This window comes from Rhodoferax sp. EU05-FHT12H12, assembly GCF_058791215.1.
The window spans coordinates 224911-281777 of record NZ_JBYTDI010000002.1 but is presented as its reverse complement, the minus strand read 5'-3'; the positions used below and the strand labels follow the sequence as shown (position 1 = coordinate 281777).

General features: G+C 64.6%; 51 protein-coding genes (2 of these 51 only partly in view). 20 read left to right on the top strand and 31 right to left on the bottom strand.

What is annotated here, in order from left to right:
- On the bottom strand, positions 1–389 hold the 5' portion of the coding sequence (locus AC3WS7_RS06085; protein ID WP_492655738.1) for a transglutaminase-like cysteine peptidase. The gene continues 322 nt to the left of window position 1, outside the view; 389 of the gene's 711 nt are visible here — the first part of the coding sequence; it begins with the start codon at positions 387–389; its stop codon lies beyond the left edge, outside the window.
- A 208-nt stretch (positions 390–597) separates the two neighbouring features.
- On the opposite strand from AC3WS7_RS06085, the gene AC3WS7_RS06080 reads away from it, so the two are divergent.
- Complete coding sequence (locus AC3WS7_RS06080) at positions 598–2457, top strand: TolC family outer membrane protein (protein WP_492655737.1); 1860 nt, start codon at positions 598–600, stop codon at positions 2455–2457.
- A 61-nt stretch (positions 2458–2518) separates the two neighbouring features.
- Here the strand turns inward: AC3WS7_RS06080 and ssb are convergent, their stop codons facing one another.
- Positions 2519–3025, bottom strand: coding sequence for a single-stranded DNA-binding protein (gene ssb, locus AC3WS7_RS06075; RefSeq protein WP_094481526.1), 507 nt, complete (start codon positions 3023–3025; stop codon positions 2519–2521).
- A 30-nt stretch (positions 3026–3055) separates the two neighbouring features.
- Positions 3056–4243, bottom strand: coding sequence for an MFS transporter (locus tag AC3WS7_RS06070; RefSeq protein WP_296465303.1), 1188 nt, complete (start codon positions 4241–4243; stop codon positions 3056–3058).
- 137 nt (positions 4244–4380) lie between these two features.
- Here AC3WS7_RS06070 and uvrA point away from each other — a divergent pair, with 137 nt between their 5' ends.
- Together uvrA and AC3WS7_RS06060 are read left to right on the top strand one after the other, a co-directional pair.
- Positions 4381–7458 (top strand): excinuclease ABC subunit UvrA, encoded by a 3078-nt coding sequence (gene uvrA, locus AC3WS7_RS06065; RefSeq protein ID WP_492655736.1) that lies wholly within the window; start codon positions 4381–4383, stop codon positions 7456–7458.
- Between the two features lie 236 nt (positions 7459–7694).
- On the top strand, positions 7695–9347 hold the full coding sequence (locus AC3WS7_RS06060) for a hypothetical protein (protein WP_492655735.1): 1653 nt from the start codon (positions 7695–7697) through the stop codon (positions 9345–9347).
- 71 nt (positions 9348–9418) lie between these two features.
- Here the strand turns inward: AC3WS7_RS06060 and AC3WS7_RS06055 are convergent, their stop codons facing one another.
- On the bottom strand, positions 9419–11341 hold the full coding sequence (locus tag AC3WS7_RS06055) for a sigma-54-dependent Fis family transcriptional regulator (protein WP_492655734.1): 1923 nt from the start codon (positions 11339–11341) through the stop codon (positions 9419–9421).
- A gap of 302 nt (positions 11342–11643) precedes the next feature.
- Between AC3WS7_RS06055 and exaC the strand changes: the two genes are divergently transcribed.
- The gene (exaC, locus tag AC3WS7_RS06050) at positions 11644–13167 is read left to right on the top strand and encodes an acetaldehyde dehydrogenase ExaC (protein WP_296464750.1); all 1524 of its coding nucleotides are present in this window, start codon (positions 11644–11646) and stop codon (positions 13165–13167) included.
- Positions 13168–13470: 303 nt separating this feature from the next.
- Positions 13471–13845 (top strand): DUF779 domain-containing protein, encoded by a 375-nt coding sequence (locus tag AC3WS7_RS06045; protein WP_296464754.1) that lies wholly within the window; start codon positions 13471–13473, stop codon positions 13843–13845.
- Between the two features lie 69 nt (positions 13846–13914).
- Here AC3WS7_RS06045 and AC3WS7_RS06040 read toward each other — a convergent pair whose 3' ends face one another.
- The 6 genes from AC3WS7_RS06040 to tsaB form a co-directional block, all read right to left on the bottom strand.
- Entirely contained in the window at positions 13915–15450 is a 1536-nt protein-coding gene (locus AC3WS7_RS06040) for a DUF1501 domain-containing protein (RefSeq protein WP_296464756.1), read from the bottom strand.
- 9 nt (positions 15451–15459) lie between these two features.
- The gene (locus AC3WS7_RS06035; protein ID WP_492655733.1) at positions 15460–17256 is read right to left on the bottom strand and encodes a DUF1800 domain-containing protein; all 1797 of its coding nucleotides are present in this window, start codon (positions 17254–17256) and stop codon (positions 15460–15462) included.
- Between the two features lie 112 nt (positions 17257–17368).
- Positions 17369–18208, bottom strand: coding sequence for an orotidine-5'-phosphate decarboxylase (gene pyrF, locus AC3WS7_RS06030; protein ID WP_296464760.1), 840 nt, complete (start codon positions 18206–18208; stop codon positions 17369–17371).
- A gap of 4 nt (positions 18209–18212) precedes the next feature.
- Positions 18213–19061 (bottom strand): uracil-DNA glycosylase, encoded by an 849-nt coding sequence (locus AC3WS7_RS06025; RefSeq protein ID WP_492655732.1) that lies wholly within the window; start codon positions 19059–19061, stop codon positions 18213–18215.
- Positions 19062–19077: 16 nt separating this feature from the next.
- Positions 19078–19551 carry a ribosomal protein S18-alanine N-acetyltransferase gene (rimI, locus tag AC3WS7_RS06020; protein WP_296464766.1) on the bottom strand — a complete coding sequence of 158 codons (474 nt, stop codon included), beginning with the start codon at positions 19549–19551 and terminating at the stop codon, positions 19078–19080.
- A gap of 11 nt (positions 19552–19562) precedes the next feature.
- Positions 19563–20297, bottom strand: a complete 735-nt coding sequence (gene tsaB / locus AC3WS7_RS06015; RefSeq protein ID WP_492655731.1) for a tRNA (adenosine(37)-N6)-threonylcarbamoyltransferase complex dimerization subunit type 1 TsaB — start codon at positions 20295–20297, stop codon at positions 19563–19565.
- A gap of 152 nt (positions 20298–20449) precedes the next feature.
- Here tsaB and dacB point away from each other — a divergent pair, with 152 nt between their 5' ends.
- On the top strand, positions 20450–21907 hold the full coding sequence (dacB, locus tag AC3WS7_RS06010; RefSeq protein WP_492655730.1) for a D-alanyl-D-alanine carboxypeptidase/D-alanyl-D-alanine endopeptidase: 1458 nt from the start codon (positions 20450–20452) through the stop codon (positions 21905–21907).
- A gap of 16 nt (positions 21908–21923) precedes the next feature.
- Here dacB and AC3WS7_RS06005 read toward each other — a convergent pair whose 3' ends face one another.
- The 3 genes from AC3WS7_RS06005 to purE are packed head-to-tail and all read right to left on the bottom strand — an operon-like array spanning position 21924 to position 24694.
- Positions 21924–22985 carry an L-threonylcarbamoyladenylate synthase gene (locus tag AC3WS7_RS06005; RefSeq protein ID WP_492655729.1) on the bottom strand — a complete coding sequence of 354 codons (1062 nt, stop codon included), beginning with the start codon at positions 22983–22985 and terminating at the stop codon, positions 21924–21926.
- 11 nt (positions 22986–22996) lie between these two features.
- Positions 22997–24145 carry a 5-(carboxyamino)imidazole ribonucleotide synthase gene (locus tag AC3WS7_RS06000; RefSeq protein ID WP_492655728.1) on the bottom strand — a complete coding sequence of 383 codons (1149 nt, stop codon included), beginning with the start codon at positions 24143–24145 and terminating at the stop codon, positions 22997–22999.
- 45 nt (positions 24146–24190) lie between these two features.
- Positions 24191–24694 carry a 5-(carboxyamino)imidazole ribonucleotide mutase gene (purE, locus tag AC3WS7_RS05995; protein WP_296464784.1) on the bottom strand — a complete coding sequence of 168 codons (504 nt, stop codon included), beginning with the start codon at positions 24692–24694 and terminating at the stop codon, positions 24191–24193.
- A 101-nt stretch (positions 24695–24795) separates the two neighbouring features.
- On the opposite strand from purE, the gene trxA reads away from it, so the two are divergent.
- From trxA to AC3WS7_RS05955, 8 genes are all read left to right on the top strand, one after another.
- On the top strand, positions 24796–25752 hold the full coding sequence (trxA, locus tag AC3WS7_RS05990) for a thioredoxin (RefSeq protein ID WP_492655727.1): 957 nt from the start codon (positions 24796–24798) through the stop codon (positions 25750–25752).
- Between the two features lie 46 nt (positions 25753–25798).
- Entirely contained in the window at positions 25799–26167 is a 369-nt protein-coding gene (locus AC3WS7_RS05985) for a hypothetical protein (RefSeq protein WP_492655726.1), read from the top strand.
- A gap of 117 nt (positions 26168–26284) precedes the next feature.
- On the top strand, positions 26285–26629 hold the full coding sequence (locus AC3WS7_RS05980) for a hypothetical protein (RefSeq protein ID WP_492655725.1): 345 nt from the start codon (positions 26285–26287) through the stop codon (positions 26627–26629).
- Positions 26626–27789 carry a TolC family protein gene (locus tag AC3WS7_RS05975; RefSeq protein ID WP_492655724.1) on the top strand — a complete coding sequence of 388 codons (1164 nt, stop codon included), beginning with the start codon at positions 26626–26628 and terminating at the stop codon, positions 27787–27789. The genes AC3WS7_RS05980 and AC3WS7_RS05975 overlap by 4 nt, the downstream gene beginning before the upstream one ends.
- A 24-nt stretch (positions 27790–27813) precedes the next feature.
- Entirely contained in the window at positions 27814–29211 is a 1398-nt protein-coding gene (locus tag AC3WS7_RS05970) for a multicopper oxidase family protein (RefSeq protein WP_492655723.1), read from the top strand.
- Positions 29212–29228: 17 nt separating this feature from the next.
- Entirely contained in the window at positions 29229–29705 is a 477-nt protein-coding gene (locus tag AC3WS7_RS05965) for a cupredoxin domain-containing protein (RefSeq protein ID WP_492655722.1), read from the top strand.
- Positions 29702–30166, top strand: a complete 465-nt coding sequence (locus tag AC3WS7_RS05960) for a DUF411 domain-containing protein (RefSeq protein WP_492655721.1) — start codon at positions 29702–29704, stop codon at positions 30164–30166. Before AC3WS7_RS05965 ends, AC3WS7_RS05960 begins: the two co-directional genes overlap by 4 nt.
- A 9-nt stretch (positions 30167–30175) precedes the next feature.
- Positions 30176–30484, top strand: coding sequence for a copper-binding protein (locus tag AC3WS7_RS05955; RefSeq protein ID WP_296464812.1), 309 nt, complete (start codon positions 30176–30178; stop codon positions 30482–30484).
- A 21-nt stretch (positions 30485–30505) separates the two neighbouring features.
- Here AC3WS7_RS05955 and AC3WS7_RS05950 read toward each other — a convergent pair whose 3' ends face one another.
- The 5 genes from AC3WS7_RS05950 to pyk form a co-directional block, all read right to left on the bottom strand.
- Complete coding sequence (locus AC3WS7_RS05950; RefSeq protein ID WP_296464815.1) at positions 30506–30883, bottom strand: ribbon-helix-helix domain-containing protein; 378 nt, start codon at positions 30881–30883, stop codon at positions 30506–30508.
- Between the two features lie 53 nt (positions 30884–30936).
- Positions 30937–31518 carry a DJ-1/PfpI family protein gene (locus tag AC3WS7_RS05945; RefSeq protein WP_492655720.1) on the bottom strand — a complete coding sequence of 194 codons (582 nt, stop codon included), beginning with the start codon at positions 31516–31518 and terminating at the stop codon, positions 30937–30939.
- A 156-nt stretch (positions 31519–31674) separates the two neighbouring features.
- Positions 31675–32580: a phosphoribosylaminoimidazolesuccinocarboxamide synthase gene (locus AC3WS7_RS05940; protein ID WP_296464820.1), complete on the bottom strand. Its 906-nt coding sequence runs from the start codon at positions 32578–32580 to the stop codon at positions 31675–31677.
- A 94-nt stretch (positions 32581–32674) separates the two neighbouring features.
- Positions 32675–33754: a class II fructose-bisphosphate aldolase gene (gene fba / locus AC3WS7_RS05935; RefSeq protein WP_492655719.1), complete on the bottom strand. Its 1080-nt coding sequence runs from the start codon at positions 33752–33754 to the stop codon at positions 32675–32677.
- Between the two features lie 175 nt (positions 33755–33929).
- The gene (gene pyk, locus AC3WS7_RS05930) at positions 33930–35363 is read right to left on the bottom strand and encodes a pyruvate kinase (RefSeq protein ID WP_296464826.1); all 1434 of its coding nucleotides are present in this window, start codon (positions 35361–35363) and stop codon (positions 33930–33932) included.
- 163 nt (positions 35364–35526) lie between these two features.
- On the opposite strand from pyk, the gene AC3WS7_RS05925 reads away from it, so the two are divergent.
- On the top strand, positions 35527–36495 hold the full coding sequence (locus tag AC3WS7_RS05925) for a diguanylate cyclase domain-containing protein (RefSeq protein ID WP_296464829.1): 969 nt from the start codon (positions 35527–35529) through the stop codon (positions 36493–36495).
- Positions 36496–36587: 92 nt separating this feature from the next.
- On the opposite strand, the gene AC3WS7_RS05920 is transcribed toward AC3WS7_RS05925, so the two are convergent.
- The 5 genes from AC3WS7_RS05920 to def form a co-directional block, all read right to left on the bottom strand.
- Positions 36588–37781 (bottom strand): phosphoglycerate kinase, encoded by a 1194-nt coding sequence (locus AC3WS7_RS05920; RefSeq protein WP_492655718.1) that lies wholly within the window; start codon positions 37779–37781, stop codon positions 36588–36590.
- 198 nt (positions 37782–37979) lie between these two features.
- Positions 37980–38348 carry an AzlD domain-containing protein gene (locus AC3WS7_RS05915; RefSeq protein ID WP_492655717.1) on the bottom strand — a complete coding sequence of 123 codons (369 nt, stop codon included), beginning with the start codon at positions 38346–38348 and terminating at the stop codon, positions 37980–37982.
- Positions 38345–39097, bottom strand: coding sequence for an AzlC family ABC transporter permease (locus AC3WS7_RS05910; RefSeq protein ID WP_492655716.1), 753 nt, complete (start codon positions 39095–39097; stop codon positions 38345–38347). The genes AC3WS7_RS05915 and AC3WS7_RS05910 overlap by 4 nt, the downstream gene beginning before the upstream one ends.
- On the bottom strand, positions 39097–40164 hold the full coding sequence (gene fmt / locus AC3WS7_RS05905; RefSeq protein WP_492656162.1) for a methionyl-tRNA formyltransferase: 1068 nt from the start codon (positions 40162–40164) through the stop codon (positions 39097–39099). Before fmt ends, AC3WS7_RS05910 begins: the two co-directional genes overlap by 1 nt.
- 33 nt (positions 40165–40197) lie before the next feature.
- Complete coding sequence (def, locus tag AC3WS7_RS05900) at positions 40198–40707, bottom strand: peptide deformylase (RefSeq protein ID WP_296464840.1); 510 nt, start codon at positions 40705–40707, stop codon at positions 40198–40200.
- A 141-nt stretch (positions 40708–40848) separates the two neighbouring features.
- On the opposite strand from def, the gene AC3WS7_RS05895 reads away from it, so the two are divergent.
- The 3 genes from AC3WS7_RS05895 to AC3WS7_RS05885 all read left to right on the top strand — a co-directional run bounded on the left by AC3WS7_RS05895 (position 40849) and on the right by AC3WS7_RS05885 (position 43848).
- Positions 40849–42072, top strand: a complete 1224-nt coding sequence (locus AC3WS7_RS05895; protein ID WP_492655715.1) for a LysM peptidoglycan-binding domain-containing protein — start codon at positions 40849–40851, stop codon at positions 42070–42072.
- A gap of 37 nt (positions 42073–42109) precedes the next feature.
- Complete coding sequence (dprA, locus tag AC3WS7_RS05890; protein ID WP_492655714.1) at positions 42110–43270, top strand: DNA-processing protein DprA; 1161 nt, start codon at positions 42110–42112, stop codon at positions 43268–43270.
- 68 nt (positions 43271–43338) lie between these two features.
- The gene (locus AC3WS7_RS05885) at positions 43339–43848 is read left to right on the top strand and encodes a Smg family protein (protein ID WP_492655713.1); all 510 of its coding nucleotides are present in this window, start codon (positions 43339–43341) and stop codon (positions 43846–43848) included.
- Positions 43849–43890: 42 nt separating this feature from the next.
- Here AC3WS7_RS05885 and AC3WS7_RS05880 read toward each other — a convergent pair whose 3' ends face one another.
- The 5 genes from AC3WS7_RS05880 to AC3WS7_RS05860 form a co-directional block, all read right to left on the bottom strand.
- Positions 43891–46422, bottom strand: coding sequence for a DUF1631 family protein (locus AC3WS7_RS05880; RefSeq protein ID WP_492655712.1), 2532 nt, complete (start codon positions 46420–46422; stop codon positions 43891–43893).
- A 9-nt stretch (positions 46423–46431) separates the two neighbouring features.
- Positions 46432–47385 (bottom strand): protein translocase subunit SecF, encoded by a 954-nt coding sequence (secF, locus tag AC3WS7_RS05875; protein WP_492655711.1) that lies wholly within the window; start codon positions 47383–47385, stop codon positions 46432–46434.
- 11 nt (positions 47386–47396) lie between these two features.
- Positions 47397–49277: a protein translocase subunit SecD gene (gene secD / locus AC3WS7_RS05870; RefSeq protein WP_296464858.1), complete on the bottom strand. Its 1881-nt coding sequence runs from the start codon at positions 49275–49277 to the stop codon at positions 47397–47399.
- Between the two features lie 24 nt (positions 49278–49301).
- Positions 49302–49631 (bottom strand): preprotein translocase subunit YajC, encoded by a 330-nt coding sequence (gene yajC / locus AC3WS7_RS05865; RefSeq protein WP_105262997.1) that lies wholly within the window; start codon positions 49629–49631, stop codon positions 49302–49304.
- Positions 49632–49771: 140 nt separating this feature from the next.
- Positions 49772–53407, bottom strand: coding sequence for an indolepyruvate ferredoxin oxidoreductase family protein (locus tag AC3WS7_RS05860; protein WP_492655710.1), 3636 nt, complete (start codon positions 53405–53407; stop codon positions 49772–49774).
- 118 nt (positions 53408–53525) lie between these two features.
- Here AC3WS7_RS05860 and AC3WS7_RS05855 point away from each other — a divergent pair, with 118 nt between their 5' ends.
- Both AC3WS7_RS05855 and AC3WS7_RS05850 read left to right on the top strand, forming a co-directional pair.
- Positions 53526–54038, top strand: a complete 513-nt coding sequence (locus AC3WS7_RS05855; RefSeq protein WP_296464868.1) for an Lrp/AsnC family transcriptional regulator — start codon at positions 53526–53528, stop codon at positions 54036–54038.
- Entirely contained in the window at positions 54035–54667 is a 633-nt protein-coding gene (locus AC3WS7_RS05850; protein ID WP_492655709.1) for a hypothetical protein, read from the top strand. The genes AC3WS7_RS05855 and AC3WS7_RS05850 overlap by 4 nt, the downstream gene beginning before the upstream one ends.
- Positions 54668–55067: 400 nt before the next feature.
- On the opposite strand, the gene AC3WS7_RS05845 is transcribed toward AC3WS7_RS05850, so the two are convergent.
- The 3 genes in view from AC3WS7_RS05845 to AC3WS7_RS05835 are tightly spaced (at most 5 nt apart) and all read right to left on the bottom strand, a layout consistent with a single transcriptional unit that may run on beyond the window.
- On the bottom strand, positions 55068–56495 hold the full coding sequence (locus tag AC3WS7_RS05845; protein ID WP_492655708.1) for an FGGY-family carbohydrate kinase: 1428 nt from the start codon (positions 56493–56495) through the stop codon (positions 55068–55070).
- A gap of 5 nt (positions 56496–56500) precedes the next feature.
- Positions 56501–56833 carry an L-rhamnose mutarotase gene (rhaM, locus tag AC3WS7_RS05840; RefSeq protein ID WP_492655707.1) on the bottom strand — a complete coding sequence of 111 codons (333 nt, stop codon included), beginning with the start codon at positions 56831–56833 and terminating at the stop codon, positions 56501–56503.
- On the bottom strand, positions 56830–56867 hold the final stretch of the coding sequence (locus tag AC3WS7_RS05835; RefSeq protein WP_492655706.1) for an ABC transporter permease. The gene runs 925 nt beyond the window's last position; 38 of the gene's 963 nt are visible here — the last part of the coding sequence; the start codon falls outside the window, past its right edge; it ends in the stop codon at positions 56830–56832. The genes rhaM and AC3WS7_RS05835 overlap by 4 nt, the downstream gene beginning before the upstream one ends.

Genomic DNA, 56867 nt, shown 5'->3' with positions numbered 1-56867 from the left:
AACAGGCTGAAATACTTGGCAATCGAGAAATCCTCACAGTCCCCCGCACCTCGCCCAATCGACTCGATGGGCGTAGCCCAATAGTCGGGCTGGGACCACACCAGACTGTCCTCTGCAAACTGCAGCTGCTGGTTAAAAAAACTGTTCACCCGCTTGATCCGATCGAGATCAGAACTGGTCGTCCCGGCTTGCACCATGGCCCGCCAGGCATTGAACTTTGCGGTGGGCGAGCTGCCCCAACGCTGAGTCAGGCTGGAGAGCAGGCGGTCAAAGTCCGCAGCGCCATTGGCCGTCCCCACCATCCACACCAGCACCATGCCGCACACAGCGGCCAGCACCCCGCGCAACGAAGCGATGGAAGCAGTGCGTGGGTGTACGGCTCCAGTCATGGGCGACTGTGCTTCGCTGGAAAAAATCCGGATAACGTGACATTCATCGCATTTAGACCGGGTTCTCGCCGTGAAATGGAGACTACCATGTGTCCCAAAAAGGAGGGCCTCCACGATAATCCAGAGGCTAGCGCTTGACAAAAGATTAGCATAGCGCATCTGTCTCCACACAAGCATGGCACGCTTGGAACCCAAGAAGTTTCTACCCATGACCAGACTGACCACCATCAGCCAAGCCATTGCGCTTATTGCACTCACGTGGGGTGCCCAAGCCCAAACGGCAAACCCGGTGCCCTCACCGACCACGCTCAAAGACGCTGTGGAGCGCGCGATTCTGCAAAACCCCGAAGTGAAGTACCGTTTTCACAATTTCGAGGCCTCCCAGCAAGAGCGGAAGTCAGCAGAAGGCGCCTGGTTGCCCAGGATCGATCTGGAAGCGGGCACGTCGGCCAATGAAACCGTCAAACCATCATTGGCCGACGCCAAGTCTTACAGCGCCAACCGGGCCAGCATCCAGCTGCGCCAAACCCTGTTCGACGGCTTTGCCACCCTGAACGAAGTGCGTCGCCTGAGCCATGCCCAGCAAGCCAGCTACTACGAGCTGCAATCGGCCAGCAACCAGGTGGGACTGGAAACGGCCCGCGCCTACCTGGATGTCATTCGCTACCGCGAGCTGGTGGAGATGGCCGCAGACAACCTGCTCACCCACCGTGAGGTCTACGAACGTCTGAACCAGAAAGTGCAGGCTGGTGTCGGCCGACGCGTCGACCTCGAGCAAGCCTCAGGCCGCATGGCACTGGCCGAGTCCAACTGGATCACCGAAGTCAGCAACCTGCATGACATCTCCGCCCGCTACCAGCGTCTGGTGGGAGACATTCCTGCCACCAGCCTCAATCCCCCCCAACCCCTGATCGGCGCCATGCCTCAGGGCATCGAATTTCTGCGCAATGCTGTTGCCCAGAATCCGGACTTCTTGGCGTCAGTCTCCACCCTGCGTGCCTTCCGCGCTGACATGAACCAGCGCAAGTCGCCGCTCTATCCCACCCTGGAATTCCGGGCTCGCCAGAGCTTCGAAACCAACCAAAGTGGCGTCAGTGGTGACTACCGGGACTCCGTACTGGAGCTGGTGCTCAGCTACAACCTGTTCCGTGGCGGCTCGGATCTCGCCAAGATCAAGCAATACGCCTCCAAACTCAATGTTGCCTTCGACCTGCGCGACAAGGCTTGCCGCGACACGTGGCAGACCGGACAGATTGCCTACAACGACTCCGTGCGCCTGGGTTCGCAAATCAAACTACTGCAACAGCACGAGTTGTCCACCGCCAAGGCCCGTGTGGCCTACCAGCAGCAGTTCGACATTGGCCAACGCTCGCTGCTGGACCTGCTCGACACCGAAAACGAGTATTACCAGGCACGCCGCGCACTGGCCAATGCCGAGTACGACCTGCAACTCTCCCACGCACGCGTGCTGGCGTCGTCAGGCTCGCTGCTGCAGGCTCTGCAATTGCGCCCGCTGTCGACCGACCTGCCCAGCACTGCTGGCGGCACCGAAGACCGGGATGACCTGATGGAATGCAGTAGCCACACCTTGCCCTCCATTGAAAAAACTCCGGTGCCCATGGCCAGCCCCAAGCCGGCGCCATTGGCACCGCTGCCCGCCCCCGTGGTGGTAGCGCCCGCCCCTGTTGTGCCCAAACCCGACCCCGTGGCCCAGGCCTGCACCCAGATTCCCTCAGCAGTCCAGACCTGGTTGGCTGCCTGGAACTCCAAAGACGCAAATACCTATTTGGGTCATTACGCCGATCACTTTGTCCCCGCCATGGGCCTGAGCCGCAACGCCTGGGAAAACCTGCGCAAGAAGCGCATTGGCAAACAAGGCGACATTCAGGCCGCCATCAGCGACATCAAACCGCTGGCTTGCGACGCCCAAAATGCCGAAGTGTCATTCAAACAGGAATACGGCTCGGTGGACTACCGCGACAGTGTGGAAAAAACCTTGTCCCTCACCCGTGTGGGGGACAGCTGGAAGATCGTGCGCGAAACTGTTACCAAAGGGCGTACCTTCTAAACCCGCGTGCCCCATGAAAAAAGCGACCCGAGGGTCGCTTTTTCTTTGTTTCGCGCAAGCCTTAGAACGGAATGTCGTCGTCCATATCGTCAAAGCCGCTGGCGGGACGTGGTGCTGGGGCTTGACGGGGCGCCGGTGCGGGTGCGGCGGCGCGGGGCGGTGGCGCAGGGCGGCGCGGGGCTTGCTGGTAGCCACCACCCTCATCACCATCCCCACCGGGACCACCCATGCCTTCACGCCCACCCAACAATTGCAGTTCGGTGGCAACAATGTCTACGGTGTTCTTTTCCACCCCGGACTGGTCGGTGTACTTGCCGTACTTCAGGCGGCCTTCCACGTAGATGGGGCGGCCTTTTTTCACATATTCGCCAGCGATCTCGGCCAGACGGTCATAAAAGGTCACGCGGTGCCACTGGGTGTCTTCGATGGATTCGCCGGTGTTCTTGTCCTTGCGGCGGCTACTGGTCGCCACGCTCACATTGGCCACCGCCTGACCAGAGGGCAGATAGCGGATTTCGGGGTCGCGGCCGCAGTTGCCGACCAGGATGACTTTATTGACGGATGCCATGGTTTTCTCCAGATGAGGTTTTGCTTTTGATTATCCAGCGTTTACAGCGCCCCGGGGCGCCGGCGCCTGCATCGGCCAAGCCACCACCAGCCAAGCCAACATCGCCAGCGCACAGGCGCCAAACAGGGCCTGCGGCCCAGCAGACTGGACAAGCCAGCCCCCCACAGCGCCACCGGCAAAAAAGCCCAAAGACTGCAGCGTGTTGTACACGCCCAGCGCCGCACCTCGTGCTTGGGCAGGTGCCACACGCGAGGCCAAACTCGGTTGGCTGGCTTCCAGCACATTGAAGCCGCAGAAAAACACCAGCAACAGCAGCCCCAGCGTCCAGACGCCAGGCTGCGCACCACTGAGCACGAGCAGCGCCAGCTGGACGACCCCGATCAGGCCAATCGCCACCAGGAACACCGCGCGCAAATAGCCCCGTTTCTCCAGCGGGAACAAGACAGCCCCCATGACCACAAACGATGCCAGCACCGCAGGCAGGTACACCTGCCAGTGCAGGTCACGCACCAACCCGGCTTGCACCAGCATGGCCGGCAGCGCCACCCACATGGCCAATTGCACGGCATGCAGCACAAAAACCCCGAAGTTCAGGCGCAACAACGCGGGCTGGCGCAGCACGGCCAGCAGGCCCGCGCGGGCCTGGTCCACATGTTTTGCCGGCTCGGGCGGCACCCACCACAGCACCACGGCAATGCCTCCCCCAGCCAGGACCGCCGTCAGGGTAAACAGGCCGTGCAAGCCCACATAGGCCGCCAGCAGAGGCGAGAGCACCAGAGAGACGGCAAACACCAGGCCAATACTGGCCCCCACCAGCGCCATGGCCTTGGTCCGCACCACATCACGGGTCTGGTCGGCCAAAAGGGCGGTGACGGCCGCCGAAATGGCCCCGGCGCCTTGCAAGGCACGCCCGGCCACCAGCCAATGCAGCGTCGGCGCCCAGGCGGCAATGGCGCTGCCCGCCGCAAAAATGGCCAACCCCACCACCATCACCGGCTTGCGCCCAAAGCGGTCGGACGCGATACCGAAGGGAATCTGCAGCAGGCCCTGGGTCAGGCCGTAAATGCCCATGGCCATACCCACCAGCGCCGTGTCCTCGCCGCCGGGGTATTTGCGCGCTTCCAGGGCAAACACGGGCAGCACCAAAAACAGTCCCAGCATGCGCAGGGCAAAAATCAGTGCCAGCGAGGCACTGGAGCGCCGCTCCAGCGGCGTCATGGTGGTATCGGGAACGGGAACAGGGCGGGCGGACACGGCAGTCACTCTCAGGCAGTAAAGGCGGCAGAAACCAAGGGGGTGACACCGCAACCCGACATTGTCTATCATGGCGGGTTACTCTTTTGGCGGCCACGAACTTGAACTCTCCTACTGACGACGGCAAAACCCTGGTGCATCAGGAGGATGGCAAATACCTTGCCCGGGCCCTGCAGCAGCAAAACATCAGTGTGCGGGGCGCGCGCACGCACAACCTCAAGAACATCGACCTGGACATCCCACGCAACCAGCTCGTGGTGATCACCGGGTTGAGTGGGTCCGGCAAGTCCAGCCTGGCGTTTGACACGCTGTATGCCGAGGGCCAGCGCCGCTACGTGGAAAGCCTGAGCACCTACGCACGCCAGTTTTTGCAGCTCATGGACAAGCCCGATGTGGACATGATCGAGGGCCTGTCGCCGGCCATCTCCATCGAGCAGAAGGCCACCAGCCACAACCCGCGCTCCACCGTGGGCACGGTGACCGAGATCCACGACTACCTGCGTCTGCTGTTTGCCCGCGCCGGCACGCCCTACTGCCCCGACCACCACCTGCCCCTGCAAAGCCAGACTGTGAGCCAGATGGTGGACGCCGTGCTGGCCCTGCCGGAAGACACCCGCCTGATGATCCTGGCGCCGCTGGCGCGCGAGAAGAAAGGCGAGTTTCTGGACGTGTTTGCCGACATGCAGGCGCAGGGCTATGTGCGCTTTCGCATCAACGGCGAGGCCTATGAGGCCGACAACCTGCCCAAGCTCAAGAAGACCGAAAAGCACGACATCGACGTGGTGGTGGACCGCATCAAGGTGCGCGCCGACCTGAAGCAACGCCTGGCCGAAAGCTTTGAAGCCGCGCTGCGCCTGGCCAATGGCCGGGCCATTGCGCTGGAGATGGAGTCCTCCAAGGACTCCGAAATTGATAGCACCTCACGCAATGGGGACGGGGGCCAGAGGCCTAAAGAGCACTTATTCAACGCCAAGTTTGCCTGCCCGGTCTGCAGCTACTCCATCAGCGAGCTGGAGCCGCGGCTGTTCTCCTTCAACTCGCCCGTGGGCGCCTGCCCCACCTGCGACGGCCTCGGTAACCACGAGTTCTTCGACCCCACACGCGTGGTCGCTTTCCCCACGCTGAGCCTGGCCAGCGGCGCCATCAAGGGCTGGGATCGGCGCAACGGCTACTACTTCAGCATGCTGGAGAGCCTGGCCAAGCACTACGCGTTCGACATCGAGGCCGGCTTCGACAGCCTGCCCGAAGCCGTGCAACAGGCCATCCTGCACGGCTCGGGCGAAGAAGAGATCAAGTTCAGCTACATCCTGGACTCCGGTGCCCAGCAGGGCAAGAAGGTGAGCAAGAAACACCCCTTCGAGGGCATCATCCCCAATATGCAGCGGCGCTACCGCGAGACCGACTCGGCCCTGGTGCGCGAAGACCTGGGCCGCCTGCGCAGCACCCAGCCCTGCCCCGACTGCTTTGGCTCGCGCCTGCGCAAGGAAGCCCGCCACGTGAAGGTGGGCGAAGGCAGCCAGGCCCGCGCCATTTATGAGATCAGCCACGCCACGCTGCGTGAGAGTTTTGAATACTTCAACACCCTGCAGATGCCCGGTGCGCGTGGCGAGATTGCTTCCAAGGTGATCCGCGAAATCGGCCTGCGGCTGAAGTTCCTCAACGACGTGGGCCTGAATTACCTGAGCCTGGACCGCAGTGCCGAGACCCTGAGCGGCGGTGAAAGTCAGCGCATCCGCCTCGCATCACAAATTGGCTCCGGCCTAACCGGCGTGATGTACGTGCTGGACGAGCCCAGCATCGGTCTGCACCAGCGCGACAACGACCGCCTGATTGGCACGCTGCAGCACCTGCGTGACATTGGCAACAGCGTGCTGGTGGTGGAGCACGACGAAGACATGATGCGCGCCGCCGACCATGTGATCGACATGGGCCTGGGTGCCGGCGTGCACGGCGGGCGCGTGATTGCCCAAGGCACGTTTGACGAGGTGAAGGCGAACACCGAATCCCTGACCGGCCAGTACCTGGCCAAGACGCTGCAGATTGAAGTCCCCAAGCGCCGCACGCCTTGGCTGCCGGTGGTGGAAACCGCCAAGCCGGTGGCCAAAGGCGTGGGCAAAGCCGCACCCAGCAAGGCCGCGCTGGCCTGGGCCGAGCGCCAGGCGCACCACATCGCCACCCAGGGCGACCTGCAGGCCATCCGCATCACCGGGGCCAGCGGCCACAACCTCAAGGGCGTGGACGTGGACTTCCCCGTGGGCCTGCTCACCTGTGTGACCGGTGTATCCGGCTCGGGCAAGAGCACGCTGGTGAACGACACCCTGTACGCTGCCGTGGCGCGCCAGCTTTACCGTGCGCACGACGAACCCGCAGCGCACGAAAGCATCGACGGCATCCAGTACTTCGACAAGGTCATCAACGTCGACCAGTCGCCGATTGGCCGCACCCCGCGCTCCAACCCCGCCACCTACACCGGCCTGTTCACCCCGATCCGCGAGCTGATGGCCGAGGTGCCCACGGCGCGCGAACGCGGCTACGGGCCGGGACGTTTCAGCTTCAACGTGGCCGGTGGCCGCTGCGAGGCCTGCCAGGGCGACGGCATGGTGAAGGTGGAAATGCACTTTTTGCCCGATGTGTACGTGCCCTGCGACGTGTGTGCGGGCCAGCGCTACAACCGCGAAACACTGGAAGTGCTCTACAAGGGCAAAAACATCGCGCAGATTCTGGACATGACCGTGGAGGCCGCCTACGAGTTTCTACAGGCCGTGCCCACCATCGCGCGCAAGCTGCAAACCCTGCTGGACGTGGGCCTGTCCTACATCCGCCTGGGCCAGGCCGCCACCACGCTGAGTGGCGGCGAAGCGCAGCGCGTGAAGCTGGCGCTGGAGCTGAGCAAACGCGACACCGGCCGCACGCTCTACATCCTGGACGAACCCACCACCGGCCTGCACTTTGCCGACATTGCACTCTTGCTGAAAGTGCTGCACCAGCTGCGCGACGCCGGCAACACCATCGTCATCATCGAGCACAACCTGGACGTGATCAAAACTGCCGACTGGCTGATCGACATCGGCCCCGAGGGCGGCGCCGGTGGCGGCACGGTGGTAGGCGTGGGCACGCCGGAAGACATTGCAGCCAATCCCAACAGCCATACCGGGCGGTATTTGAAGCCCTTGCTCTGAATCGGGTGCCGGGGCATATTTACAAGCCAAATTGGCACCTAGCCACCGTGGAATATGCGCGAGCAGCTACTGATTTAGTAGCAAACCCATCCGCCGACTAAACCGCATCGCCAAACGCTGCCTGCTCCAGCACCGCGTGCTGGTGCTGCGAGAGCGGGGTGCGGGTACGGTGAAAATGCTTCATCATGAAAAATACGATGCCCCACCAAAAAACCTCGCCCGGCACTGACCCAGCGATGTTGACAGTGATCGCCGTCGCCTGGAATGCGCTGGTCTGGTGGCTGGTCATGCCCGAGCCTGGCATTGCGGAATGGTTCAAAGGCGTGGCGGTGCTCACGGGTGTGGGGCTTGCCGTAGGCACCCTATTGCTCTGGCTCAGCCGCCTGCGCGGCACTGGCGTCACGCTGCACCTCTCGCAGGACCCGGTGCCCCACGGTGTGCCCACGATGGCAACCTTCAACCTGCCCCGGCCTATGAAGGCGCAGGTCTGGACACTGCTGGTGACCATTGATTCGCCGAGCGAAGACATGAGCAGCTTTGGGAGCGTCTGGGAGCGCAAATTTATGGCCACCCCGGTCCCCACGCTGGTGGACGGCGAGCTCATGGTGCAGGCCGTCACGGCCGAATTCACCCTTCCCACCGATCTGCCGGGTTCAGAAGATGACTTTTTGTACGTTTCCCTGGTACTCCAGGGCGATGACGCGGCATGGCCTTTTCACATTGAGACCCAAGCCGAAACGTCCCGCGAAACTGGCTTGGACAGCGAAGACGACGCCGCGGAATCGCTACACCCAGATGCTGACGCCCCGTCGACTTCGGAACTGCCTGAGCCGGACTATGCGTCTAGGCTTCCGTCGCCAGCACGCGTCCGAAGTGGCCTTCGCTGGGTCCGGCGGGGCGCGCTCGCACTGTCGCTCGGTGTGGTGGGCTGGGTGGCGTGGGGCTTGCTGCTGCCGATGTGGTCCCCAGATGCGCCGCCCGAGGACTGGCCGGTCATGACCATGTCGGAGGACAGCGCACCTGCCGATGATGCGGCGGTAGCCGGGGTGGAGCGCGTGCGCGGTGTGGACGAAACCGATGCGTCCTGGCGCCTGAGCACCCGCGTGCGCACACCGGAGTTTGCGGTACTGCTAAGCAACTGGTTACTCGACGATGGCCACTTGCGCGCGCACCTGCAAGGTCAGGCACAAGTGACCCGCGGGGAGTTGCGCATGCGCGTTCAGCAGCTGGCGCTCGCGCCAGCGAGTGCTTGTAAACCGGCTGACAACTGCCGGGTGGAAAGCATTCGTCTGGTGCTGAGCCAGGCCGCCAGCGACGGCACCACCACCTTGGCGCAAAGCGAGCCGCTGCCCTGGGCGGTCGATCTGGCAAAAGACCCCGTGGCCCTGCGCAGCGATGGCACCCTTCAACTCACGCTGCCGCAGAGCCTGGCAGGCGACCAGGATGTGCGCTTGCAGTTGGTGGTGCAAACGGCGAACGCCGATGGGCACTCCCGCTTTCTGCTCTCGGATGACACGACGGTTGCGTCGAATGGCAACTACATGGGTTTGCAACTGGCGCTGCGAGCCGCCAGCCCCCAAGCCGGGAATCTGATGGACCCGTGCGACCGGGTCGGCTCCTTGGGTGAGGCCGTGCGCGCCCATTGCGGAGGCCAAGTCCAGTTCCGGCTCGACTCCAACGCCTTCTCAGGGCGCAAGGAACTCGACGCGGCCTTGATCGACGCCATCAAGCACTACAACAGCGCTGCTGTGGGCCCACTGCTCAAGGCGGGCGCGAGCCCCAATGCGGTCGACCCTGGACAAAAGAGCATCAGCGCGCTGCTCCTGGCAACCTTGGGCGATCAACAAGAGGTGCGGGCTGCACTGATCAAGGCCGGCGCCAAGGTCTAGCCAGACTGAGCGCCAAATGAGCCTCTAGCCCACGTCTTGCTTGCGCGAACAGCTATCAAAACAGTAGTGATTTATGCGCGCAGCTTGCGGTACAGCGTCTGCCGGCTGATGCCGAGCTGGCGGGCCGCCAGGGACACATTGCCACGCGCGGCCTCCAGCGCCTGCTGGATGGCGGCGTGGCCCAGGGCCTGCAGGCTTTGCGGGGCCAGCGCAACAGCGGGCTCCAGGGGCGCCGTCTTCACGGCAGCCCCCACCTGCAGCGCTTCTACCAAGTCGTCCGGCATATGCACCCAGTCCAAGGTGTCTTCCCCATCCAGCAGCATGGCGCAAGCCGTGCGCAGCACGCTGGCGTACTGGCGCAGGTTGCCGGGCCACGCAAAGGCGCTCAAGCGGGCCAGCAGTTCGGGGGCCAGCTGCACTTCGCGCTCAGGGCTCAGGTCGGCCAGCAGGCGCTCGGTCAGTGCACCAAAGTCGCTGCGCTCGCGCAGCGCCGGCAGCAGCACGGTGAGGCCGTTGATGCGGTAGTACAAATCTTGGCGGAATGTGCCGCGCTCTGCGGCCTCGGCCAGCTTGCTGTGCGTGGCGCACACCAGCGCGAAGTCCACCGGTACCGCCTTGCCCGCGCCCACCGGCGTGACCGTGCGCTCCTGCAGCACACGCAGCAAACGGGTCTGCATGGCCAGCGGCATGTCGCCAATTTCGTCCAGGAACAGCGTGCCGCCCTCGGCCTCGCGCAGGCGGCCCAGGCTGCCCTCTTTGCGTGCGCCGGTGAAGGCACCCGCCACATAGCCAAACAGCTCGGACTCGATCAGGCTCTCGGGAATGGCGCCACAGTTGATGGCCACAAAAGGCGCACCACGGCGCGGGCCGCTGGCGTGCAGGGCGCGTGCAAACAGCTCCTTGCCCACGCCTGACTCGCCCTGGATGAGCACGGGAATCGGTTTGGCCACCACGCGGCGCGCCTTGTCGGCGGCGCTGCGCCAGCGTGCGTCGCCCGTATCCAGCTCGGCCAGCGCATCACGCGCGCTGGCAGAGGCCGGGGCCGAAGAGGACAGGCCGGTCACCGGCAACGCCGAGGCATCCACCTGCACCTGCGCAAACAACACGGCGCCGTTGTGCAGGCGCAGCTGCTGCACCTGCTGGGGGCGGCGCTTGTGGCGCGAGAGCAGGTCGTCCAGCCGCACATCGAGCACACGCTCCAGCGGAGTGGCGCCAATGTCGCCCGTATTCAGCCGCAGCAGCGCCAGTCCCACACGGTTGGCGCCCACCACCCAGCCGTCGTCCGACAGCGCGACGATGCCTTCGGCCACGCTGCCAATGCCCTCGGGCTGGGCGTGCAGGTGCAGGCGGATGTTGCGCTTGCAGGTGGCCAGCATGAGCCGGTTCTCGATCATGCGGGCGGCGGTGCTGGCCAGGCCCAGCGTGTGGCCGTGGCCATGGCGGTGGTCACCCGAGATGTCGAGCACGCCCATGAGCTCGCCCGTGGCCGAGAGGATGGGTGAGGCCGCGCAGGTGAGAAAACCGTTGCGCTCCAGGAAGTGTTCCCCACCATGGATTTCGACCGCACTGCGCTCGGCCAGTGCGGTGCCAATGGCGTTGGTGCCGCGGTGCGCTTCGTGCCAGGAGGCACCGCTGGTCAGCGCCACACGCTCGGCCTTGCCTACAAAGCTGACGTCTCCCAGCGTGTGCATGAGCATGCCGTGCGGGTCGGCCAGCACCACCACGCTCTGGCTGTGGCGCACCTGCTCAAACACATATTCCATGACCGGGCGCGAGTGGGCCAGCAAGGCGTGGCTATTGGCCAGCGCCTGGCGCAGGCTGGTACTGCCCGCATGGTCGGTGGCGGCACGGCCGGCGGGTGCCAGGCCTGCGGCCAGGCTGCGGTGCCAGGAGCGGGCCAGGCGTTCGTCCAGCACGCCCACAGGGCACTGGCCGGTTTCCAGCAATTGTTGACGGGCCTGTCGCAAGGCCAGCACGGGGGAGGTTTGTCGCACGTTGTCTCCTGCGCGGGGTCGTGGTCGCCCCGCTTTGGCACAGTATGGGGGGCGGTGGTGTGCGAGGCAATGGCACACACCCGCGCAAACGTCCAACTGTTCCATTTTGTGACACCTGTCACTGTGGCGAATCGTGACAGCCCTGGCTTGCGGACAGCTTGCACGGAGTGCTGCGATGCAACAAACCCAATGAAATCAAGGGCCCACGGTTATCGCCCGCATGGCACGCGTCTTGAGATACCTCTGCACCTGCCGGACAGACCGATGCAGGCAAGCAAACCAAGCACAAGAGGACGACAACCATGGCTATTTACGCAGCACCCGGCGCCGCAGGCGCCAAGATCGCCTACAAGGCGCAGTACAACAACTTCATCGGCGGCAAGTGGGTTGCGCCGGTCAAGGGCCAGTACTTTGATGTCATCACCCCGGTGAGCGGCAAGGTCTACACCCAGGCCGCCCGCTCCACCGCCGAAGACATTGAGCTGGCACTGGACGCCGCCCACGCCGCGTCGGATGCCTGGGGCAAGACCGATGCCGCCACCCGCAGCAACATCTTGCTGAAGATTGCCGACCGCATCGAGCAGAACCTGGAGCTGCTGGCCTACGCCGAAACCGTGGACAACGGCAAGGCAATCCGCGAAACGCTGAACGCCGACATTCCGCTCACCGTGGACCACTTCCGCTACTTTGCGGGCTGCGTGCGTGCACAAGAAGGCGCCCTGTCCAACATCGACGAGAACACGGTGGCGTACCACATCCAGGAACCCCTGGGCGTGGTCGGCCAGATCATCCCGTGGAACTTCCCCATCCTGATGGCGGCCTGGAAACTGGCCCCTGCGATTGGCGCCGGCAACTGCGTGGTGCTCAAGCCCGCCGAGTCCACGCCCATCTCCATCCTCATCCTGGCCGAGCTGATTGCCGACCTGCTGCCCCCCGGTGTGCTCAACATCGTGAACGGCTTTGGCCGCGAAGCCGGCATGCCGCTGGCCACCAGCAAGCGCATCGCCAAGATCGCCTTCACCGGCTCCACCACCACGGGCCGCGTGATTGCGCAGGCCGCCGCCAACAACCTGATTCCTGCCACGCTGGAACTGGGCGGCAAGAGCCCCAACGTGTTCTTTGCCGACATCATGGACAAGGACGACGCGTTTCTGGACAAGGCCATCGAAGGCCTGGTGCTGTTCGCCTTCAACCAGGGCGAGGTCTGCACCTGCCCATCACGCGCCTTGATTCAGGAATCGATCTATGACAAGTTCATGGAGCGCGTGTTGAAGCGCATCGCTGCCATCCAGCAAAAGAACCCGCTGGACACCGACAGCATGATGGGCGCACAGGCTTCCAAAGAGCAACTCACCAAGATCCTGTCCTACCTGGACCTGGGCAAGCAGGAAGGCGCGCAAGTGCTGGCCGGTGGTGGCCAAGCGCACTTGGGTGGCGACCTGGAAGGCGGCTACTACGTGCAGCCCACCCTGTTCAAGGGCCACAACAAGATGCGCATCTTCCAGGAAGAAATCTTCGGCCCCGTGCTGGCTGTGACCACCTTCAAGGACGAAGCTGAAGCCCTGGCGATTGCCAATGACACGCTCTACGGCCTGGGCGCCGGCGTGTGGAGCCGCAACGGCAACGTGGCTTACCGCATGGGCCGCGCCATCAAGGCCGGCCGCGTGTGGACCAACTGCTACCACGCCTACCCAGCGCACGCAGCGTTTGGCGGCTACAAGGAGTCGGGCATCGGCCGTGAGACGCACAAGATGATGCTGGACCACTACCAGCAGACCAAGAACTTGCTGGTTTCGTACTCCGAGAACAAGCTGGGCTTCTTCTAAAGCGCATCCCTCGCGTCGCGTTACGTCGCGCCGGGCCGCACAGCAACGGGCTGGGACCTCCCCCCTCATACTGGGGTACCAGAAATCGGGGGGATGCCCCAGCCCGCTGCTGCGCTAGCACCGTGGAGGCACAGACAAGGCAGCCCTTCGAAACCCACCTGGCGCGCCACGATCCAACGCGGTGACCCGGCAGGGCGGCCGCCGATTTCTGGTACTCCAGCATGAGGTGGACGCCCTGTCGGGTTGCCGCGTTGCGAGCGCCAACATCGCAAGGTCGGTAGTCCTTCCCACAAGGAGACAAGCATGGTCGACAAAGTCATAGCCACCCCAGCCGCCCTGGAACTGGTGGCCTTCCTCAAAACCAAACATGGCCCGGATTTAATGTTTCACCAGAGTGGTGGTTGCTGCGACAACAGCGCAGCCAACTGCTACCTGCCCGGCGAAATCACCATGGGTGCAGGTGATGTGTACTTGGGCGACATTGGCGGCAGCCCGTTCTATATCGGCCTTGCCCAATACCAATACTGGAAACACACCCAACTCATCATCGACGTCATCGAAGGCCACGGCGGCACCTTCTCGCTCGAAGGACCCGAAGGCAAGGCCTTCCACACCCGCTCCCGCGTGTTCACCGATGCGGAACTGGCAGAGCTGGGCATCGACAAACCCGCAATCTAAAGAAACAGGCATAAAACAGGGCTCTAGCGCCCGTGGAATATGCGCGAACAGCTATTAAATCAATAGCATTTACTGCATGAAACCCAGATCGGTCGGGTAGTCTGGCCGGCTGGCTGCCGTGCCGAAGTTCACGATCTTGGGCAACACGCCGGGCATCTCGGCATCCGTCACCCCAAACCACTTGGCCAGTGTGGCCGCGTACTGATCGACAGAGGTACTCGGCAACAAACGCCCCTGGCCGACGTGCCAGGCATTCTCGGGCAGGTAGTTGCCGCCAGCGTCCTTGGTATCGCTCACGCTGATGGGCGGGGCTACCCCATACAAACGCTGGCCGTTCACCGCACCGCCCACCACCATGTGGTGGCTGCCCCAGCCGTGGTCGGAGCCGTCACCGTTGGACGCCAGGGTGCGGCCGAAATCCGATGCCGTGAACGCCGTCACCTGCTGGGCCACGCCCATCTCCTCGGTGGCCTGGTAAAACGCCGTCATGGCCGTGCTCAGGCGGCCCATCAGCGTAGCCTGCTGCGCCACCAGGTTGTCGTGCAGGTCAAAGCCGCCCATGGACACAAAAAACACCTGGCGCCGCGCGCCCAGCACGTTGCGCCCCTTGATCAGGCGCGCCACCATCTGCAACTGGGTGGACAAAGCGTCTGTGCCAAACGTGGCCTGGAAGGGACGCAGATTGGGCGCCGTGCCAAAGGCGGGTGGACTCAGGGCCAGCGCATTGGTCACCGAGGCCTCGGCCGCCAGGGCGCGGGCGGTGACCACGTTGTATTCGTTCTCCAGCTTGTGGGTGCGGGACTGGCGGATCAGGCTGTCGATGGTGCTGCGCACCGAGGACGAGCCATAGACCGTGGTGTCGGTGGCGGGCCGGATCTTGATGGCACCCGAGGTGCTGACCTGGTACTGCAAGGCCGTATCGCCCGAGAGGAACACCGCGTTGCCAGAGACCGACATGCAGCTGAACAGCGCGTTGCTGTTGAGGCTGTTTTGCAGCACCACATCCCCCATATTGCCGCCCCAGCCCACGGTGGAACCTTCGGGCGAGGATGACTGCCACAACGACTGCTGGTCATTGTGCGAGAACAGCTGGGGCGGACGCGGGTAGAGCGTGCGGTTGCTGTTGTTGTACTGGGCGCGCGTGAGCGGCACCACCAGTGGCCCCACATTGAGCTGCACCGCTGCCTTGCCGGTGTTGAACAGGTTGGCCAGCCCGGTCATGGCCGGGTGCAGCGCGTACTCGCGGCTGGTGGCGCCCAGCGCGTCCACCGGTGGCGTGATGGGGTTCAGGCGTGTGGGCGTGAGTGCGGCCTTGGCCAGCGCAATGCCGCCCGCCGTTTGCCCGGCGCCACCACCGCGGATGGCGCTGTACTGGTTGTAGCTCGGGTCGTCGTAGGCCAGGACGGTGTTGGCGTAGTCATTGCCACCAAACAAAAAGACGCACACCAGCGCCTTGTAGTCGCCCGCCGGGGCATTGAAGGCGGCCGCCTCGCCAATGGCCGCCAGGTTGAGCGCAAACGGCAGCGCCGTGCCGGTCAGCGCCAGCTGGCCGCTGCGGCGCAAAAAGGCGCGCCGGGTCTGGGATTCGGGTGACAGCATGGACATGGTGGCCCTCTACTTCTGGATCAGGTATTCAGGGCAGGCCATCACCATCAGCACCGCCGCACACACGCGCTGACGCTTCAGGGTGGCCGCGCTGTTGGAGTTGACGGTGACACCCAGCAAGGCGTTGACGATCACGGTCTGGGTGCTGGCCGAGAGCTGGCCCGCACACAACAGCAGGTTGAGCCGGCGCACCAGAGCCGCAGGGTCCAGCACCAGAGTGAGCTCGGTGGTGTAGGCGGCATAGATGTCGCGGCTGTTGAAGCCGGTGTCGATGATGCCCATCATGTAATTCAGGTAGCCGCCCACGCTGCTTTCCGTCACCAGCTGGAACTCGGGCGCCACCACACCGGCGCTCAGCCCGGTGCCGGGCGGCACATACCCCGGGCGAAAATAGTTGAACACAGAGGGCGCACGCAGCGGGCTCTGGCTGAGCTGGGTACCGGCGTTGCTCAGGTCACCAATCTTCCAGGCGCCACTGGCAGAGCCCACCCCGAAGGTGCGCCCCCATTGCGCCAGGCGCAGCATGGGCTCGCGCAGCTTGCCATACTCCAGCGCGCTCAGCCCGGTGGCGTTGCGCGCCTCCTCGTCCAGCACGATGGCGGCAAACACGAATGCCAGATCTCCGCGCACGCCTTGGCCGTTGTCGGCAAACACCGCCGCCACCCGGCCCACATAGGCCGGGCTGGGGTTGCTGGTCACCAGACGCTGGATCATCTGTTTGCAGAAGAAAGGGGCCGTGTTCTGGTGGTTGAACAAGGTGTCCAGCGCCGTCTTGAGCGCAGCGGTCGCCGGCGTGTTGGCCGGGATGGTGGTGCCCAAAAACGTGGCCGCCAGGGTGGAGTGGTTGCTGGCAGTCAGCGCCATGGGCAGGCGGGCAAACGCGGTGTTGCCCACCGTGTTGCCATTGGCCGTCACGTTGACGTTCTGGCTCATGTCCACGTCGTAGCCGGTGAACACGCGTGCCAGGTTGCTCACATCGCTGGCGGTGTAGGTGTCCTGCGGTTTGCCATTGCCATCGAGTTGTTGCGTGCCGTCAGGGTTAAGCAGGTGCAGGCCCACGGTGAACAGCTGCATCACCTCGCGGGCGTAGTTTTCGTCCGGCTGGCGGCCCGAAGCGTTTTCCTTCTTGTTGCCCTTGGTGTTGAGGTAGTAGCCCATGGCCACATGCAGGGTCACCGCCTCCAGCAGGCCCCGGAAGTTGCCAAACGCATAGGCGCACAAGGTGTCCCAGTAGTGCGCCATGGCGTGGCTGCGCCAGCGGAAGTCCAGACCCGAGAGCGACACCACAAAAAACTCGGAGAGCGCCAGGCCCATGCGTTTGCGCATGGGGTCGCTGCTGGCCAGCAGCTGGTTCCAGACCATGTAATCGGCCGGGTAGCTCTGGTCGTAATAGTTGTTGCTGTTGTTGGCGTCGCCATAACCCTGGCTGTTGAGCCAGTCCCAGCCGCGGGTGCCGAAGTTCAGGGCCACCTGTCCCTCGATCCAGGCCGCATACCCCTGGTTGCGCACCTGGGCGATGTCTGCATCGCTGGCCGAGAACTGGGCCTGCTGCAAAAAACGCGAGGCTTGCTCGGCACTGATGCTGGCCCCACTGAGGGCAATGGCGGCGGGCAAGGCCCGCAGGGAAATGGTGCGTCCGCCTACGGGCGCCTCGGTCGCGTCACCGCCATCTCCGCCACCACCACCGCAAGCCGCCAGTGCCGCCGCAGCGGCCAAAGCCACAGCAGTCAGGGCGGCAGACTCCTGCGGGGAGCTGCGGGTCAGGGGGGGCGTGACGCGCTCGGCTTCGTCCACGGTGTCGCGCATGGGAGTCTCCAAAGTGGAGTGGGTAGGCGGCGAAGGTTATCGCCCACCCTGCGCACTGCCCAGCGCCCTTACAAACAATTACCGCTGCCGGGGACAGCCGGTCGTCCGGCGCCTAGTGGGTGGCGGCTTGCAGCAGATCACGCGTGCGCAGGGCTTCCTGGCGCGCCGCAGCGGCAAAGTCAGGCCCATGGGAGGCGTACAAGATGGCGCGCGAGGAGTTCACCACAATGGGGCCGGTGGTCTGGCCGTCGGCAGTGCGCCAACCGGCCTTGACCGTGGCCACCGCATCACCCCCCTGGGCACCCACGCCGGGAATCAGCAGGGGCAGCGTGGGCGCCAGGGCGCGCACACGCTCGATCTCGGCAGGGTAGGTGGCGCCCACCACCAGGCCCAGTTGGCCGTTCAGGTTCCAGGGCCCCTGGGCCAAACTGGCGATGTGTTCGTACAGACGCGGCTGGCCGGGCACATCGAGCAGGCGCTGCGGCTGGAAGTCGTCACCGCCGGGGTTGGAGGTGCGGCACAGCAGGAAGGCACCCTTGCCGTGGTACTTCAGGTAAGGCGCCACCGAATCAAACCCCATGAAGGGCGAGAGTGTGACGGCGTCGGCGCCGTAGCGCTCGAAGGCTTCCTTGGCGTACTGCTCGGCGGTGCTGCCAATGTCGCCACGCTTGGCGTCCAGGATGACGGGCACCTGGGGCGCGGTGCGGCGCATGTGCTCCATCAGCTTTTCGAGCTGGTCTTCGGCGCGGTGCGCAGCAAAGTAGGCGATCTGCGGCTTGAAGGAGTTCACCAGGTCGGCCGTGGCGTCGACGATGGCCGCGCAAAAGTCGTAAATCTTGCTGGCATCCCCCTTCAGGTGGGCAGGAAACTTGGTCGGTTCGGGGTCCAGGCCCACGCACAACAAGGAACTGTTTTGGCGCTCGGCAGTGCGCAACTGGTCTAGAAAAGTCATAGGGCTATTTTACGGAGGCCTCACGAACATCCATGGCCAGGCACAGGTCGGCCCAGGCCTTGGCCTTGTCGGCACTGTTGCGCAGCAGCAGCTTGGGGTGGTAGCTCACGATGACCGGAATGCCCTGGTACTGGTAGACCGTGCCACGCAGCTTGCCCAGCGGCTGGGTAGCCAGCGCACCGTGTTCGGCCAGCAGGGTCTGGATGGCAAAACGCCCCATGGCCAAGATAACTTTGGGCTGCACCAGCGCAATTTCGCGCTGCAGGTACTGGGCGCACTGGGCCAGGTCCGCCGCCTGCGGGATTTGCCCGTGTGGGGGGCGGCACTTCACCACATTGGTCGCGTAGGCGCCTGCTGCGCCCTCGCCCGTGCGGCTGGCGCCCACGGCCTTGAGCATGTTGTCCAGCAGCAGGCCCGGGCTTTCCACAAAGGCTTGGGCGGTGCGGTCTTCGTCTTCCTCGGGCGGATCACCCACCACCAGCCAGTCGCGCTGGCCGGGGGCGGGCTGCAGCGTGGCGTGTTTGCGACCGGCGCACAGGCCACAGGCCTGGCAACTGGCGGCGGTGTCGGCCAGGGCCTCCCAGTCCAGCGCGCCCAGATCCAGCGGCGTGCCCGCAGCGCGCGCGGCAACGGCTGGTGCACGGGCCACCGGCACCGCCCGCACCGGTGCCGGCGTGGCTTGGGGGGCAGGGGGTGGCACTGCCGCGTGGACCGGCGGGCTCACCGTGGCCGGGGCGGCGGCGAGGACGGCCACCGAAGGCGGCTCGGTCTCAAACACGGTGCCGGGCAGCCAGACGCGCACGCCCATCTCCAGCAGCATGGCGCGTTGGCGCTCGTCAAGGGTCAGGGCCATGGGGCAGGGTGTCTCGTCAGGGGTACAGGGGCAGGCTCATGACCACCGCGTCTTCGCGCTGGCCGTTGCCCGCAGGGTAATAGGCTTTGCGCTGGCCCACGCGGCGGTAACCGTACTGCTCGTACACATGCAGAGCACGCAGGTTGCTCACGCGTGCCTCCAGCCACAGCCACTGCACACCCTGTCCACGCGCCCATACGGCCAGTGCGTCCAGCATGACACGGGCCCAGCCCTGGCCCTGGAATTCGGGCGCCACGGTGATGTTGAGCAAGTGCACCTCATCCACGCCCTTCATTGCCACAAAGTAACCCAGCACATAGCCGTCGGCCACCAGCATCTGAGCCTGGTAACCGCTGTGCAGCGCGTCCAGAAAATTGGCATGGCTCCAGGGGTGGGCGTAGGCGCGCTGCTCCACGCGCAACACTTCGTCCAGCCGGTCGGCCAGCAAGGGTTCAAAGGCGGCTTCGGCGGAGCGCAGGAGGGACGACATGGCGGAGAAACTCAGGCAAGCGCCGCGGCAGCGGCTTTTTCGGCCACGCGCTCGGCGGTGGTTTTGGCCACCTTGTCGCGGATATAGCTGGGCATGGCCTGGGCCGCATCCACCGCCAGCCCCTGGGCCAGCAGCGCAGGCGCCAGGCGCAGCATGGCCGCCGCCGTGGGCAGCGCAGGCACCGCCGGGCCGCCCTGCAGCAGCGCGGCGGGCAGGCGGTCGGCATACACGGCAAACACATTGCCCGCCAGCAGCAGCGGGCCCAGGCTGGCATCCACAGCGGGCAAGGCCAGGGCCTCGGGGCGCACCAGTTGGCTGGGCTGCAGCACGCGCCACTGGCCCTTGGCATAGGCGCAATGCGCGGCGTACACCTCGTCCATGCGGGCGTCCAGCAGCGCCAGCACCTGCACGTCAGGCGCATCGGGCGCGGCCGACAGGCGGGCGTCCTCGGCCACGGCCAGCAGCGAATCCATGGGCAGCACCGGCACCTGGGCGCCAAAGGCCAGGCCCTGCACCACCGAGCAGGCCGTGCGCAGCCCGGTGAACGAACCCGGGCCAGCGCCAAACACCATTGCGTCGAGCGCCGCCATGGGCAGCTCCGCCTGGGCCAGCAGGTCCAGCACGCCGGCGATCAGGTCGGTCGACGCGCGCGCGCCACCCGGCCCAGCGTACTGCCACACAGCCGCACCACGGCCGACCGCGATGGACAGGTGCTCGGTTCCGGAATCAATTGCCAGCAAGTTCATATTTTTAAGCGAAATTGGCCTCTAGTCCGCATGGATACTGCGCAAGCAGCTCCTATTTCAGGAGCAAGCCTAGACCACTGGACCGGGCGCTGGCGCGCGTAGCGGCCAGCGGGGCATCCCCCGATTATCGGGGCAGCCCGGATAATCCGGCCATGTACCTGTCCCCCCGAACGCTTCTGCGCAGCCTGGCCTCCAGCCTGCTGGCCTGCGCGGCCGCCACCGCCCAGCCCCTGCCCCCCGATGTCGATGCCGCCCTGGCCCGCGCCAAGGTGCCGCGCGATGCGGTGGCTTTTTTGGTGGTGGACGCCCAGAACCCTGGTGCGCTGCCCCGCTTGGCGCACCGCACCACGGCATCCATGAACCCGGCCTCGGTCATGAAGCTGGTCACCACCACCGCGGCGCTGGACCTGCTGGGCCCGGCCTACCAGTGGGCCACACCGGTCTACACCGAGGGCAGCGTGCGCAACGGTGTGTTGCAGGGCAACCTCTACATCAAAGGCCAGGGCGACCCCAAGCTGGTGCTGGAGCGTCTGTGGCTGCTGCTGCGCCGTGTGCAGGGCCTGGGTATCAAGACGATTGCGGGCGACATCGTGCTGGACCGCAGCGCCTTCAGCCTGCCCGAGGTGGACCCTGCCCAGTTTGACGGCGAGCCCCTGCGCCCCTACAACGCGGCGCCGGATGCGCTGCTGGTCAACTTCAAGTCGGTGGTGGTGACCTTCACCCCCGACCGTGCGGCCCAAGTGGCCCAGGTGCAGGTCGACCCGCCGCTGGCGGGTGTGGCCCTGCCCGCCAGCGTGCCGCTGAGCGCAGGCGACTGCGGCGACTACCGCGGCGCGCTAAAAGCCGACTTTGCCGACCCGCTACGCATCCGCTTTGCGGGCAGCTACCCGGCCAGTTGTGGCGAGAAGGTCTGGCCGGTGGCCTATGCCGACCCCAAAACCTACGCCCAACGCGCCGTGCTGGGCCTGTGGGAAAGCCTGGGCGGCAGCCTGCAGGGCAGCGTACGGCTGGGCACCGTGCCCAGCACACTTGCAGCGGGCAAGCCGGCGTTTGTGAGCAGCTCCGCACCGCTCAGCGAAGTGGTGCGTGACATCAACAAGTACAGCAACAACGTGATGGCACAGCAGCTGTTTTTGACCCTGGGCCGGGCGGCCTTTGCGCCGCTGCCCGCCAACGGGGCCGAGCCTGCCGAGCTGCCCACCGGCAGCCTGGCCGCCAGCCGCGCCGCGGTGCTGCGCTGGTGGCGCGAACGCCTGGGCGCCGAGGAGCCGCCGGTGCTGGACAACGGCTCGGGCCTGTCGCGCCAGGAGCGCATCACCGCGCAGGCACTGGGTCGCCTGCTGCAAGCCGCCTATGTGTCGCCGGTGATGCCGGAGCTGATGTCCTCACTGCCCATCTCGGGGGTGGACGGCACGCTGCGGCGCGTCAAGGGCGCCACCAGTGCCCACCTGAAGACCGGCAGCCTGAGCCAGGTGGTGGCGCGCGCAGGTTATGTGCTGGCGGCCAGTGGCAAACGGTATGTGCTGGTGGCCTTCATCAACCACGCCAATGCCAACGATGCCCGCCCCGCCGTGGACGCGCTGGTGGAGTGGGCCGGGCGCGACCAGTAAAAAGAAAAGCGGCGGCTCAGGCCGCCGCGCGGGTCAGGCGGTCGCGCACGCCATCCCACTCCAGCGTGTCGGGCGGGGTTTCCACCCAAATGAGCTTGACACCTTGGGCGTCCATCTCGCGCAGCTTGGAAAACAGCTCATGCGCAGCGGGCTGGGCATGGCTGGGCATGCGATGGACCGCCACCAGCGGCGAACGCACCTGCAGCGGACTGCGGTGGTAGAGCGCAATGGTGGGGCGTGCATCGGGCGCCTGGGTAGCACTGAGCAAATCCAGCGCCGCCTGCAGGGCCTTGGCATCCATCAGGCGCACGGTGGCGCTGGGTGCGTAGTGTGACTCCAGGGTCCCAGAGGCCCGTGGCCCAGGCTGGTTCTGCGCATCCAGCTCCTCTTTCGATAGCAACGGGCGACCACAGGCATCGGCCACCTGCGCTGCGGTGATGGAACCTGGGCGCAGCAACACCGGCGCGCCACGCGTGCAGTCGATGATGGTGGACTCAATGCCCACCTCGCAAGGTCCGCCGTCCAGGATCAGCAAATCGTCGCCAAACTCGCTCAGCACATGGGCGGCCGTGGTCGGGCTCACGCGGCCAAACTTGTTGGCGCTGGGGGCGGCAATGCCCCACACCTCGCGCGCGCCCTCAGCCGGCTTGCGCAGTGTCGCCAGCAGCGCCTGCGCCACCGGGTGCGCGGGGCAACGCAGGCCAATGCTGTCTTGTCCGCCCGCCGCCGCCGCGCCCACGCCCTCACGGCGCGGCAGGATCAGGGTGAGCGGGCCAGGCCAGAAGGCCGCCATGAGCTGCTGCGCAAAGGCCGGCACACGCGCGCAGTAATGCGCCACACCGCCCATGCCACCGTCAAACGCGGCCACGTGCACGATCAGCGGGTGGTCCGCCGGGCGGCCCTTGGCCGTGAAAATTTTGCCCACCGCGGCCGGGTCAGACGCATCCGCGCCCAGGCCATAGACCGTTTCCGTTGGCAAGCCAATCAGCGAACCAGACCGCACCGCATCTGCGCAAGCAGCTATGGATTCAGGAGCAATCTCCACGCCGTCAGCGAACTGGTAAGCAGAAAGAATCATGGGCACTCGGCTCAGAACGCGGCGATGCCGAGGATGCGCGCGGCTTCCAGCGCGGTGGCACGCACACCGTCCACGGTGGCGCCGGTGATGTTGAGGTGGCCCATCTTGCGGCCCTTCTTCGCATCCAGCTTGCCGTACAGGTGCAGGTGGGTGCCGGGCAGGGCCAGCACGGCCGCCCAATCGGGCACACCGCCCTCGGGCCACAGGTCGCCCAGCAGGTTCAGCATGAGGGCCGGGCTGTGCTGGCGCGGCTGCACCAGCGGCAGGCCGGCCAGCGTGCGCACCTGCAGGTCGAACTGCGACACATCGCAGGCGTCCATGCTGTAGTGGCCGCTGTTGTGCGGGCGCGGCGCCATCTCGTTCACCACCAGGCCCCCCAGGCCGACGGCGGCGGGGTGGCTTTCGTCCAGCACAAAGAACTCGACGCACAACACGCCCACGTACTGCACACCTTCTGCTATCGATTTCGCAGCTGCTACCGCACGCGCTGCAAGGGCCGGAGGCAGATTTCCTTCATACACCTCGGTCACGGCCAAAATGCCGTCGCGGTGCAGGTTGCGCTGCACTGGCAGGTTCACACAGCGGCCATCGGCGCCGCGCGCCACGATGACCGAGCACTCCAGCGCCAGCGGCAGCATCTTCTCCAGCACGCAGGGCACGCCTTGCAGATCGGTCCAGGCGGCGGCCAGTTCAGCGGGCGTCTTCACGCGCACCTGGCCCTTGCCGTCGTAGCCCATGCGGGCGGTCTTCAAAATTCCTGGAAGCAGATTCGCATCGACGGCCGCCAGTTGCTCTGCCGTTTCAATGACGGCATAAGGTGCACAAGGCACGCCGCACGCCACAAAGTGCGCCTTCTCGGCCGCGCGGTCCTGGGCAATGGCCACGGCGGCACCGCTGGGGGCGACCGGACGGCTCTGCGCCAGCTGCGTCAGCGCCTGCGCCGGCACGTTTTCAAATTCGGTGGTGATGGCCGCCGATACCTCGGCCAGCCGGGCCAGGCCCGCGGGGTCGGTGTAGGCGGTCTGGATATGGTGGTGGCTGATGCGCCCGGCCGGGCTATGGGTATCCGGGTCCAGCACCGCGGTGAAAAAACCCATCTGCTGGGCCGCGTGGGCAAACATGCGGCCCAGCTGGCCACCGCCCATGACACCGAGTGTCATTTCTTTGGATCCGCCCAAAGCGGTTGCTGCGCGCTCAGAAGCCATTTAGATTGCGCTTCCGGTAATGGGCAGCACCATGGCGCGGGCAGCCTCGGTCTGGTCGATGCGGAAGGCGTCCAGCTCCATGCGCAGGTCCGGGTTTTCATTGGCCAGCAGGGCCACCGCAAACAGGGCCGCGTTGGCGGCACCGGCCGGGCCAATGGCAAAGGTGGCCACCGGAACGCCCTTGGGCATCTGCACAATGCTGTGCAGCGAGTCCACGCCCGACAGCGCCTTGCTCTGCACCGGAACGCCCAGCACCGGCAAGGTGGTTTTGGCGGCCAGCATGCCCGGCAGGTGGGCCGCACCGCCGGCGCCCGCGATGATGGCCTTGAGGCCGCGCGCGACCGCGCTTTCGGCATAGGCGAACATGTCGTCGGGCATGCGATGGGCAGAAACCACCCGGGCTTCGAAGCGGATGCCAAACTGTTGGAGAATCTGGACTGCGTGCTGCATGGTGTCCCAGTCGGAACTGGAGCCCATGACAACGCCGATTTGAATGGTTTTCATAGTGCTGAAAGCGCTTTGCGGAGCGCCAGGTGGACTGGCGGCGCAGGGTTTGCGCACGTGGCCAGAATTGAATTTTACTTTTTCACCCCGAGCTAGCCCCCATGATCAACGTCACCATCGAAAACTTTGAGGCCGAAGTCGTCGCCGCCTCCCACCAAGTCCCGGTTCTGGTGGACTTCTGGGCCCCCTGGTGCGGCCCCTGCAAAGTGATTGGCCCGCTGCTGGAAAAGGTGGAAGAAGAGTACGCCGGCCGCTTCAAGCTGGTGAAGATCGACTCCGACCAGGAACAGCAGTTGGCCCAGGCCTTTGGCATCCGCAGCATTCCTACCTGTGTGCTGATGATCAACGGCAAGCCAGCGGACGGTTTCATGGGGGCCATCCCCGAAAGCAAGATCAAGGAGTTTCTGGACAAACACGTGCCCTCCGAGGCCGTACTGGAAGCCGAGGCAGACGCCGAAGACGCCCATGCCCTGGCCGCCGCAGGCGACCCGCAGGCCGCGCTGCAAAAATTGCTGGAAGCGCTGAGCGTGGACCCCACCAACGACGACGCCCGCTACGACTACGTCAAGCTGCTGATCGAGAACGACCTGCTCGAAGACGCCGAGGCTGCGTTGGCGCCCAAACTCACCGAGATTCCGCGCCAGCTGCGCTTCGAGGCACTGGGCCAGTTTCTGGACGCCATCAAGTTCGTGGTCACCGACGACCGCGGCCTGTGGACGCCCGAACAATTCGACGCCCTGATTGCCACCAACAAGCGCGACTTTGACACCCGCCTGGCCAAGGCCCGTGTGTTGATGGTGGGTGGCGACTGGACCGGTGCCATGGACGAGCTGCTGGAAATCATCATGCGTGACAAGGCCTGGGGCGAGGCGGTGCCGCGCAAGACCTTTGTGGCGATTCTGGAGCTGCTGACCCCACCCAAGCCCAAGGCCAACCCTGCGGATGCGGGCAAGGCCGCTGGCGGTATTGAGGTGGTGGGCAAGGCAGTGGCCGAGACCGACCCACAAGCCCAACTGGTGGCCGCCTACCGGCGCAAGCTCAGCATGGCGCTGAACTGATTTCGGCTTCCCGGGAACTTTCTCCCTGCGCCACCATCCACACACCATGCGCCGCCTCGTGCTCCTGCTGATCCTGATTGCCCTGGTGCCTTTGCGCGCCTGGTCGGGAGACACCATGGCGATCCAGATGGCGGCGCAAGCCCACGCGACCAGCGCGGAGCTGGCGGCCAGCCCCCCCGCAGCGCACACCAGCTGCCATGAGATGCAGGCGGAGTCTGCGCCCACACCGCCAACCCACAACACGCCAGACCCTTGCGCCACCTGCGCCTCGTGCCAGGCTTGTTTCACGGTCGCACTGCTTGTGCCCGCCACGCAGTCGGCAACACAGGCCCTGCCACATGGGCTGCCACAAGCCGCTAACGCGCATTTCACCAGCGCCGTCCTCGCGCTGGGACACAAACCCCCCATTTCCTGACCTCCAGGCCCGAAGTCCGTCTGGACTCTGGGCCTGGACCCGCCGTGGTGGCTCCGCAGCGCTGTGCTGCAGGGGCCTCGCAAGCACCCCGTTCACGCCTTTGGTCAGGAAATTTTTATGCCTATCTCCCCCTGGTACGCCCGCTCGCGGCTGTACCGATTACTCTCTGTGGCCGTGCTCGCCAGCGCCGCCACATTGGCCGCTCACGCCCAAGCGCCGGGTAGCGTGCGCATGGACCCCACGCCCACCCTGCAGGCCAGCCAGGCCAGCACCCCGGTGCCCGCCGTGGCCTACCGCTCGGTGTTTGCCGACCTGCCCCGGGGCGTGGAAGACACGGTACTGGACTGGAAAGCCGCCAACGCAGCAGTGGGCCAGTTCCAACGCGGCCACGCCGACCTCCTGAAATGGGAGCAGGAGCAGGCGCGCAAATCTGCCCCGCCCGCCCAGAAGGCCCAACCATGAACGCCCGCCTGAGCCCCCTGCTCCGCGCCACCGCGCTGCTGCTCTGCAGCAGCCTGGCCTGGGCCGCGCCCCCCGATGGCGGCATCGAAAGCCTGCAGGCCCGCATGGCGGGCAAAACCGTTGGCACCGACGGTGCGGCAGTCCAACTGCCCCACCCCGCCGCCGACCCGCACAACACCCTGACCACCCTGCTGGCCACGCCACTGACGGCCAATGCCGCGGTGCGTATCGCCTTGCTTCACAACCCTGGGTTGCAGGCGGCATGGGGCAGCGAAGGGCTGTCCATCACCGATGCCACGGGTGCGACGACCCCGGCCAAGCTGCGCGCCCAGCAGGCCATCACGGTGTTGTCGGCCCAGGCCTTCAAGGCCTGGGTGAACGCCGTGGCAGCCGCCCACACCGCGCAACTGCTGCGCGAAGCCAAGGCCACGGCCGAGGCCAGCGGCGAACTGACCCGGCGCATGGCGCGCGCCGGCAATGTGAGCAAACTCACGCAAGCACAAAGCCAGGCGGTGTTGTCTGACGCGGCACTGGCACTGGTGCGTGCCGAGCAGGCCGCCTTTGCCGCGCGCGAAGCACTGACCGTGACCCTGGGCCTGTGGGGCGAAGCCACCCAGTTCACCCTGCCAGCCGCCCTGCCGACCCTGCCCACGCAGGCACTGGACCTGCCCGATGTGGAGGCCCGGGCCGTTCAAGCCCGCGCCGACCTGCAACTGGCGGCCCAGCAGTGGCAACGCAAGCAGCAAAGCACGGTGCCCGACAGCGCCGACGCGCTGTGGGACGCAATGGGCGACGCCGCCCGCGTTCGGGCCCAGGCCGTGCAGTTGCGCAGCCAGGCACGCAGCGCCTACCACCGCTACCGCAGCAGCTGGGACATCGCCACCCATCTGACCCAGGACGTGCTGCCGCTGCGCCAGTTCATCCACGACGAACTGGTGTTGCGCTACAACGGCATGCTGACCAGTGTGTTTGACGTGCTGGCCGACCGCCAGACCCAAGCGCTGGCCCACAGCGCCAGCGTCGCCGCCCAGCGCGACTTCTGGCTTGCCCATGCCGACCTGCAAGCCCTGCTGGCCGGCGCCCCGCTGGACGCCCTGCCTGGCTCCGCCACCGATAGCGCCGCCCCTGCGGCCAGCCCCACCCAAGCCGGAGGCCACTGAATGGCCCCCACCCAAGGACACCCCATGAACCGACGCAATTTTTTCAATGGCGCCGCCGCCACCGCGGTGGGTGCCGTAGCCGCCGCCTCGGTGAGCCGCGTGGCCCTGGCCGCACTGCCCGAGCCGGTGCTGCAGACATCCCCCAACACCCAGCCCCCACTGGTCCCCGCCACCGGCCGCCCCTACACCCCGGTGGTCACCCTGAATGGCTGGACCTTGCCCTGGCGCATGAACCAGGGCGTGAAGGAATTCCACCTGGTGGCCGAACCGGTGGTGCGCGAAATGGCGCCAGGCTTCAAGGCCCATATGTGGGGCTACAACGGCCAGAGCCCCGGCCCCACCATCGAGGTGGTGGAGGGCGACCGCGTGCGTGTGTTTGTGACCAACAAGCTGCCCGAACACACCAGCGTGCACTGGCACGGCCAGCGCCTGCCCAATGGCATGGACGGGGTGTCGGGCCTGACGCAGCGCGCCATTGGTGTGGGCAAGACCTTTGTCTACGAGTTTGTGGCGCGCCGCCCCGGCACCTTTATGTACCACCCGCATGCGGACGAGATGACACAAATGGCCATGGGCATGATGGGCTTCTGGGTGACGCACCCGAAGGCCAAACACCCGCTGATCAGCGAGGTGGACCGCGACTTCTGTTTCCTGCTCAACGCCTACGACATCGACCCCGGCAGCATGACCCCCAAGACCATGACCATGCTGGACTTCAACCTCTGGAGCTGGAACAGCCGGGTCTTCCCGGGCATCGACACGCTCAACGTGCGGCACAACGACAAGGTGCGCATCCGCGTGGGCAACCTGACCATGACCAACCACCCCCTCCACCTGCACGGCCACGAGTTTGTGGTGACCGGCAGCGACGGCGGGCCCTGGCCGCTGGCGGCGCGGGTGCCCGAGATCACCACCGACATTGCCGTGGGGCAGATGCGGCAGTTTGAATTTCTGGCCGACGAGGAAGGCGACTGGGCCTTCCATTGCCACAAGAGCCACCACACCATGAACGCCATGGGCCACAACGTGCCCACCCTGATTGGTGTGGACCACCGTGGCCTGGTCGGCAAGCTGCAAAAAGCGGTGCCGGACTACATGGTGATGGGGGAGCGCGGCATGGCCGACATGGGCGAGATGGAGATGCCCATCCCCGACAACACCGCCCCCATGATGACCGGCCAGGGCCCCTATGGCGGCGTGGAGATGGGCGGCATGTTCAGCGTCCTCAAGGTGCGCAAGGACCAGAAGCCCGGTGATTACAAGGACCCCGGCTGGTACCAACAGCCTGCGGGCACGCAGGCCTATGCATGGACCGGCCCGCTGCCGGACCCGGCGCGCTTCCAGGCCGAAAGTCCAGCCGCCGCCGCAGCGCCCGCCACCGAGGTGCAGGTGCGCAAACCTGCCAGCCACCAACACCACTAACCCCGAGAAGGAAACCCATGAAAAACACTATCAAATTAATAGCTGCTTGCGCATTATTGGCGGGCGCCAGCGGCACTTTTGCCACAGGAAGCCATGCCGGCGGCCACGGTACGGACGCCATCGGCAAGCCCGGTGTCGCAGCCAAAGTCACGCGCACCATTGCCGTCGACATGAGCGATGCCATGCGCTTCACGCCCAGCACGGTGAAGGTGCGCCGCGGCGAAACCATCCGTTTTGTGGTCACCAACTCCGGCCAGCTCAAGCACGAGTTCAACCTGGGCACCGAAGCCGACCTGAAAGCGCACTACGCGCAGATGCTGAAGTTCCCCGAGATGGAGCACGACGAGCCCAACCTGGTGAGCCTGGCAGCCGGCAAAACTGGCGAGGTGGTCTGGCAGTTCACCCAGGCAGGCACCGTGCACTTTGCCTGCCTGCACCCGGGCCATTACGAGGCGGGCATGAAGGGCGCTGTGGCCGTGGGTAGCAAACCATGAGCGCGCCCACTCTTTCACGCCGCAGCGTGCTGGCGATGGGGCTGGTCCCGCTGGGGCTGCCCGCATGGGCGGCCAAGGAGCGCACCACCGTCCAGGTCTGGAAAGACCCCAACTGCGGCTGCTGCAAAGACTGGGTGGTCCACCTGGAGCAGGCCGGTTTTAAGGTGACCGTGCAGCAGACCGGCAATGCAGATGCCCGCAAGCGCCTGGGCATGCCTGATGCCCTGGGCTCCTGCCATACCGCAGAGGTGGCAGGTTACGCCATCGAAGGGCATGTGCCTGCCAAAGAGATTCAGCGCCTGCTGCGCGAGAAGCCCAAAGCCCTGGGCCTGGCCGTGCCGGGCATGCCGGTCGGCTCCCCCGGCATGGACGGCGCCATCTACCAGGGCCGCAAAGACCCGTATGACGTGTTGCTGGTCGCCAAGGGCGGCGCTACGTCGATTTACCAAAGTTACCGATAAGGACACCCCATGAACCACGCACACACCGCCCGCAAGCTGCTGGCCACCTTGCTTCTCAGTACCCTTGGCGCGAGCAGCGTCTGGGCGCAAACCAGTGACATGAGCCGTGGCGAAATCCGCAAGGTCGACAAGGCCGCCAGCAAGATCACCATCCAACACGGCGAGATCAAGAACCTGGACATGCCGCCCATGACCATGGTGTTCCAGGTGCGCGACCCGGCCCTGCTGGAGAAAGCCAAGGCCGGCGACAAGGTGCGTTTTAGCGCCGAACTCAAAGAGGGCGCCTACATCGTCACCGCCGTCGAAGCTGCGCCTTGAGCACCTGGCGCAGGTGCGCCCTCAGGCGGCACGCACGTGCAAACCGGCGTGCCGCACGGCCTGGCGCTCGGTGGCCAGCACACGCTGGGCGTTGAGGCTGGCAATCGGGATGCTGGCGTCCTGCGGGATGCCGCCACTGAGCTGCAGCGCCAGGTAGCGGCCGCAGCACACCCGCAAGAACGAGGCGAAGTTGTCCACCTCGCCGCGCTCGGCCACCAGCTCGTCGTAGAGCTTGGTGCAGAGCTGGGGCACGCCCATGCCGTCGCGCGTGGCGATTTCGTCGAGCACCCGCCAGAACAGGTTTTCCAGCTTGATGCTGGTGGCCACGCCATGCAGGCGCACCGAGCGGGCGCGGCTCTCGTAAAGCGTGGGGTCGGCACTGATGAACACTTGGCACATGGGCTGTCTCCTCAAGGGGCTGGCCTGCATGCTGCGGGCCGCCCCCGGTGCCGTCAATGGGAAATACGCGTACCCAGCAGCGCCAGAAACTGTGCAATCCAGGCCGGGTGTGCGGGCCAGGCGGGGGCAGACACCAGGTTGCCATCGGTCACCGCAGCGTCGATGGCGATGTCGGCATAGGTGCCGCCCGCCATCTCCACCTCCACCCGGCAGGCCGGGTAGGCCGAGCAGGTGCGGCCCTGCAGCACGCCAGCACCGGCCAGCAGTTGCGCGCCGTGGCAGACGGCGGCCACCGGTTTGTTGGCATCAAAAAAGTGCTTCACGGCAGCCACCACCGCGGGGTAGGTGCGCAGGTACTCGGGGCCGCGGCCACCGGGGATCACCAGCGCGTCGTAGGCCTCGGGCTTCACGTCGGCAAAGCTCGCGTTCAGCGTGAAGTTGTGGCCGGGCTTCTCGCTGTAGGTCTGCGCACCCTCAAAGTCGTGGATGGCCGTCTTGATGTGGTCACCCGCCTTTTTATCGGGGCATACGGCATGCACCGTGTGGCCCACGGCCAGCAGCGCCTGGAAGGGCACCATGGTTTCGTAGTCTTCGCAGTAGTCACCGCAGACCATCAGAATTTTCTTCGCCGCCATGTCAGTCTCCTCGTTGTGGTTGGGAGACCGATTTTTGGAGCGAAGCGCAGTGCCGTGGTGGTACTGGGTTGTTACACCCCAGCAAGTACCCGACACTATCAAAACCATAGCTGCCTGCGCAGCAACGGCGGGCTCTAGAGCCCTATTTCCTTAAAATTATGCGGTCAGGCGCGTCAGCGCTTCCTGGTACTTAGCGGCGGTTTTGGCAATCACTTCGTTGGGCACACGTGGCGCAGGCGGGGTTTTGTCCCAGGGTTTGCCGTCCACCAGGGCCTGCTCCAGCCAGTCGCGCACAAACTGCTTGTCGTAGCTGGGTGGGTTGGTGCCTTCGGCGTAGCTCTCTTGCGGCCAGAAGCGGCTGGAGTCGGGCGTCAGCACCTCGTCCATCAGCGTCAGCGTGCCGTCGGTGTCCAGACCGAACTCGAACTTGGTGTCGGCAATGATGATGCCCTTGGTCAGCGCGATCTCGGCCGCAGCTTTGTAAATCTGGATGCTGATGTCGCGGATGCGGGTGGCCAGGTCCAGGCCAATCATCTCCACGGTTTTCTCGAAGGTGATGTTCTCGTCGTGGTCACCCACGGCGGCCTTGGCGGCGGGGGTGTAGATGGGTTCGGGCAGCTTGCTGGCGTTCTTTAGGCCGGCGGGCAGCTTCACGCCGCAGACCGCACTGTTCTCCTGGTATTCCTTCCAGCCGCTGCCGGCCAGGTAGCCGCGCACCACGGCTTCCACGGGCAGGGGCTTCAGGCGCTTGACCAGCATGGAGCGGCCGGTGACCTGCTCCACTTCGGAGGGCAAGACCACGCTCTCGGGGGCGTCGCCGGTCAGGTGGTTGGGGCAAATATTGGCGCCGTTTTTGCCCAGCTTCTCGAACCAGAACAGGGCCATCTGGGTCAGCAACACACCCTTGCCGGGAATCGGCTCGCCCATGATCACGTCAAACGCGCTGAGGCGGTCGCTGGCGACCATCAGGATGCGGTCGTCGCCCACGGCGTAGTTGTCGCGCACCTTGCCACGGGCAAGCAGGGGGAGGGACAGGGCGGAGGTGTGCAAAGCTGAAGTCATGGCGTCCAACAAAGTAAAAGGCCTCGCCCCCCGGAATGGAAGGCGAAGCCTTGGATTATCGCAAGTTCGTGCCGGCCATGCGGCCCGGCATCACTCAGGCGACGGCGAGGTCCTGCACCACCTGGGCCAATTCACCACGGGCGTACTGCCCTGCCACCACCTGCAAGCTGTGCCCCTTGATGCCAGCGGCCTGGCCTTCACAGCCGAACTCGATATAGCGTTGTTTGCACAGTTGTTTGGCCGCTTCGCGCGCGGGCTTGAGCCATTCGCGGGCGTCAAACTTGTCGGGGTTCTCGAACAGGAACTTGCGCACCGCAGCGGTCATGGCCATGCGGATGTCGGTGTCGATGTTGACCTTGCGCACACCAAAGGGAATGGCGCGCTGCACCTCTTCCACGGGCACCCCCCAGGTCTGGGCCATCTTGCCGCCGTACTGGTTGATGGCAGCCAGCAACTCCTGTGGCACGGCGCTGGAGCCGTGCATCACCAGGTGGGTGTTGGGAATGCGGGCGTGGATTTCCTTGATGCGCTCGATGGCCAGAATGTCGCCGGTGGGCTGGCGCGTGAACTTGTAGGCGCCGTGGCTGGTGCCAATGGCAATCGCCAGTGCATCCAGCTGGGTGCGCTTCACAAAATCGGCGGCTTCTTCGGGGTCGGTCAGCAGCTGCTCACGGGTCATGGTGGCATCGGTGCCGTGGCCGTCTTCCTTATCGCCCTTCATGGTCTCCAGGGAGCCCAGGCAGCCCAGTTCGCCTTCCACCGTCACACCCAGCTTGTGGGCCATGTCGACCACCTTGCGGGTCACTTCGACGTTGTACTCGTAGCTGGCAATGGTCTTGCCGTCGGCTTCCAGGCTACCGTCCATCATCACCGAGCTGAAACCCAGGTCGATCGCGCCCTGGCACACCGCAGGGCTCTGGCCGTGGTCCTGGTGCATCACCACGGGAATGGTCGGGTAACTTTCCACGGCGGCCTGGATCAGGTGCTTGAGGAAGTGTTCACCCGCGTATTTGCGGGCGCCGGCGCTGGCCTGCATGATCACAGGGGCCCCGGTCTCCTTGGCGGCCTCCATGATGGCCTGGACTTGCTCCAGGTTGTTAACGTTGAACGCGGGAATCGCGTAGTTGTGCGTTGCCGCGTGATCAAGAAGCTCACGCATCGAGACGAGTGCCATGGATATCCCCAGGAAGTTAAAAACTCGCAGCAGCAGTCTTGGTAACCGCTTGGTAACTTTTTACCGTTGTCGGATTCTAACCTTGAGGGTTAACCCGTGGTAGCACGCAAAAAAAGGGCCCGAAGGCCCTTGGGTGCATCGCGCACCCTTCACCGTGGGGCAGGCGTGGCGTTGGCTAGTTCACCGCGCAGATCTTCAGCATATTGGTGCCGCCGGGAGCGCCCATAGGCTCGCCGCAGGTGATGGCGTAAATATCACCCTTTTGCACAATGCTGCGCGACTTCAGGTGCTTTTCAGCGTCCATCAACGCGGTGTCGCGGTCCGCGCTGGTGCCCATCAGGAGCGGGCGCACATTGCGGTACAGCGTCATCTTGCGCTGGGTGGTGACCTTGGGCGTCAACGCGTAGATCGGCACATGGATCAGGTGGCGGCTCATCCACAGCGCAGTGCTGCCGCTGTCGGTCATGGCCACGATGGCCTTGGCACCCAGGTGGTGGGCGGTGAACAGCGCGCCCATGGCGATGGACTGGTCGATGCGGGTGAAGGTTTTTCCGGTGAAATCGGCGTCCAGCTTGACGTGTTCGCTGCCTTCGGCGGCAAGACAGATCTTCGCCATTTCGACCACGGTTTCCAGCGGGTACTTGCCGGCCGCGGTTTCGGCGGACAGCATCACGGCGTCAGTGCCATCCAGCACGGCGTTGGCCACGTCGCTCACCTCGGCACGCGTAGGCACGGGGTTGGTAATCATGGACTCCATCATCTGCGTGGCGGTGATCACGACCTTGTCGTGCTCGCGGGCCAGCTTGATCATGTGCTTTTGCAGCGCCGGTACGGCAGCGTTACCCACCTCGACAGCCAGGTCGCCGCGGGCCACCATGATGCCATCCGAAGCCAGCAAGATTTCCAGCAGCTTGGGGATGGCTTCGGCGCGTTCGATCTTGGCAATCAGGCCCGGCTTGTGGTTGTACTCGGCGGCAGCCACATTGCACAGCTGGCGCGCCATTTCCATGTCGGTGGCATTCTTGGGGAAACTCACGGCCACGTAGTCGGCCTGGAAGCTCATCGCGGTACGGATGTCCTCCATGTCCTTGCCGGTCAGGGCCGGGGCGGTCAGGCCGCCACCCTGCTTGTTGATGCCCTTGTTGTTGGACAACTCGCCACCGAGCTTGACGGTGGTGTGCACCTGCTCACCCTTGACGGCATCCACCGTGATGACGATCAGCCCGTCGTTGAGCAAGAGCACATCACCGGCCTTCACCTCGGAAGGCAGCGCCTTGTAGTCCAGGCCCACAGCATCGATGTCGCCCAGTTCCACGCGGGCTGCATCCAGAACGAATTTTTGGCCAGGCTCCAGGAACACCTTGCCCTCGGCAAACTTGCCCACGCGGATCTTGGGTCCCTGCAGGTCGGCCATGATGGCCACTTCGCGGCCAGCGCGTTGGGCGGCTTCGCGCACCAGGCGGGCGCGGTCAATATGGTCTTGGGCCTTGCCGTGGCTGAAGTTCAGACGTACCACATTGACGCCGGCACGGATCATCTGCTCCAGCAAAGCGGGGTCGCTGGAGGCGGGTCCGAGGGTGGCAACAATTTTGGTGGCGCGACGGGGCATGGAACTGTCTCCTAGAGTGAGTTACCTATTTTCACACGCTTGTTTGTACCTTGGTTACATGGCAGGCACAAGAAAAGCACAGGCGGGGTTAGCCCGGAGGGCGTAAACCGAGGGCCTGTGGTTGAATGGTCGCCCGCCCGATCCACGCATCCCGACGCCTCCCATGAATGCCCCCGCCACCCACGCAGCCGCGCTGCTGGACAGCACGCATGGCAAGCCCAAGCTCTTGGTGGTGGATGACCAGCCCGACAACATCCAGCAATTGGTACAGGCCTTCGCCGGGGACTACCAGGTGTTCATGGCCACCTCGGGCGAACAGGCACTGGCGGTATGCCATAGCAACCCGCCAGACCTGGTGCTGCTGGACGTACTGATGCCCGGCATGGACGGTTTTGCCGTGTGCCGCCAGCTTCAGGCGCAAGAGGCAACGGCGCACATTCCCATCATCCTGGTAACCGCGCGGCCCGACGCCGGCCAGGAAACCCATGGCTTGGGTCTGGGCGCGGTGGACTTCATCTCCAAACCGGTGAACCCGGCCGTGGTGCGCGCCCGCGTGCACACCCACCTGACGCTCAAGTTCCAGTCCGACCTGCTCAAGAAGCTGGTGCTGCTGGACGGCCTGTCGGGGGTCTTTAACCGCCGCTACTTTGACCAGCAACTGACGACCGAGTGGGCGCGTGCCGCGCGCAGCGGCCTGTCGCTGTCGCTGGTGCTGCTCGATGTGGACCACTTTGCGGCCTACAACGAGCGCCACGGCCACCAGGCCGGTGACGACTGCCTGCGCCTGATTGCTGTGACGCTCAAATCGGTGCTGCGCCGTCCGGCCGATGTGGTGGCGCGTTTTGGCGGGGAGGAATTTGCCTGCCTGCTGCCGGACACCTCCCACGAAGACGCGTTGGCGCTGGCGCAGGAGATGGAGCGCCGCGTGCGCCAGTTGGGGCTGCCGCAGGGCGGCACACAGGGTGGCGGGCTGGTCTCGGTCAGTGTGGGCCTGGGCACCCGCGTGAGCCCGCACAGTGGCCAGGCCAGTGATCTGCTGGCGCTGGCGGCGCAACAGCTGGAACGTGCCAAGGACAGTGGACGCGGCCAGGTGTGCTGCGCCAGCCTGGACACCGCGCCGGCGCCACTCTAACCGGCCCAAAGCAAAGGCACCTTCGGTTTGATGCCAAAAGTGCCTTTAGCCCTTATGGGTGCTGCGCGAGCAGCTACCAATTCAATAGCAATTTAAGCGGCTGCGCGCTTGGTCAGAATCTCAAACGCCGGCAAGGTCTTGCCTTCCAGTACTTCCAGGAAGGCACCGCCGCCCGTACTGATGTAACCCACCTGTTTCTCGATGCCGTACTTGGCAATCGCAGCCAGCGTGTCGCCGCCGCCGGCAATAGAGAAGGCGCTGGATTCGGCAATGGCCTGCGCGATCACCTTGGTGCCGTTCTCGAACGCGGCAAACTCGAACACCCCCACGGGGCCGTTCCAGACGATGGTGCCGGCCTTCTTGAGTTGGTCGGCCAGGGCCTGCGCGGTTTGCGGGCCGATGTCCAGGATCAGGTCGTCGTCGGCCACGTTGGTGGCGGCCTTGATGGTGGCGGGTGCGTCGGCAGCAAAGGTCTTGGCGGTCACCACATCGGTGGGGATGGGCACGGCCGCACCGCGCGCTTTCATGGCCTCAATCACAGCCTTGGCCTGGTCCAGCAAATCGGGTTCGGCCAGGCTCTTGCCGATCTTCAGGCCGGCGGCCAGCATGAAGGTGTTGGCAATGCCGCCGCCCACGATGAGCTGGTCCACGTTCTCGGCCAGACTTTTGAGGATGGTGAGTTTGGTGGAGACTTTGGAACCGGCGACGATAGCGACCAGTGGACGTTTGGGGGCCAGCAGGGCCTTGCTGATGGCATCCATTTCGGCCGCCAAAAGCGGACCGGCACAGGCGATGGGGGCGAACTGGGCGATGCCGTAGGTGGAGGCTTCGGCGCGGTGGGCGGTGCCAAACGCGTCGTGCACAAAGATGTCGCACAGCGCAGCCATTTTCTTGGCCAGCGCTTCGTCATTCTTCTTCTCGCCCTTGTTGACGCGGCAGTTCTCCAGCATCACCAGTTGGCCCGGCTTCACCTCCACGCCCTCGGTCCAGTCGACGATCACGGGGATCTCGCGGCCCATCAGTTCGCCCATGCGCTTGGCCACGGGGGCCAGGGAGTCTGCGGGCTTGAATTCGCCTTCGGTGGGGCGGCCCAGGTGGCTGGTCACCATGACGGCGGCACCGGCGTCCAGCGCCATCTGGATGGCGGGCACGCTGGCGCGCACGCGGGTGTCTTCGGTGATGTTGCCTGCGTCGTCCTGTGGCACGTTCAGGTCGGCACGGATGAACACGCGCTTGCCAGCGACTTGGCCTTGGGCAATCAGGTCAGAAAAACGGATCACTTGCATGGGGGAAACCTCAGGTAGTTTGAAAGCGCGCGCGGGGTGCGGCAACACCCGGCATTGTAGAAGTGCGCTGGGCGCGGCTGGCACGTAACGGCGACGTACCGAAGGCGCGACACATTCACGCCGGGCCGCCCCAAGGCGATGCCCCCACTCAGGAGGCAACGAACCCCACGCAATGGAGCGCGTGAGGGGCCCACTGCGTCACCAGCCCAGGCCGATGTGCAAAGGCAGGTACACCGCCATGCCCGAGGCAATGGTGCCCAGCACCGCCTGGCCGGCACCGCGCCGCCAGACAAAGAAGGCCAGACCCGCCGCCACGGCATACAGACGGGCATCTTTGAGCGTATGGATGAGCTGGCCTTGCGACATGACGATCTCCGGCACGATGACGGCCGACAGCGCCGCAATCGGCGCGTACTGCAGGCCACGCTGGGCCCAGACGGGCAGCGACCAGTCTTTGTCGGTGATAAAAAAGAAGGAGCGTGCAATCACCGTGACGCAGGCGAGACCCGCCGTGGTCAGCAGGGTCCAGCCGTCGGTGTTGCCGACGAAAAAACTGTCCAGGCTCATGCGGGGTCCTTGGGGGTGTGGTGCGGTGGGTGCGAGGTATCGGGGCGCTTGTCCAACAGCAGGCACACGGTGACGGCGACCGCAATCGCCACCAGGATGTTGAGCTTGAGCGGCAACGCAAATGCAGCAACACCAGCAGCCCCCGCCACGCCCGCCGACACCCAGCGCAAACGACTGGTGGCCAGCGAGGCCATCATGCCCACCAGCGCCAGAATGCCCGCAAAGCCCAGACCCCAGGAGGTAGGCACGAAGTTGGCCAGCACTACGCCCAGCACACTGCTGGCGGTCCAGCTGAACCAGTTGATACCGCCATTGCCGGCCAGGTAGGCCATTTGCGCAGTGCGGCCCGCTGCATCTGTGGCCGGATGCTGGAACTGCTTCACAAACAGCACATAGGTCAGGTCGGCGGACAGGTAGCCGGTGACCAGCCGCTGCCAGCGCGGCAGGTGCATGAGGTAGGGCCGCATGTGCGCGCTGAACACCACAAACCGCAGGTTCACGCAGAAGCCGGTGACCAGAATCACCCACATGGGCGCCCCGGCAATCAGCAGCGGCACCGCCGCCAGTTGCGAGCTACCGGCAAACACGGTGAGCGCCATGAACAGCGCCTCCACCGTGCTCATGCCGGACTTGACCATGGCCACGCCCGTCATCAGGCCCCAGGCAGCAATGCCGGGCGACACGCCCAGCATGTCATTGAAGCCGCGCCGGAACTCGGGGTGGGTGTAATTGCTGCGCAGGAAGAACATCAGGACGCCTCAGGCGCCGCTGGCAGCTCAAAGCGCTGGCCGACTTGCACCGGGCAGCCGCGCAGAAACTCTGCGGCGGGCAGGCGCTTGCCACCGGGGCGTTGCAGCTCCGTCAGTATTGCTACTGAATTCATAGCTGCCACCGCAATACCTTCGGGGACTACAGACACTATTTGCCCATATTCTGCAGCACTGCTGCCGTCACCCGCATGGGCGCCCCACACTTTGATCACTTCGCCATTCAGCACAGTGCTGGCGCCCGGAAACGGATTGAAGGCACGTACGCGGCGCACGATGGTGGCGGCGTCCAGGCGCCAGTCGATGGGCGCCTCGTGTTTCTCGATTTTGTGGGCATAGGTCACGCCGGCATCGGGCTGCTTCACCGGCCGCAACGCACCTTGGGCCGCCAGTTCCAGCGCCTGCACCACCATGGTGGCGCCCAGCTCTGCCACCTTGTCGTGCAGTGTGGCCGTGGTGTCGCTGTCTGCAATTGGCAGACTCTGTTTAAGCAGCATGTCACCCGTGTCCAACCCCACATCCATCTGCATGATGGTGACGCCGGTCTCCGTGTCCCCCTCCTCGATGGCGCGATGAATCGGTGCCGCGCCGCGCCAGCGTGGCAGCAGCGAACCGTGAATATTCAGACAACCGAGTTTGGGCGATGGCGTGAGCGCCGACGGGCCGCCCCTAGGCGCGAGGGCCCCCTCGGGGGGCAGCGAACCACGCGCAGCGGGGAGCGTGGGGGCCATGTCATCGAGCACCCATTGCGGCAGGATAAGTCCGTAGGCAGCCACCACCATCACATCGGCTTGGGCATCCGCAATCACCTGTCGCGCCGCAGCGGCGTCTTCGGCGTACTTGCCATCCAGGCGCAGGCTGCGCGGCTGGGCCACGGGAATGGCATGTTCTTGTGCGAACTGCTTGACCGCCGACGCCTGCAGCTTCATGCCGCGCCCGGCCGGACGGTCGGGCTGGCTCAGCACCAGGGCGATGGTGTGGCCAGCGGCATGCAGGCGCTCCAACGCCACGCGGGCGAATTCCGGCGTACCGGCAAAGATGACCCGCAGCGGCCTCGCCACGGGTGCAGGGATGTGGGCCACTTAGCGCGATTCCTCGCGCTGGGCCTTGATCATTTTGGTTTTGATGCGGTTGCGCTTGAGCGGTGAGAGGTATTCCACAAACACCTTGCCCACCAGGTGGTCCATCTCATGCTGCACGCAGACGGCCAGCAAGCCATCGGCCTCGATCACGCGGCTGTTGCCTTTTTCGTCCAGTGCCTTCACGTGCACCGCATCAAAACGGGTCACCCCGTCGTAAATGCCGGGCACCGACAGACAGCCTTCTTCATTCAGGTGGGTGGTGGCGCTGGTCCAGACCAGTTCGGGGTTGATCAGCACCATGGGCTGGTCCCGCTCTTCTGACACATCGATGACGATCAGGCGCTCATGCACATTGATCTGGGTGGCAGCCAGGCCAATGCCTTTGGCCTCGTACATGGTTTCCAGCATGTCAGCAGCCAGCTGCTGGATGCGCGCATCCACCGCGGCAACGGGCTTGGCCACGGTGTGGAGTTTGGGGTCGGGGTAACAAAGAATGGGAAGTAAAGCCATGGGAACTGCCTAAAAGATGTGGCTATTTTCGCCACTTTTACGATTGCTTGCACTGCCAGCGGGCCAAAAACGTTGCCGAATCAAGGGCTTGAGCGCAAAATCGCGCGTAACTTATCAAGTTCATTCACCGATTCGCACCCTATGACGACACACCTGATGGCGAAATCCCGCGTGGCGCTAGCCGCTTTGGCCGCTTTGGCCGCACTGGCCGGCACCTTGGCTGCCCCCGGCGCATGGGCGCAGAACTTCCCAATCTCCGCGGCCCAGAAACAAACCGCCAACGAAGTCGCCCAAAAAGGCGTGCCGCTGAGCGAACTGGCCCCCAACGCCCCGGACAGCTACACCATCAAAAGTGGCGACACCCTGTGGGACATCTCCAAACTCTTCCTCAAGAGCCCCTGGCGCTGGCCCGAGTTGTGGGGCATGAACCTCAACGACATCAAAAACCCGCACCGCATTTACCCCGGCCAGGTGCTGCTGCTGGAGCGCCTGGGCGACAAAGCCACCCTGCGTGTGGCAGGCAGCAGTGGTGACGGTGCAGCGCCCGACACCATCCGCGTCACCCCACGCACCCGTTACGAAGCACTGGCCGACCTGGCCCTGCCCGCCCTGAAAAGTCGGGTTATTGAGGCCTTTTTGGCAGAGCCCTTGATCGTGGATGCCAACGAGCTGCAAGCAGCCCCGCGCATCGTAGCCACCCAGGAAGAACGCGTGCTGCTCACCCGCGGCGACCGGGCCTACGCCCGCGGCTCCAATGGGGCACCACTGATGGACGACCAGGCCAAACAGCAACTGTTCCGGCTGTTCCGCAATGCCACCCCGCTCAAGGACCCCGGAACGGGGGAAATACTGGGTTACGAGGCGCAATACATCGGGAAAGCCCAGTTGATTCGCAGCGAGACCACTGGAGAGGTACAAGGCGAAAAAGGCCAGCCCGAGAGCGCCGTAGTGCCTGCGACCATCGACATCGTGTCCGCCAAGGAGGAAATTCGGGTGGGCGACCGCATGCTGCCCGAGCCCGCTCGTGCCTTGTCAACCTACACACCCCACGCCCCGTCACAAGTGGTCGACGCGCGCATTGTGTCGGTCTACGGCAGTGCCGTGATCAACGCGGGCCAAAGCCAGGTAGTCGCCATCAACCGCGGAACCCAGGATGGCATGGAAGCCGGCCATGTGCTGGCGATCCTCAAGGATGGTCAGCGCATCATGGACAAGACCGACCCGGCCCGACCGCTCATGAAACTGCCCAACGAGCGTAACGGCTTGCTCATGGTGTTCCGCACCTTTGACCGCGTCTCCTACGCACTGATTCTGGAAATCACCGACAGCGTGCGCGTGGGCGACCGGCTGATCAACCCGCGCTGACCCCAGCGCACCGACCACCGCAAGGGCGCCTTCGCACGTGGAGCGCGACGAACTTTCTGCCTGGCTGCGTTTGCTCCTCACCCCGGGGGTAGGCAGCAGTGGCGGGCGCAAACTGCTCGCCCGCTTTGGACTGCCCCAGCAGATCTTCGCGCAAAGCGCAGCGCAACTGGAGACTTGCGTCAGCGCCAAGCAGGCAGAAAGCCTGCTGCAAACGCCTGACGACCTGGCAAGCCTGGTCACCACGACGTGGGAGTGGCTGGCACACAATCCACAACAACGCCATGTGCTGACGCTGGGCGATCCCTGCTACCCCGCCGCGCTACTGGATACGGAAGACCCACCCCTGCTGCTGTACGCCATGGGTGAGGCCCACCACCTGCAACAAGGCTGGGCGCGCAGTGCCGCCTCCCGCATTGCGGTGGTGGGTAGCCGCAACCCCACAGCCCAAGGGGTGGCAAATGCACGGCAGTTTTCACAAATACTGGCCCAGGCGGGCCTGACGGTGGTGTCCGGACTCGCGTTGGGCATCGATGGGGCCTCACACGAAGGCGCGCTGGACGGCGCTGCCGAGGACCAGTTGGCGACCATTGCCGTCGTGGGCACCGGACTGGACCGTGTGTACCCCAAGGCCCATTTTCAGCTGGCGCACCGGATTGCCCAGCATGGCCTGCTCATCAGCGAATACCACTTGGGGACGCCACCGCTGTCGGCGAACTTTCCCAAGCGCAATCGCATCATCTCGGGCCTTTCGCACGCCACCCTGGTGGTGGAGGCCGCACTGAAGTCTGGCTCCCTCATCACTGCACGTATGGCAGTTGAGCAGGGCAAAGACGTCTTTGCCATTCCGGGCTCCATCCACGCCCCCCAAGCGCGCGGCTGCCACGCGCTGATCAAGCAAGGGGCCAAGCTGGTGGAGAGCGCCCAGGACATCCTGGAAGAGTTTGAGCTCCCAATCGAGCCGGGAATTGCTATGGATTCCGGAGCTGCTCGCGCAGAAACAACGGAGCCTGAGGGCATTTCTGGCATAGAGCGCTCCTTGCTGGGCGCGCTGGCCTTTGAGCCGGCAGGACTGGATGCACTGCAGGCCCGCACCGGGCTGGACACCCCCACGCTGCAGGCCCTGCTCATGGGGCTAGAACTGCAAGGCCACATCGCCCGCCTGCCGGGCAGCCTGTTCCAGCGCCTCGCACGGGGCTAAACGCCGGAAAAGCGGGGCAGTTTGCACCGCAAACGTGCAGCGCTTTTTTCTGCGCTATATTGGCTCCCATGTTTGAAGTGCTTGCTTTCGTTTACGAAAACTACTACGCGGACGAGGGCTGCCCCGAACCCGCTCACCTGCAACGCAAGCTCAGTGCCGTGGGCTTTGCATCCGATGAAATTGAGGATGCGCTGGCCTGGCTCCAGGGCCTGAACAGCGCTGCCCGCAGCGCACGCCCCCGGGTCCCGGAGACCCTGGAAGCGTCCGCCAAATTGGCGGCCGAGCCTTGGCTGCGCCAACCCTTGCCGACCAGCGTTCGGATTTACCCAGCCTACGAGCAAAACCATCTGGGCCCCGAGTGCCTGGGGTTTATCCGCTTTCTGGACTCGGCGGGCGTCTTGCCGGCACATCTGCGGGAAGTGGTGCTGGACCGGGCCATGGCGGCCCCTGGTGGTCCGGTGGCCTTGGATGAGCTCAAGGTCATCATCCTCATGGTGTACTGGAGTTTTGGCCTGGAGCCCGATGCCTTGGTACTGGACGAACTCTGCGACGACGCCAACGATCGGGTGGCGCACTGAACGTATGTTAGTTATGGATCCCCGCAGCAGGCGGGGAACCCCTCAAGCCAGCAGCCGTTCGGGATTGGCTTCTAGCTTGGCCAAGGCGTCACGTGTCGCGCGCACGGTTAGCGCCTCTTCCTCTTGCGGCAATAGCAGGCCCGCCTGCAAGTAGGCGGCGAGTCGACCACCCTGGATCAGGTAACTCTTTCCCGAACTGGAGGCAAACAGGTTCAGGTGCTTGCGATCGCTGCGCCAGGCAAACTGCACCTGTGTGATCTGGTTGTTATGGTCCAGCGTGAACCACGAGCCCAGTTGCAACTCCTGCGCCCAGGCCAACATGGCCGCCGTGGGCTTGGAGCCGCCATTGGCCACCACCTCGATGGCCGAGGCATCAATCCCCAGCATCATCTCAATACTCTCGGCATCCAGTGGCAGATCGCCCATGCCGTCTTCGGACACAAAGTCTTCCAAGTTGCCCAGCCTTTGCGCCATGGCATCGATCTGGGCCTGCGGAATCGCCTGCGTCTTGGACATGAAGGCATCAGCCAGCGTATCGCTGATACGCTTTACCTGGCTCTCCTGCTCACTCGGCGCCATAGCCAGCAGCGTCATGCCGGAGCGCAAGCGCAGCAACAAATTGGGCAGATCCTGGATCACTTTGGCGCGGTCTGCGCGATTGGGCTTGGCGCTGGCCGCCCAGATCAGGTCGGTGGCAGACTTCTTGAGCACCAGGGTATCGGCATGCTGCGGCCCCTTGCGCACAGCAGCTACGGCCAGCACCTCGGCCCAGACCTTGAACAAAAAGTCCCGGATCTCCTCGCGCACCGGCATGTCTTTCAACATGTTGCGCATCTCGATGGTGTACTGGATGGCCAGGGTCTCTTTTTGCTCCACCTGCTGCGCCACACTCACGACCTTCTGGGTGGGGCCTTTTTCGGTAAGGAACTTGGAGAGGAATTTCTGGAATTCCTCGAAAACAATCTGGTAGACCTTTTTGCCGGTCTCGGGGTACTGCTCGATAACCTGCACGATGCGCTTGATCTCGGTTTCCATCGCGCTGCCCTGCACGCCCGAGGCATCAAAACCCATGACGCAGGAGCCCATGCGGTCAATCAGCTGACGCGCGGGGTGGTCCGCCGTTCCGAAAAAATCGGGGTCTTCCAGGGCCACACGCAGCACCGGCATTTGCAAACGCGCGAACCAAACGCGGATGCCAGGCGGAATGCGCTCTTCGGCCAGAATCGCCTGAAACATCAGCGCCACAATCTCAATGGTGGCCTTTTCTCCCTTGGTTTCCGCCTTTTTCTTGAGCTCGCTCGACTTTTCGCGCAGGTCGCTGGCCACCCGTGCGACGCCGGCCGGGCTGTAGTCTTCATACATGGTGCCACCGGGGGCGTACCCCATATGGGCTGCGCCTGGCGCAATAGCGGCAGCCAGGGCTGGAGATGGTGCATGGTGGGCCGTCCCGCTGAAGTCCCCGCCCCCGTGGCTCACAAACAGGCGGCGAATTTGACCGATCACCCCCTGCGCACGGCTACGGGCCCGTGCGATAGGGGTTGCGGCTGTCAGCATGCGGGTCTCTTCTCCAGCGCCATAGGCCTGGCCGGGCATACTGTGGGAGCCCGAAGACTGGCGCCAAAACGGCGTAGGCGAAGAGGAAGACACCCCTTGCGGACCGGAACTACCAGAGGCAGCGGGGGCCTCGGCAGTGCCACCACCCCACCCCAGACGCCCGCCGAAGAACCCGCCGCCCGCGCGCTGGCCGCCAGCGGCCGCACCGCTGCCCATACCGGCATGGCCGGTCGGGGCATACGCTTGTGCGTAACTTCCGCCGGCGTTGCTGCCATGGCCCACATCTCCATAACCGCTGGGTGGCATCTCCGCAGGCGGCTGCCCCGGGGCGGGGGCTGCAGGCGGTGTACGTGGGCGCTGCGGTGCCCGCACTGGCGCTTTCACACGGTCTTTCAACTCGATGGTCGGCATGACGCCTTTGCTGATGAGCAGGTCGTTGGCATTCTTGTACGCCACGATCAGGCGTTCAATCAACAAACGCTGCACCACTTCGTTGACCATGGGCCAAGACTCTGCAGGCATACCCGACTGCGCCCATTGCTCCACCATCAGCAGCACCAACACCTCGGGACGCAGCAGGTCATTGCCTTCCAGGTCCTCCAGGTTTTCCAGGAAACGGATGCGCACCCGCACGTCATCGAGCTGGGGCAGCACTTTTTCATTGACGGCCAGCACCAGGCGGGACGCCAAGATTTTGTTTTCCACCACCTCGGTACCCACCAGCTCCAGGCCCGCCGCCTCCAGGCCCGCCGCTTTTTTCTCCTTGGGGGGATCGAGGCATTCGCGCCAGGCCCTCATGGTGCCGTCGACCCACAATGGTCGGCAGCGCTTGTAGGCCATCCAGGTATCCCGGCGTAGCTGGGCTTCCCGTGCGTTGACCAATTCATCCATCAGGGTGGTCAGGCGCTCCTGCACCGCGCCGCCGATCTCCTGCGCTGCCTTGCCGGCTTCTGCCAGAAACCGCTCGCGCAAGGCGCGGGCCAACTGCAAGCGGGGGGGCAATGCGGGAGAGGTAGCCATGGTGGTAGCTTAAACCGTTGCGCCAGCGTTGGGGTCGTTGGGATCCACGTCCTTCTTGGGGGAACCTTTGACCAGGTCTTCACGCTGGATACCCAGCCACATGGCAATGGAGGCTGCCACAAAGACCGAGGAATAAATGCCGAACAAAATGCCGATGGTCAATGCCAAGGCAAAGTAGTGCAGGGTCGCACCACCAAACAGCAACATGGACAGGACCATCATTTGAGTGGATGCGTGGGTGATGATAGTGCGGCTGATGGTCGAGGTGATCGCATTGTTGATGATCTCCTCGGTATTCATCTTGCGAAAGCGACGGAAATTCTCACGGATTCGGTCAAAAATCACCACCGACTCGTTCACCGAGTAGCCCAACACGGCCAGCACCGCCGCCAGCACAGGAAGCGAAAACTCCCACTGGAAGAAGGCAAAAAAGCCCAGGATGATGATCACATCGTGCAGGTTGGCGATGATGGCGGCGACTGCGAATTTCCATTCAAAACGGATCGCCAAGTACAGCATGATGCCCACCACCACGAAGGCCAGCGCCTTGAGTCCGTCAGCGGCCAGCTCGTCGCCCACTTGGGGGCCTACAAACTCGGTGCGGCGCATCGTGGCGGACGCGTCAGCCGCTTTGAGCGCGATCATGACGGCATCGCTTTGCTGACCCGAGGTGCTGCCTTTTTGCACCGGCATGCGGATCAGGACATCCTGTGTCGTCCCAAAGTTCTGGACCTGAACGTCCTTGATCCCCAGTTTGTCCAGCGTGCTGCGCACGCCATTCAGGTCGGCGGGCTGGGAGTAGCTCACCTCCATCAGCGTGCCACCGGTGAACTCCACCGACAGATGCAAACCCCGCGAAAACAGGAAGAAAACGGCTGCAATAAATGTCACCAGCGACACCATATTCAGCACCAAGGCATGGCGCATGAAGGGGATATCGCGGCGGATTTTGAAGAATTCCATGCTCTTACCTTTTAGTTGGTCGTCACCTGATGACCGGCATCAGGACGCCACACGGTGCCAATCGACACACTTTTGAGCTTCTTTTGGCGACCGTACCACAAATTCACCACGCCACGGGAGAAGAAGACGCCCGAGAACATGCTGGTCAGAATGCCCAGGCAATGCACCACGGCAAAGCCCCGCACCGGGCCAGAGCCAAAGGCCAACAGGGCCAAACCGGCGATCAGTGTCGTGACGTTGGAGTCGATGATGGTGGCCCATGCGCGGTCGTAACCGGCGTGGATGGCGGCCTGGGGCGAAGCGCCGTTGCGCAGCTCTTCCCGCACCCGTTCATTGATCAGCACGTTGGCGTCAATGGCCATGCCCAGCACCAGGGCCATGGCCGCCATACCGGGCAGGGTCAGCGTCGCTTGCAGCATGGACAACACGGCCACCAGCAGCAGCAAGTTGAACGCCAGCGCAATGCTGGAGATCACGCCAAACAACATGTAATAAAAACACATGAAGACGGCCACAGCAACAAAACCCCAGGTCACGCTGTGAAAGCCTTTGGCAATGTTCTCGGCGCCCAGGCTGGGGCCGATCGTGCGCTCTTCGATGATCTCCATGGGTGCGGCCAGTGAGCCAGCACGCAACAGCAAGGCGGTGTCGGCCGCCTCCACCGTGGTCATGCGCCCAGAAATCTGAACGCGCCCCCCACCGATCTCGGAACGGATTACCGGAGCCGTCACCACTTCACCCTTGCCCTTTTCGAACAAGATGATGGCCATGCGCTTGTTGATGTTCTCGCGCGTCACATCGCGGAAGATGCGGGCGCCCTTGGCATCCAGCGACAGGTTGACCGTGGGCTCCTGGGTCTGGCCATCAAAGCCAGGCTGGGCATCGGTCAAGTTTTCGCCCGTCAGAATCACCTGTTTTTTAACAATGACGCCCTGGCCACTGCGCTCCAGGTAACGCTCGGAACCAAAGGGCACCGGCCCGGCACCGGACTCGGCGGCACGCGCCTCGGACCCCTCATCCACCAGACGAATTTCCAGGGTGGCAGTGCGGCCCAAGATGTCTTTGGCCTTGGCGGTGTCTTGCACCCCGGGCAACTGCACCACAATGCGATCCAGCCCCTGCTGCTGGATCACCGGCTCGGCCACACCCAGTTCGTTGATGCGGTTGTGCAGGGTCGTAATGTTCTGCTTGAGGGCCTGTTCCTGCACGGTGCGCGCAGCCACGGGCTTGATGGACGCCACCATCTTGACATCGGTGCCGTCGGCTGTTTCCAGCGTATCCAGATCGGCAAACTGGTCCTGGATGATGCGCTTGGCGGCCTGGGCAGTCGCCGCATCGCGGAAGCGGATTTCAATGGTCTGCCCGTTGCGGGTGATACCGCTGTGGCGCACATTCTTCTCGCGCAAAGTGCTGCGAATGTCACCTGACAGGGACTCGGCCTTTTTGGCCAGGGCCGCCTGCATGTCCACCTGCAGCATGAAGTGCACACCACCGCGCAAATCCAGTCCCAAATACATGGGCGAGGCACGCATGGACGTGAGCCAAGCCGGAGAGCGTGACAACAGGTTGAGCGCCACCACATAGGCTGGATCAGCCGCATCCGGGTTCAGCGCTTTTTGCAAGGCATCCTTGGCCTTGAGCTGCGCATCGGTGTCAGCAAAGCGGGCCTTGATGGAGCCGTTTTCCAAGCTGATGGCATCGGGACTCAGGCCAGCCGCCTTCAGCACTTCTTCCACCTTGGCCAGGGACGTGGGGTCCAGCTTCACAATGGCCTTGGCGGGGGACACCTGTACGGCCGGCGCTTCACCAAACAGGTTGGGCAAGGCGTACAGCCCTGCCACCACGAGCGCGATCAGGATGATCGCGTACTTCCATACCGGGTAACGGTTCATGATCGCGCGTCGCTTTGAGAGAAATTACTTGATGGAACCTTTGGGCAGCACTTGCACCACCGCACTGCGCTGGATCTGCACTTCCACGCCGCTGGCCACTTCCAGGCCGACATAGCTATCGCCTAGCTTGGCAACCTTGCCCAGCACGCCGCCGGCGGTGACCACTTCGTCACCCTTGGCCAGCGCATCCAGCATGGAGCGGTGCTCTTTCTGCTTCTTCATTTGGGGGCGGATCATCACGAAATACAGCACCACAAACATCAGCACCAAAGGCAACATGCTCATCAGGGTGGATTGCATGTCGCCACCAGCAGCGGCGGGGGCAGTTTGGGCAAAGGCAGAAGAAATGAACACAGGCTAACTCCACAAAATGGGGCAAATTACAAAGGCGCTTCGTCCCGTGGGACAGCCGCGCACGGCCATGCTCGCCCCAAGGCGAGCAACCGGTCATTGTAAGCGGGGGAAAGGCCCGCCCAATGCGGGCGGACAAGGCCCTAGGCGGCCTGGGTTTGCTTGACAGCCGCGGTCTTCCGGTACTGGTCCAACAACACGGTCCACTGCTGGCGTGCGGCGGTCAGATGGCGTGCCTTGACATGGCCAAAACCGCGAATCTGCTCGGGTACACGGGCAAAGGCGGCGGCGGCATCGCGGTTGCCAGCGCCCAGCGTGGGCAGCATCGATTCGATGGCGGCACGGTACTCGGCAATCAGTGCGCGTTCCTCGCGGCGCTCGGTGGTGTAGCCGAACACATCCAACGCGGTGCCGCGCAGACCTTTGAGCGACGCCAGCACACCGAATACCGGGCGCACCCAGCCGCCCAAGCGCATCTTCTGCAGTTCGCCCCGGTCGTTCTTGCGGGCCAGCAGGGGCGGCGCGAGGTGGTAGGCCAGCTTGAAGTCGCCCTCGAACAGGCCTTCCACCTTGGCGCGGAAGGCCGTATCGGTGTGCAGGCGGGCCACCTCGTACTCGTCTTTGTAGGCCATGAGTTTGAACAGGTAGCGGGCCACGGCCTCTGCCAGAGGTTGCTTGTCGCCGCCCACCGCCGATGTTTCTGCTGCACGGACCTTGGCCACAAAGTCGGCATAACTCTGGGCATAGGCCGCGTTCTGGTAGCCGGTCAAAAACTCCACGCGCTTGTGCACCAAGGCATCCAGCGACTGGTGCTGGCGCGGCGTGAAGGCAATCACCTGGCCGGGGTTGATGGCGCGCTGCACGGCTGGCCAGTCCACGGCGGCACGGCGGCCCCACTCAAACGCGGCCTTGTTGTTGGCCACGGCCACGGCGTTGAGTTCGATGGCACGCATCAGCGAAGACAGACCCAGCGGAATCCAGCCCTTTTGCCACGCATAGCCCAACATCATGGGGTTGGTGTAAATGCTGTCGCCCAGCAGATGGGTGGCGGCGGCATCGGCATCGAACACACCGAGGCTGCCCTCGCCCACGGTCTTGGCGATGTCGGCCACACACTGCTCACCCGGGTTGGTCCAGTTGGCGTTTTTCACAAACGCGGCGGTGGGCGCGCTGTTGGTGTTGAGCGCCACGTGGGTACGGCCGGGGCGCATGCGCACCAGGGTTTCCTTGCCGGCCACCACGATGGGATCGCAGCCCAGCACCAGGTCGGCCGAGGCCGTGCCCACGCGGGTGGTGCGGATGGCGTCCTGGCTGGCACCGATGAGCACATGGCTCCAGGTGGCACCGCCCTTTTGGGCCAGGCCACCGGCGTCCTGCGTGACGATGCCTTTGCCCTCCAGGTGGGCCGCCACGCCCAGCAGCTGGCCAATGGTGATGACGCCGGTGCCGCCGACGCCGGCAACGATGGTGCCCCAGACGCCTCCGATGGCCGTGGCCACGTCAGGTATCTGCGGCTCGGGCAGGGCTGGCCAGGAGGCTGGCTTGGCCTCGCCCGCCTTGGGCTTGGCAGCCTTCTTCAAGCTGCCACCTTCCACCGTGACAAAGCTGGGGCAAAAGCCCTTGACGCAGGAAAAGTCCTTGTTGCACGTGCTTTGGTTGATCTGGCGCTTGCGGCCAAACTCCGTCTCCAGTGGCTCCACGCTCATGCAGTTGCTCTGCACGCCGCAGTCGCCACAGCCTTCGCAGACGAGCTCGTTGATGACCACGCGCTTGGCGGGATCCACCAGCGTTCCGCGCTTGCGGCGGCGGCGTTTTTCGGTGGCGCAGGTTTGGTCGTAAATGATGACCGTGGTGCCCTTGATCTCGCGGAACTCGCGCTGGATGCGGTCCAGCACGTCGCGGTGTTCAATGGCAATGCCTTCGGGCAGGCCCTGCACACCGTCGTATTTCTCTGGCTCGTCGGTCACGATGGTGATCTTCACAGCACCTTCGGCCCGCATGCTTTGGGCGATCTGCACCACGGAATGCCCTTCGGGCCGCTCACCGACCTGCTGGCCACCGGTCATGGCCACGGCGTCGTTGTAGAGAATCTTGTAGGTGATGTTCACCCCCGCCGCGATGCTCTGGCGCACGGCCAGCAGGCCGCTGTGGAAGTAGGTGCCATCACCCAGGTTAGCGAAGATGTGCTTGTCGTTCGTGAAGGGCTGTTGGCCTACCCAGGGCACGCCCTCACCGCCCATCTGCGTGAAACCGTCGGTACTGCGGTCCATCCAGATGGTCATGAAGTGGCAGCCAATGCCGGCCATGGCGCGCGAGCCTTCGGGCACCTTGGTGGACGTGTTGTGCGGGCAGCCCGAGCAGAACCAGGGCTGGCGGTCTGCCCCCTTGGTGCCCGACAGCTCGATCACGTGCATGGCGCGTTCTTTGGCTTCCAGAATCGCCATTTGTGCGTCGATGCGCGCACTCGTATCCGCGTCCAGCCCCAGCTTCTTGATGCGTTGGGCGATGGCGCGCGCAATCAAGGCCGGGTTGAGGTCGGCGTTGGCACGCAACAGCGTGTTGGCCATGGGGTTGGGCATGGACCATTCACCGCCCGCGCCATAGTGGTCGGGCGTCTCCACCTCGTTGAACTTGCCCAGCACCGTGGGCCGCACATCGGCGCGCCAGTTGTACAGCTCTTCCTTTAGCTGGTATTCGATGACCTGGCGTTTTTCTTCCACTACCAGAATCTCCTGCAGGCCGGTAGCGAATTCGCGCGTGAGTTGTGCCTCCAGCGGCCACACCACACCCACCTTGTGCAAGCGGATGCCCAGCGCACGGCAAGTTGCATCGTCCAGCCCCAAATCCAGCAAGGCCTGGCGCGTGTCGTTGTAGGCCTTGCCGCTGGCGATGATGCCGAAGCGGTCGTTCTTGCCTTCGATGACGTTGTAGTTGAGCCGGTTGGCGCGAATGTAGGCCAGCGCCGCGTACCACTTGTAGTCCATCAGCCGGGCTTCCTGCTCCAGCGCGTGGTCGGGCCAGCGGATGTGCAGGCCGCCGGGGGGAATTTCAAAGTCCGCCGGCACGCGGGTGATGACCCGATCCGGGTCGATCATCACAGTGGAACTGGATTCGACGATCTCCTGGATCGTCTTCATGCCCGCCCACACGCCGGAGAAGCGACTCATGGCAAAGGCGTGCAGGCCCAGGTCCAGGATCTCTTGCACATTGGCCGGGAAAAATACGGGCGTGCCGCAGGCCTTGAAAATGTGGTCGCTCTGGTGCGCAGCGGTGCTGCTCTTGGAGATGTGGTCGTCACCCGCCACCGCAATCACGCCGCCCCAGGGCGTGGTGCCCGCCATGTTGGCGTGCTTGAAGACGTCCGAGCAGCGGTCCACGCCCGGCCCCTTGCCGTACCAGATGCCGAACACGCCGTCGTACTTGTTGCTGCCGGGCGGGGCAAAGCCCAGCTGCTGCGTACCCCACAGCGCCGTGGCAGCCAGCTCTTCGTTGACGCCGGGCTGGAAGTGGATGTGGTGGGCCTTGAGGTACTTCTCGGCCTTGACCAGGGACTGGTCGTAGGTGCCCAGCGGCGAGCCGCGGTAGCCGCTGATGAACCCGGCGGTGTTCTTGCCCAGGCGCTGGTCGCGCACGCGCTGCAGCATGGGCAGTTTGACCAGGGCTTGCACCCCGCTCATGAAGGCGCGGCCGTAGTCCAGCGCGTATTTGTCGTCCAGGGTGACCGTCGCCAGCGCCGTACGGATGTGCTCGGGCAGGTCACGGTTAAGGGGTGCATTCATGGTGCTTGTCTCCGTGTTTTTGTTCGGCAAAGTGTATGCCTGCAAGACGGATATGTCTTTGCGTTCTTTGCCCTCATATGCACTTTCAAAGAATGATTCTTTCTCCATAATGGCATTTATGGAAACACTTGACCGATTTGACCTCGCCATCCTGAACGAACTGCAAAACGACGGCCGGCTCAGCAATGCCGAACTCGCCACCCGCGTGGGCCTGAGCGCCGCCCCCTGCTGGCGCCGCGTGAAGGCGCTGGAGGAAAGCGGCTTCATCACCGGCTACCGCGCCGAGATCAACCGCCAGAAAATGGGCCTGGGCGTGCTGGCCTTTGTGCGGCTGGACGCCAACCGCAACAGCGGCGACGTGCTGCACGCGCTGGAAGAAGCGATCCGCCAAATCCCCGAGGTCATCAGCTGCCACTACATCAGCGGCACCGGCACCTTCGAGCTGCAGGTGGTCAGCCGCGACCTCCACACCTTCAGCCAGTTTGCGCGCGAGGTGCTGATCAACCTGCCCAATGTGAAAGACCTGCACACCAGCTTCTCGCTGGGCGAAGTGAAGGCCAGCAGCGCGCTGCCGCTGGGCCATTTGCAGCCCCAGCCCACGACCGCCACACCACCCCGGAGCCGCCCATGAACCGCCGCCACGCCCTCATTTATGCATCATTTCTGCCTCTAGCCCTCATGGAATATGCGCAAGCAGCTCCTGATTTGATAGCAAACCCAGCACCCCTGCCGATGCGCAACCTGCTCATCGAGGTGCGCCAGGTGCAGTCCGATGACAGCCAGCGCGCTGGCGTGGAGCTGGGCAACCGGGGTGGCGTGCACATGGACCAGTCGCGCAACAGCGGCTCGGCCACGCAGCAGGCGCTGGTGCTGAACGGCCGGCCGGTGCGCCTGGGCCTGCAGACCACCACGCCCATCCGCCTGCTGCAGGGTTTTGTGCGCAATGGCCGCGTGGTCACCAGCGTGGGTACGGTGCTGCTGGAGGCCGGCACGGGGTTCAGCGCTACGCCGCGCTGGGATGGCGGCACGCTGGTGGAGCTGGAACTGGCGGCACAGCAGGCACTGCGGTCCGGCTCAGCCCTGCCCGGGGCGACTGCGACCTCGGCCACCAGCAGTGTGCTGGCGTTGCCGTTGGATGTGTGGACTACGGTGGGGGAGTCGGAGCAGAGCACGCAGTCCAGCGGCAGTGGGTTGACTGGCGGGCAGCAGCAGAGTGGGCAGGTGCGGACGGAGGTACAGGTTCGGGTTTCTTTGCGCTAGGTTTTTTTTGTTCGGCTGCACCGCTTTTTTTAACACCCACTCCCCCAGCCCCTCGCCCCGTCGGCGAGGGGAGCCTTTAACAGCCGATTTGGTGGCTGCGCGCCGAATAGGGAATTGACTCAGTCAGGTTGCCACCGTTGTTTTGCTCTGCGGCCAGCACCAACGGTTGTGGTGAGAACAGGTTGGCGCTCCCCACTGGCGGGCGTAGCCGCCAGCGTTGACCACCCCACATCTCCGAAGACGCTCCAACGCAGGCGTGGGCCGTGGCGCGAAACAACGGCTCTAAAGCACCGTCAGTAGCCACGCAGCCGGCGCGGCATAACAAGATATGGCTGTTAAAGGCTCCCCTCGCCGACGGGGCGAGGGGCTGGGGGAGTGGGTGTTAAAAAAACAAATCCCCTCAAACCAACAACGCAGCCAACCAGTCAACATGGTAGGCCCGCAAACCCGAAACCTGCGCAGCCTGCAAAGGCACCAATTCGGATGCAACCGGGCTGCTACCCCAGCGAGACAACAGCCAAGCACCCCGCGCCGTGCCCTCCATCGCATCATGGCTGGCCAGACAACGCGCCTCTGGCAACAAGGCCTGCAGCAACCCCAAGTACAGCGGGTTGTGCGCCAAAGGCCCTTCCAGCACCACGGTGCGCGGCAAGTCCACGCCATCCCACAGCCGCTCCACCAACCAAGCGGTCGTCTGCGCACAGTACAGCGCAGCCAGTGCGGCGCGCTGGCCAGGCGGCAGGGCTGCGGCCAGCGGCTGGCCAGCGCGCACGATCTGCCCCTGGCGCCCCATGAACGGACCGCCGTGTTCGGCAAACGAGGGCGTCGCCAGCGTGGCGGAGTCCACCAGCGCCTGCACATCGGCCCAGGTGCCCGCATCGGGCGCGGCACCGTCCAGCAGCGCGGCAAACTCGCGCCCACCCATAAAACGGGCCGTGGGCGTGGCACGGCCCAGCACATCCACATTGGCCAGCATGTCGCGCTCGGCCTGCAGGCTGGCGGTGGGGGCGCCGGGCGCCATCAACACGGTCCAGGTGCCGGAGGACACCACCGTGAGTGCCGAGGCCTGGTCCGCCGACGCATCGAGGTAACGCGCCAGGCAGGCATTGCTGTCATGCACGCCCACATGCACCTGGCAGTGCGCGGGCAGGCCCCAGGCCTGGGCCATATCAGGGCTCACCGTGCCCAGCACGTCCCAGGCAGACCGCAGCGGCGCAAACAGCGCGGCCCAGCCCTTGGCTTGCGCCAGTGCGGAGAAACCACCGTCCTGCGGGCACCACAGATGTGTGTGGCAACCCAGCGACGAGACTTCGCTGGCCCGTTCACCGCACAGGCGCCAGGCCCAGTACTGCGCATAGGGCAGCAGGCAGCGCGTGCGCCGCCAGGCTTCGGGGTGCAGGTTTTGCACATAGAACAACTGGCGCGCGGCATTCAGACCCGCGGGCAGGTCCGGCGACAAGGTTTGCGCAAAACCATCGGCCGCGGCGTCAAAGGCCTGGGCCAGCAAGGGGTGCTGCGTCAGGCCATCAAATTCGTAGTCCACCGGTGCCCAGGCCAGGCCGTCGTCGCCCAGCGCCACCAGCGCGGCCCCGTGGGTGGAGGCAATCGCGCGGTGGCAGCGTGCGGTGTGGGTGGAGGTGCGCAAGGTCTGCGCCATCCAGTCTTCCAGCCCCTGCACATCCAGCGCCGGGTAGCCCAGAGGCGATGGCACGCTGGCGTTGTCGCGCCCATGGCGCTCCACCACCGCGCCGCGTGCATCCACCATCAACAGCTTGGCGTGGCTTTTGCCGATGTCAATCACCAGCGTCAGTGCGTCGTTCACAGCCACGGCCCTCACTCCATGTGGAACAGGCACGGCAGCGGCTCGGCGACCGGGGAACCATCGGGGTTGGCGCGCATGAGGTCGGCCATGTAGGCCCACCAGCGCTGCATCACTGGGTGGCGGGGCAGTGCGTCCATGGTGTGGCCCAGCGTGCGGCGCAGCACAGCAAACAGCACGTGGTGCTCCTCGTCCAGGTAGATGCTGTAGTCGCTCACACCCGCGTCCTTGAGCAACGCGGACAACTCGGGCCAGATTTCGTCGTGGCGTTTTTTGTACTCCGCCACGCAGCCGGGGTTCAGAAACATGCGAAACGCATATTTCTCGGTAAATGCCCCGGCACTCATGCGTGTACTCCCTGGCGCTTGAGCAGCCGTGGCA

Excerpts from the sequence above, each read along its gene's own strand:
- AC3WS7_RS05895 (WP_492655715.1), top strand. The coding sequence starts at position 40,849 with ATGACGACACACCTGATGGCGAAATCCCGCGTGGCGCTAGCCGCTTTG.
- AC3WS7_RS05855 (WP_296464868.1), top strand. The coding sequence starts at position 53,526 with ATGGAAACACTTGACCGATTTGACCTCGCCATCCTGAACGAACTGCAA.
- pyk (WP_296464826.1), bottom strand. The coding sequence starts at position 35,363 with ATGCCCCGTCGCGCCACCAAAATTGTTGCCACCCTCGGACCCGCCTCC.
- AC3WS7_RS06080 (WP_492655737.1), top strand. The coding sequence starts at position 598 with ATGACCAGACTGACCACCATCAGCCAAGCCATTGCGCTTATTGCACTC.
- pyrF (WP_296464760.1), bottom strand. The coding sequence starts at position 18,208 with ATGACTTTTCTAGACCAGTTGCGCACTGCCGAGCGCCAAAACAGTTCC.
- AC3WS7_RS05910 (WP_492655716.1), bottom strand. The coding sequence starts at position 39,097 with ATGTTCTTCCTGCGCAGCAATTACACCCACCCCGAGTTCCGGCGCGGC.
- dacB (WP_492655730.1), top strand. The coding sequence starts at position 20,450 with ATGTACCTGTCCCCCCGAACGCTTCTGCGCAGCCTGGCCTCCAGCCTG.
- tsaB (WP_492655731.1), bottom strand. The coding sequence starts at position 20,297 with ATGAACTTGCTGGCAATTGATTCCGGAACCGAGCACCTGTCCATCGCG.
- AC3WS7_RS05950 (WP_296464815.1), bottom strand. The coding sequence starts at position 30,883 with ATGTGCCAAGTGTTCATCAGTGCCGACCCCACGCTTTACGAGAGCCGC.
- def (WP_296464840.1), bottom strand. The coding sequence starts at position 40,707 with ATGGCTTTACTTCCCATTCTTTGTTACCCCGACCCCAAACTCCACACC.
- AC3WS7_RS05955 (WP_296464812.1), top strand. The coding sequence starts at position 30,176 with ATGAACCACGCACACACCGCCCGCAAGCTGCTGGCCACCTTGCTTCTC.
- AC3WS7_RS05970 (WP_492655723.1), top strand. The coding sequence starts at position 27,814 with ATGAACCGACGCAATTTTTTCAATGGCGCCGCCGCCACCGCGGTGGGT.
- AC3WS7_RS06060 (WP_492655735.1), top strand. The coding sequence starts at position 7,695 with ATGTTGACAGTGATCGCCGTCGCCTGGAATGCGCTGGTCTGGTGGCTG.
- AC3WS7_RS06000 (WP_492655728.1), bottom strand. The coding sequence starts at position 24,145 with ATGACACTCGGTGTCATGGGCGGTGGCCAGCTGGGCCGCATGTTTGCC.
- AC3WS7_RS05945 (WP_492655720.1), bottom strand. The coding sequence starts at position 31,518 with ATGGCGGCGAAGAAAATTCTGATGGTCTGCGGTGACTACTGCGAAGAC.
- AC3WS7_RS05965 (WP_492655722.1), top strand. The coding sequence starts at position 29,229 with ATGAAAAACACTATCAAATTAATAGCTGCTTGCGCATTATTGGCGGGC.
- AC3WS7_RS05860 (WP_492655710.1), bottom strand. The coding sequence starts at position 53,407 with ATGAATGCACCCCTTAACCGTGACCTGCCCGAGCACATCCGTACGGCG.
- AC3WS7_RS06035 (WP_492655733.1), bottom strand. The coding sequence starts at position 17,256 with ATGCGCGACACCGTGGACGAAGCCGAGCGCGTCACGCCCCCCCTGACC.
- AC3WS7_RS05885 (WP_492655713.1), top strand. The coding sequence starts at position 43,339 with ATGTTTGAAGTGCTTGCTTTCGTTTACGAAAACTACTACGCGGACGAG.
- AC3WS7_RS06045 (WP_296464754.1), top strand. The coding sequence starts at position 13,471 with ATGGTCGACAAAGTCATAGCCACCCCAGCCGCCCTGGAACTGGTGGCC.
- AC3WS7_RS05985 (WP_492655726.1), top strand. The coding sequence starts at position 25,799 with ATGCGCCGCCTCGTGCTCCTGCTGATCCTGATTGCCCTGGTGCCTTTG.
- exaC (WP_296464750.1), top strand. The coding sequence starts at position 11,644 with ATGGCTATTTACGCAGCACCCGGCGCCGCAGGCGCCAAGATCGCCTAC.
- AC3WS7_RS05925 (WP_296464829.1), top strand. The coding sequence starts at position 35,527 with ATGAATGCCCCCGCCACCCACGCAGCCGCGCTGCTGGACAGCACGCAT.
- trxA (WP_492655727.1), top strand. The coding sequence starts at position 24,796 with ATGATCAACGTCACCATCGAAAACTTTGAGGCCGAAGTCGTCGCCGCC.
- secD (WP_296464858.1), bottom strand. The coding sequence starts at position 49,277 with ATGAACCGTTACCCGGTATGGAAGTACGCGATCATCCTGATCGCGCTC.
- secF (WP_492655711.1), bottom strand. The coding sequence starts at position 47,385 with ATGGAATTCTTCAAAATCCGCCGCGATATCCCCTTCATGCGCCATGCC.
- ssb (WP_094481526.1), bottom strand. The coding sequence starts at position 3,025 with ATGGCATCCGTCAATAAAGTCATCCTGGTCGGCAACTGCGGCCGCGAC.
- rimI (WP_296464766.1), bottom strand. The coding sequence starts at position 19,551 with ATGTCGTCCCTCCTGCGCTCCGCCGAAGCCGCCTTTGAACCCTTGCTG.
- AC3WS7_RS06005 (WP_492655729.1), bottom strand. The coding sequence starts at position 22,985 with ATGATTCTTTCTGCTTACCAGTTCGCTGACGGCGTGGAGATTGCTCCT.
- AC3WS7_RS06040 (WP_296464756.1), bottom strand. The coding sequence starts at position 15,450 with ATGTCCATGCTGTCACCCGAATCCCAGACCCGGCGCGCCTTTTTGCGC.
- AC3WS7_RS05850 (WP_492655709.1), top strand. The coding sequence starts at position 54,035 with ATGAACCGCCGCCACGCCCTCATTTATGCATCATTTCTGCCTCTAGCC.
- AC3WS7_RS05975 (WP_492655724.1), top strand. The coding sequence starts at position 26,626 with ATGAACGCCCGCCTGAGCCCCCTGCTCCGCGCCACCGCGCTGCTGCTC.
- AC3WS7_RS06025 (WP_492655732.1), bottom strand. The coding sequence starts at position 19,061 with ATGGCCCTGACCCTTGACGAGCGCCAACGCGCCATGCTGCTGGAGATG.
- fba (WP_492655719.1), bottom strand. The coding sequence starts at position 33,754 with ATGGCACTCGTCTCGATGCGTGAGCTTCTTGATCACGCGGCAACGCAC.
- purE (WP_296464784.1), bottom strand. The coding sequence starts at position 24,694 with ATGAAAACCATTCAAATCGGCGTTGTCATGGGCTCCAGTTCCGACTGG.
- AC3WS7_RS05915 (WP_492655717.1), bottom strand. The coding sequence starts at position 38,348 with ATGAGCCTGGACAGTTTTTTCGTCGGCAACACCGACGGCTGGACCCTG.
- AC3WS7_RS05980 (WP_492655725.1), top strand. The coding sequence starts at position 26,285 with ATGCCTATCTCCCCCTGGTACGCCCGCTCGCGGCTGTACCGATTACTC.
- rhaM (WP_492655707.1), bottom strand. The coding sequence starts at position 56,833 with ATGAGTGCCGGGGCATTTACCGAGAAATATGCGTTTCGCATGTTTCTG.
- AC3WS7_RS05920 (WP_492655718.1), bottom strand. The coding sequence starts at position 37,781 with ATGCAAGTGATCCGTTTTTCTGACCTGATTGCCCAAGGCCAAGTCGCT.
- AC3WS7_RS05940 (WP_296464820.1), bottom strand. The coding sequence starts at position 32,580 with ATGACTTCAGCTTTGCACACCTCCGCCCTGTCCCTCCCCCTGCTTGCC.
- AC3WS7_RS05880 (WP_492655712.1), bottom strand. The coding sequence starts at position 46,422 with ATGGCTACCTCTCCCGCATTGCCCCCCCGCTTGCAGTTGGCCCGCGCC.
- AC3WS7_RS05960 (WP_492655721.1), top strand. The coding sequence starts at position 29,702 with ATGAGCGCGCCCACTCTTTCACGCCGCAGCGTGCTGGCGATGGGGCTG.
- AC3WS7_RS06070 (WP_296465303.1), bottom strand. The coding sequence starts at position 4,243 with ATGACGCCGCTGGAGCGGCGCTCCAGTGCCTCGCTGGCACTGATTTTT.